Raw genomic sequence first — 57,671 nt, forward strand, 5'->3', positions numbered from 1 at the left:
GCCAGGATCAAACTCTCCAAACAATGTCTGAAGAACAATCCAAGCAAGACACCCCCGCGCTACACGGAAATGCCTCATCAAAGGAAAACCATCCCCAGAACACCTGCACAACACAGGCACCCCAAGGGACGGGGTTCATGCATATTCATGCACTGGCTTTTAGCACACTGTTGAGTTCTCAAGAAACGGACGCGTACACCGTCGCGATCCAGACCCGAAGGCCCGAACCCCGTCCGGGGCGTACATCTCGCTGATCCATACTAGCCACCCGGGTCAACCGTGTCAAACCTTCCGATCTGACACAAACCGCCCGAACCGCTAGCTATCGGGCCGCTCCTGCCTTCAGAGCAACCCTTCTAACTTACTCCCTTGCCCTCCCCGAGTCCAACCGAACTGGGTAAAAAGTTCGGACCGGTCTCCGGCTGGGCGTCACGGCAGGTCCGGATCCTTCGTCGGAGACGGCTGATCCGGAGTCGCGTGATCGGGATCCCCTGGGGTCAGGCGCCGGTGTCGGCAGCCCGTCTGTCCCGTGGGGCGTAGAGAACATTAAGCGTCGATCGAAGCTCCGTCAAATCCGCGTCCCCCCGATCACGTGCACTGAATCCTCCGATGACTAAAGCGTCTCGGACCCGTCATACGACTGTCACCATGGCGAGACCCCGCACCCCCTGACCGACAGGGGATACGGGGTCCGTGGTGCGGTGTCAGGAGGCCACGTGGATGGCGCCGGTGGAGCGCTTGCCGCGGCGCAGGACCAGGAAACGGGAGTGGATCAGGTCCTCGGCCACGGGGATGTGGGCCTCGTCGGTGATCTTGACGTTGTTGACGTACGCCCCGCCCTCCTTGATGGCGCGGCGGGCGGCGGACTTGCTCTCGGCCAGGCCCGACTCGACCATGAGGTCGACCAGGGGGGCGCCGAGGGCGGGCACGGTGGCGTGCGGGACCTCCGACAGGGCGGCGGCCAGGGTCTGCTCGGGGAGGTCGGTCAGGGAACCCTGGCCGAACAGGGCACGGGACGCGGCGATGACCGCGGCGCACTCTTCGGCGCCGTGCAGGAGAGTGGTGAACTCTTCGGCGAGCGCGCGCTGGGCCTCACGGGCGGCGGGGCGTTCGGAGAGGCTCTTCTCCAGGGCCTCGATCTCGTCCCTGGACCGGAAGCTGAAGATCTTGAGGAACTTCACCACGTCGCGGTCGTCGGAGTTCAACCAGAACTGGTAGAAGGCGTACGGCGAGGTGAGCGCGGGATCCAGCCACACCGCTCCCCCGGCGGTCTTGCCGAACTTCGTGCCGTCGGCCTTGGTGATCAGCGGCACGGTGAGGGCGTGCACGTGGGAGCCCGCGGTGCGGCGGATCAGGTCGCAGCCGGCCGTGATGTTCCCCCACTGGTCGCTGCCGCCGATCTGCAGCGTGCACCCGTATCTGCGATGCAGTTCGAGGTAGTCGTTGGCCTGGAGGATCTGGTAGCTGAACTCGGTGTAGCTGAGCCCCTCCCCCGCCAGCCGCGCCGACACCGACTCGCGGGCCAGCATGCGGTTCACCGGGAAGTGCTTGCCGACGTCCCGCAGGAAGTCGATGGCCGACATGCCGGAGGTCCAGTCGAGGTTGCTCACCAGGACCGACCCCGACTCCTCGGAGAGGTCGAGGAACTTCTCGACCTGGACCCGGATCCGCCTGACCCACTCGGCGACCACGTCGGCGGAGTTGAGCGAGCGCTCCTCGCTCTTGCCGCTGGGGTCGCCGATCAGGCCGGTGGCCCCGCCGACCAGCCCGATCGCGTGGTGCCCGGCCCGCTGGATGCGGGTGAGGGCGAGCAGCGGGACGAGGTTGCCGACGTGCAGGGACGGCGCGGTCGGGTCGAAGCCGCAATAGACCGTGATCGGACCTTCGGCCATCGCCGCCCGCAGGGCGTCGATATCGGTGGACTGCGCGATCAGGCCGCGCCACGCAAGGTCATCGAGGATCTCGGTCACGGTCTCGTACTTCCTGAGTTCGTGTGCTGGACGTTCGTACGGCTCGTCTGGGACGAGACTGCCCGATCATCTCATCATTCCGCCACACGATTGCCTGCGGGCGGGCGGGGGCGCGGCCTCGCGGAGGCGGCCCCCTTCGCCGGGACGGCGGGCGCGTCGAAGCGGCCCGGTCCGGGCCGTGGGATCAATTGTGATTGAGCGTCGGCACCAGGGATTCATGGCCGGCGGCCGAGCCGGGATTACCGCCCGATTCCCTCATCGATCCGTATCCGCGCGGGCGCCGGCTCGTTCTGGATCGATATCCGTCACACGCCGTCACCTGCGGCTTCACCGTGATATCGGGTCAAAGGTCAATCACTTTCATTGACGGGCCGGGCCGGGACCGTGTGTCCGTAACCGTGAAGCCGGAATCCCGGCAATGGACTGTCCGACTATGCCGCTTTACCAGATCAGAAATATAGCGTCAAGGCATTGATTAAACGGTAAATGCGAGAAATATCGGATGCGTCCCCGCAGGCCCGACAGAGAGCGGCATCGACGTGACATCCCCTCTGCGCACCGCAAGAGCCCCGAGTTCCCCCCGCCGTATGGCGGCGGCGCTGGGAGTCGTCCTCATCGTGGCCGGGCTCGGCCCCGCCCCGGCCGCCGCGGCACCCACTCCCGGCCCGGCCGAGGACACCGCCACCCGGGCCGTCGAGCCGGCCGGCACCGTTCCCGGCGGCTTCGCCTCCTGGAAGGATCTCCTGGCCACCCAGGAGAAGCTGGCCAAGGCCGCCGACCGCGTCACCGCCGCCGCCGAGGCATTGGGCGGTGCCGGGCTCGGCGGCATCGTGGTGGCGCCGGAGACACGCGAACTGCGCGTCTACTGGAAGGGCGACACCCCCGCGAGCATCGGCCGCCTGGTCGAAGGCCTGCGCCGCGACGTGCCCGTCAGCGTGCTGCCCGCCGCCTACTCGGCCCGCGAACTGGAGCGTGAGGCGAACCACCTGATCCGCGCGTCCGGCGGCGCGATCACCGCGGTCGCGCCGAACGCCGACGGTTCGGGCCTGAAGGTCTCGGTCGCCGCCGGCGGCCCGGCCCTCGCGAAGATCGCCGCCTCGGCGGTACCGGTCACCCTGGAGGCCGGCGTCACACCGGCCCTGGCCAGCCGCTGGAACGACTCCCCGCCCTGGTGGTCCGGTGCGGCCATGCGCAACGCCACCACCCAGAGCGGCTGTACCACGGGCCTCGCGGTCACCTACGGCGGGGCGACCCGGATGCTGAGCTCGGCCCACTGCGGCTCGCCCGGGCAGGTCGTCACCGACCCGACCGGAGAGCCGATCGGCCCGATCGCCGCCTCCGTCCCCAGCCGTGACGTGTCACTGATCACCGCGAACGCCGCGGGCCGGGTCTGGAACAACAACTACCCCAGCCCTCCCCTTCCTCTGACTCCCGAGTGGAGCAACCCTGTCGTCGGCGTCACCGGCTCCTATCCGGGCATGTCCGTGTGCACCACCGGCGCCTATTCGGGCACCGTCTGTATCTGCCGGATCATCGCGACCAACGTCACGATCAACGTGGGCTACGTGATCTACGGCATGGTCCTGGTGGAGAACACCTCACACAAGAACGCGGCCGGTCAGGGTGACAGCGGCGGCCCGGTGGAGACGCCCGAACCGACTCAGACCACGCAGCAGTACGGGCTGGGCACCATCACCGCCATCGACACCGCTTCGCAGGTGCCCTGCACCGGCTACGTCACCACCGGCCGCATCTGCTCCTGGAGGCTGTACTACTCACCGTGGAGCAACGCGACCATCGCCTTCCCGGGGATCGCCCTGGTGACCGGTTGACCGGGAGGCCGGTGCGCGTGCCCACCGGCCTCCCTTCCTCATCCGGCTAATCCGGGCGGGCTCAGGTGGGCCGGGTGCGCGGCACGTGCTTGCGGTACGGCGACACGGTGGGGTCGCCGTCGATCCAGAAGCGCCAGGGTACGTCGGCGGCGCTGGACACGCCGGTGCGGGGGCCGGACCAGACGGACGCGGGGGCGGCGGGGGTGCCCGCGAGGATCCGCGGGGACGCGCCGTCGATGCAGCAGTCCAGGCCGTTGTGCTCGCGGGCGATGCCGAGGGCGACGGCCAGGCGGGCCGGGCCGCGGGCCAGGTCGCGGTCCGGGATGGGGCGGCCCGCGCCGGACAGCGGGGCGTCGGTGCCGCGCCGGTGCCTGCGGCTCCGCGCCTCGGGGATGCCGTCGACGACCTCGCCGGCGCGCAGCAGCACGCCCGACCCCCTGCCCTCGGGCATGCACACCAGGTTGGCGCAGAAGTGCATGCCGTAGGTGAAGTAGACGTACAGGTGGCCGGGCGGGCCGAACATCACGGCGTTGCGGGGGGTGCGGCCCCGGTAGGTGTGGGAGGCGGGGTCCTCGCCCGGCGGGCCGTACGCCTCCACCTCGGTGAGGCGCACGGCGACCGGCCCGTGCACGAGCACCCGGCCGAGGAGTCCGGGGGCCACCTCGGGCGCGGGCCGGGCGAAGAACTCCCGGTCTAGGATCCGCTCGCCCACGCCGCCTGGCCGTCGACGGTCTCGCGGAGCGCGCAGAGCTGGTCCCGCACGCGGTCCGGGGCGGTGCCCCCGTGGGCCTTGCGGGACGCCAGGGCGCCCTGGACGTTGAGCACGTCGAGGGGGCCGGGCAGCGGCTCGCCGCCGGGGCCGGTGTCCGCGGCCGTGGCGAAGTGGGGCGAGATCTTGGCGAGGTCCTCTTCGGTGAGCCGTTCCAGGGTGGTGTCGTTGACCTGGCACCAGACGACCAGGTGGCCGACGGCCTCGTGGGCGTCGCGGAACGGCACGCCCCTGCGTACCAGCAGCTCGGCGAGGTCGGTGGCCAGGGCGAAGCCGTCGGGGGCCGAGGACTCCAGCCGCGCGGTGTTGACCCGCATGGTGGCGATCAGCCCGGACACGGCGGGCAGGACCAGCAGCAGGGTGTCGACGGCGTCGAACACCGGCTCCTTGTCCTCCTGCAGGTCGCGGTTGTAGGTGAGCGGCAGGCCCTTGAGGGTGGTGAGCAGCGACACGAGGTCGCCGATGAGGCGGCCGGCCTTGCCGCGGGCCAGCTCGGCGACGTCGGGGTTCTTCTTCTGCGGCATGATCGACGAGCCGGTGGAGTAGGCGTCGTCCATCTCGATCCAGCGGAACTCCTGGGAGGCCCACAGGACGACCTCTTCGCCCAGCCGGGACAGGTGGACGCCGATCATGGCCGCGCAGAACAGGAACTCGGCGGCGAAGTCGCGGTCGGCGACGGCGTCCATGGAGTTTTGGGCGGCCGAGGTGAAGCCGAGCTCCTCGGCGACGGCCTGGGGGTCCAGCGGCAGGGACGATCCCGCGAGCGCGCCCGCGCCGAGGGGGGAGACCGCGGCCCGCCTGTCCCAGTCGCGCAGCCGGTCGGCGTCGCGGGCCAGGGCGTGCACGTGGGCGAGCAGCTGGTGGCCGAACGACACCGGCTGGGCGTGCTGCAGGTGGGTCATGCCGGGCGCGGCGGTGGCCGCGTGCTCCTCGGCCTGGGCCATGAGCGCGGTCTCCAGCTCGACCAGCCGGGACACGATGAGGCGGACGTGGTCGCGCAGGTAGAGGCGCAGGTCGGTGGCGACCTGGTCGTTGCGGCTGCGCCCGGCGCGTAGTTTGCCGCCGAGCACGCCGAGGCGTTCGAGCAGGCCGCGCTCCAGGGCGGTGTGCACGTCCTCGTCGGCCACGGTGGGGCGGAACGTCCCCGACGCGCAGGCGCGGTCGAGGTCGTCCAGCGCGCCGATCATGCGGTCGAGCTCCTCGGCGGTCAGCAGCCCCGCCTGGTGGAGCACGCGCGCGTGCGCCCGTGACGCGAGCAGGTCGTACGGCGCGAGACGCCAGTCGAACTGCACGCTGACGGACAACCTGGTCAGCGCGTCCGCCGGGCCGCCTTCGAATCTGCCGCCCCACAACCGCATGGGCTTGCCACCCTCAGCCACCATTCTCCTTTTCCCCATCTCAATGCTCAATCCGCGACCCTAGCCCAATCCCGCCCCGCCGGCCGGTCCGGACGCGGCGGGGGGCTCACGTTCACGCCGGTTGCTGCCCCCGCCGCTCGGTCAGCCTCAGCAGGGCCTCCGCCAACTCGTCCCCGCCCGCGGGGTCCCGGCTGATCACCAGGATCGTGTCGTCGCCGGCGACGGTGCCGAGGATGGACGCCCAGTCGGCGTGGTCGAGCGCGGAGGCGAGGAACTGCGCGGCGCCGGGCGGCGTGCGGACGATCACGAGGTTCGCCGACGCGGCGGCGGACACCAGGAACTCCTCGGCCACCCGCCGCAGCCGGGCGGCGGGGGTCTCGCCGCCGCCGGTACGGGCCAGGGGGATGCGGGCTCCGCCCTCGCCGGGCAGCGCGTACACCAGCGAGCCGTCGTCGGCGCGCAGCTTCAGCGCGCCGAGCTCGTCCAGGTCGCGCGACAGCGTGGCCTGGGTGACCTCGACGCCGCTCTCGGCGAGGAGGCGGGCGAGTTCGGGCTGGGATCTGACCTGGTGCCGGTCGACCAGCTCGGCGATCTTCGCGAGCCGGCCGGCCTTGGTGACCGAGATGCTCATCGGGTCACCAGCCAGTGCAGCAGCGCCTTCTGGGCGTGGAGGCGGTTCTCGGCCTGGTCCCACACGGCGCTGCCGCGTGGGCCGTCGAGCAGGTCGGCGCTGATCTCCATGCCGCGGTAGGCGGGCAGGCAGTGCAGGACGATGGCGTCGGGGGCGGCCACCTCGGCGAGTTCGGAGTTGACCTGGTAGGGCGCGAACGCGGCGGCGCGTTCCTCCTTGCCGTCCTGCCCCATCGACACCCAGGTGTCGGTGGCGAGCACGTGGGTGCCCGCCGCGGCGGCGGCCGCGTCGGTGAGGACGGTGACGGAGCCGCCGGTGCCGGCCGCGATCTCGGCGGCCCGCTCCACGATCAGCTCGTCGGGCTGGTAGGCCACGGGGGCGGCGATCCGGACGTGCATGCCGGCGGTGGCGCCGCCGAGCAGGTAGGAGTGGGCCATGTTGTTGGCGCCGTCCCCGAGGTAGGTCAGGGTGCGCCCGGTGAGGGGGCCCTGGTGCTCGCGCACGGTGAGCAGGTCGGCGAGGACCTGACAGGGGTGGAACAGGTCGGTGAGGGCGTTGACGACGGGGACGGTGGAGGCCGAGGCCATGGCCTCCATGCGGTCCTGGCCGAACGTGCGCCAGACGATCGCGGCGACCTGGCGGGACAGCACGCGGGCGGTGTCCTCGACGAGCTCGCCCCGGCCCATCTGGGAGCCGCCGGTCTCGATGATCAGCGGATGGCCGCCGAGTTCGGCGACGCCGACGGCGAACGAGATGCGGGTGCGGGTGGAGTGCTTGTCGAACAGCACGGCCACCGTCATCGGGCCCTCGAACGGCCGGTGGCCGAAGCGGTCCTTCTTCATGACCTCGGCGAGGTCGAGCACCTCGGCCTGCTCGTGCGGCGCGAGGTCGTCGTCGCGCAGGAAGTGCCGTACGGCTCCGTTCACTGGGTCGCCTCCGTGAGTATCGCCGGCAGCGCCTGGAGGAAGGTGTCGATCTGCGGGGCCGTGACGATCAGCGGCGGGGCGATGCGCACGGCGTCGGGCTGGACGGCGTTGACGAGGAACCCGGCCCGCTGGGCGGCCTCCTGCACCTGCCCGGCCAGCGGTGCGGTCAGCACCGCGGCCCGCCACAGGCCGCGGCCGCGCACCCCGGCCAGCAGCGGGTGACCGACGGAGGTCAGGCCCTCGGCCAGGTGGTCGCCGGTGGCGCGGACGTGGGCGAGCAGCCCGTCGCGGTCGATGGTGTCGAGGACGGCGAGCGCCGCGGCGGAGGCGACGGGGTTGCCGCCGAAGGTGGAGCCGTGGTCGCCCTTGGCGAACAGCGTGCCGGCGGGGCCGAAGCCCACGCAGGCGCCGACGGGCAGGCCGCCGCCGAGGCCCTTGGCCAGGGTCAGCACGTCGGGCACGATGCCGTCGTGCTGGTGGGCGAACCAGTGGCCGGTGCGGCCGATCGCGGACTGGATCTCGTCGAGCACCAGCAGGGCGCCGGTGGCGTCGCAGATCTCGCGGGCGGCGGTCATGTACCCGGCGGGCGGCGGCACGACGCCGGCCTCGCCCTGGGTGGGTTCCAGGAACACCCCGGCGCACTCGCCGGTGACGGCCTGCTTGAGCGCGTCGGCGTCGCCGTAAGGAACGAAGCGCACGTCGATGGGGAACGGGCCGAACTGGTCGCGGATGGACGCCTTGCCGGTGAGCGACAGGGCGCCGAGGGTGCGGCCGTGGAAGCCGTTCTCGGCGGCGACGACGTAGCCGCGGCCGGTGGCGCCGCCGTGCTTGAGGACGAGCTTGAGGGCGCACTCGTTGGCCTCGGTGCCGGAGTTGGCGAGGAAGACCCTGCCGGGGGCGCCGAGCAGGCCGAGCAGCCGCTCGGCGAGCAGCACCTCGGGCTCGTTGACGAAAAGGTTGGAGCTGTGGGCGAGCGTGGCCACCTGCCGGGACACGGCCTCGGCCAGCGCGGGGTGGGCGTGGCCGAGCGAGCTGACCGCGATGCCGGCGATCAGGTCGAGGTAGCGGGCGCCGGCCTCGTCCCAGACGTAGGCGCCCTCGCCGCGCACCAGCGCCACGGGTGGCACGCCGTAGTTGGGCATGAACGCGGCGGCGTGCCGGGCCCGCAGATCGGCGGGGTCGTTCGTGTTCACGATTGCACCTCCGGGAGCACCATGGTTCCGATCCCCTCGTCCGTGAATACCTCGAGCAGCACCGAGTGCGGCACCCGGCCGTCCAGCACGTGGGCGCGCGGCACGCCGCCGGTGACGGCGGCCAGGCACGCCTCCATCTTGGGCACCATGCCGCTGGACAGGCCGGGCAGCATGGCGGCCAGTTCCCCGGCGGTCACCCGGCTGATCACCTGCGCCGGCTCGCCGTCGCCGGGGGCCGGCCACTGGGCGTACAGGCCCTCGACGTCGGTGAGCATGACGAGCTTGGCGGCGCCGAGCGCGACGGCCAGCGCGGCGGCGGCGGTGTCGGCGTTGACGTTGTAGACCTCGCCGTCCTCGCCGCGGGCGACCGAGGACACCACCGGGATGCGGCCGTTGTCCAGCAGGGCCTTCACGGCGCCGGGCTCCACCTCGACGATCTCGCCGACCTGGCCGATGTCGATCTTCTCGCCGTCCACCTCGGCGTGCTTGCGCTCGGCGGTGAACAGGCGGGCGTCCTCGCCGGACATGCCGACCGCGAACGGGCCGTGCCGGTTGATCGCGCCGACGACGTCGCGGTTGACCTGGCCGACCAGCACCATGCGGACCACCTGCATGGCCTCGGGCGTGGTGACCCGCAGCCCGGCGGTGAAGGTGGACGCGATGCCGAGCCGGTCGAGCTGGGCGTTGATCTGCGGGCCGCCGCCGTGCACGATCACCGGCCGCAGGCCGGCGTGCAGCAGGAACACCATGTCGTCGGCGAAGCCGTGGCGCAGCGCGTCGTCGGTCATGGCGTGGCCGCCGTACTTGACCACGACGGTCTGGCCGCGCAGGCGCCGCAGCCAGGGCAGCGCCTCGATCAGCACGGCCGCCTTGGCGTGTGCCCCGATGTCGGTGCCGGTGTCCGCGCTCATGTGGAGTACGCCGAGTTCTCGTGGACGTAGTCGGCGGTGAGGTCCGTGGTGTGCACGGTCGCCGAGCGCGTCCCGGCCGACAGGTCGATGGTGATGGTGACGTCGCGGGGCCGCAGGTCGACCTTGGCGCGGTCGTCGCCGGCGGCGCCGGCCCGGCAGACCCAGATGCCGTTGATGGCGACGTTGACGCGGCCGGGCTCGAAGACCGCGTCGGTGGTGCCGACGGCGGACAGCACGCGGCCCCAGTTGGGGTCCTCGCCGTGGATGGCGCACTTGAGCAGGCTGGACCTGGCGACGGCGCGGCCGACGGTCACGGCGTCGTCCTCGTGGGCGGCGCCGACGACCTCGATGGCGATGGCCTTGGTGGCGCCCTCGGCGTCCACCAGGAGCTGCCTGGCGAGGTCGGCGCAGACCTCGGTGACCCGCTTCTCGAACTCCGCGGCGTCGGGGGACACCGCGGCGGCGCCGCTGGCGAGCAGCAGCACGGTGTCGTTGGTGGACATGCAGCCGTCGGTGTCGAGCCGGTCGAAGGTGACGGAGACGGCGCGGCGCAGCACGCGGTCCAGCTCGGCGGCGGACACGTCGGCGTCGGTGGTGATGACGCTGAGCATGGTGGCCATGGCGGGGGCGAGCATGCCGGCGCCCTTGGCCATGCCGCCCACCATGTAGCCGCTGCCGCGCCGGAAGGCGATCTTGGTGACGGTGTCGGTGGTGCGGATGGCGTCGGCGGCGGCCAGGCCGCCGTCCCGGGTGAGCTGGGAGGCCACGTCGTCGATGCCGGCGAGCAGGGCGTCGATGGGCAGCCGCTCGCCGATCAGGCCGGTGGAGCAGACGGCGACCTCGCCGGCGGAGTCGCCGAGGACGGCGGCGACCTTCTCGGCGGTGGCGTGGGTGTCCTGGAAGCCGATCGGGCCGGTGCAGGCGTTGGCGCCGCCGGAGTTGAGCACGACGGCCTTGACCCGGCCGCCGGTGAGGACCTGCTCGGACCACAGGACCGGCGCGGCCTTGACGCGGTTGCGGGTGAACACCCCGGCCGCGGCCCGGGAGGGGCCGTCGTTGACGACCAGGGCCAGGTCGCGGGCGCCGCCGGACTTCAGGCCGGCCGGGACGCCTGCCGCGCGGAACCCGAGGGGGGCGGTGACACTCATGCCCGCTCACCCCCGTCGCGGGTGAGGGGGGCGGTTGCCGTGTGGGGACGGGGCTGACTCACGGGGCTACTCCATTGAGAGGAAGGCCGAGTTCTTCTGCCAGGCCGAGGGCGAGGTTGGCGCTCTGCACCGCCCCGCCCGCGGTGCCCTTGGTCAGGTTGTCGATGGCGATGACGGCGACGACGCGCCCCGCGCGCTCGTCCAGCGTCACCTGGAGCGCGGCGGTGTTGGCGCCGAGGGTCATCGCGGTGGCGGGCCAGGTGCCCTCGGGCAGCAGCCGCACGAACGGCTCGTCCTTGACCGCCGCCGCGTACGCCTCGCGCAGCGCGGCCGCGGTGAGGCCGGGCACGGCCGGGGCGGTGCAGGTGGCGAGGATGCCGCGGCTCATGGGGGCGAGGACCGGGGTGAAGGACACCGTGACCGGCCTGCCCGCGACCTGGGAGAGGTTCTGCTCCATCTCGGGGGTGTGGCGGTGGACCCCGCCGACGCCGTAGGCGGTCGCCGAGCCCATGACCTCGCTGCCCTGAAGGTGGGGCTTGGGGTCGCGCCCGGCGCCCGAGGTGCCGCTGGCGGCGACCACGACGACGTCCGGCTCGGCGAGGCCCGCCGCGAACGCCGGGAACAGCGCGAGGGTGGCCGAGGTGGGGTAGCAGCCGGGCACCGCGATCCGCCGGGCGCCGCGCAGCACCTCGCGCCGGCCGGGCAGCTCGGGCAGGCCGTACGGCCAGGTGCCGGCGTGGGTGCCGCCGTAGAAGGCCGTCCACGCGGCGGGGTCGGCCAGGCGGAAGTCGGCGCCGCAGTCGACCACCAGAGTGCCCTCGCCGAGCTTCTCGGCGACGGCGGCGGAGCGGCCGTGCGGCAGGGCCAGGAAGACCACGTCGTGGCCGCCGAGCGTCTCCGGGGTGGTCTCCTGGAGCGTGCGATCGGCCAGCGCGGGAAGGTGGGGCTGGTGCGCGCCGAGCACGCTGCCGGCGCTGGCTCCCGCGGTGAGCGCGCCGATCTCGATCGCCGGGTGGCCGAGGAGGAGGCGAAGCAGCTCGCCTCCGGCGTATCCGCTGGCCCCGGCGACCGCCGCCTTCATCATCCCTACCCCCGTCTGCGCATGCGTCCACCCTCATGCTTTTTGTTACCGAGTGAGTATGCATCACCAAGAATCTTCATGCAAGTGCGGCAGGCCGCGGACGGGTAGAAACGGAAGAAGCCTCTGTTGTGCGTACCAACCGGTCGGTATCCTCGGCGGTGAGGCACCGGCAACCACTCACGACCCGGGAGTCAACCGCGTATGACTGTCACTCACGACCAGGTCCTGGCGATGCTCACCGGCCCGGGCCAGCTCTTCGAGATGGACGAGGTCGAGATCCGCGGCGTGCACGTCAGGACGTGGAAACACGCGCCCGCCACCTACCGGGCCATGCTGGAGAGCAGCCGCGGCCACGGCGAGCAGGTGTTCCTGGTGTACGAGGACGAGCGGATCACCTACGAGGAGCACTACCGCCGGTCGGCGGCGCTGGCCACCCGCCTGGCCGGGGACTACGGCGTCGGCAAGGGTGACCGGGTGGCCATCGCCATGCGCAACTACCCCGAATGGGTGGTCTCGTTCTCCGCCGTGCTGGCGATCGGCGCGGTGGCCGTGCCGCTCAACGCCTGGTGGACCGCGCCCGAGCTGGAGTACGGCGTGCGCGACTCCGGGGCCAAGGTGGTCATCGCCGACGGCGAGCGGGCCGAGCGGCTGCGCGACAGCCCCGCCGCGCTGATCGTCACCCGGCCCGCCGGGGAGCTGCCGCCGGGGGCCGGGGACCTGGCCGAGGTGATCGGCGAGCCGGGCGGCGACGTCACGCTGCCGCCGGCGGAGATCGGCCCGGAGGACCCGGCGACGATCTTCTACACCTCCGGCACCACCGGCAACCCCAAGGGCGCGCTGGCCAGCCACCGCAACCTCGGCCAGGCGCCGATGACGGTCGCCTACTCCACCCTGCGCAGCGTGGCCATGGCGGGCAAGGACCCCGCCACGGCGGCGGGCGGGCGGCGGATCATCCTGCTGGCCGTGCCGCTGTTCCACGTCACCGGCTGCTTCGCCGTCATGCTGCCCGCCATGTTCACCGGCGGCGGGCTGGTGCTGATGTACCGCTGGGACGCCGGGCAGGCGCTGCGGCTCATCGAGCGGGAGAAGATCACCATCATCACCGGCGTGCCGACCAGCGCCTGGCAGCTGCTCTCCCACCCCGACTTCGACAAGTACGACATCTCCAGCCTCGGCGGGATCAGCTACGGCGGCGCGCCCGCCCCGCCCAAGCTGCTGGAGCGCATCGGCGACCAGCTGCCGAAGCGGCAGGCGTCCAACGGGTACGGCATGACCGAGACGACCGCGCTGGCCATCTTCAACGGCGGCCCCGGCTACCTGTCCCGGCCGGACAGCGTCGGCCTGCCGGTCGCCGTCTGCGACGTGGAGATCCGCGACCCGCTCGGCCACGAGGTGCCGGTGGGCGGGGTCGGCGAGCTGTGCGTGCGCGGGCCCGGCGTGATCGCGGGGTACTGGAACCGGCCGCAGGAGACCGCGCAGACCTTCGTCGGCGGGTGGCTGCACACCGGCGACCTCGCCAGGGTGGACGAGGAGGGCTACGTCTTCATCGTCGACCGGGCCAAGGACATGCTGATCAGGGGCGGGGAGAACGTCTACTGCGCCGAGGTGGAGGCCGCGCTGTACGAGCACCCGGCCGTCGACGACGTCGCGGTGATCGGCATCCCGGACGACGAGTTCGGCGAGCAGGTGGGCGCGGTGGTCCGCCTCAAGCAGGGCACGTCCGCGACCGGGGAGGAGCTCAGGGCGTTCCTCGGCGGCACCCTGGCGCCGTTCAAGATCCCGGTGAGGTTCTGGTTCCGCGAGGCCGAGCTGCCGCGCAACCCCGGCGGCAAGATCCTCAAGACGCATCTGCGCAAGGAGACCCTGGGGTTGTGACTCCAGGAACCCCGGTCCTCCTCCGGCCACCCACAGATCATTGATGGCCAACAGATCGTTATCTAGGCTGCTGCCATGGGCATCCCGACCGAACCGATCGGCAGCATCCCCCGACCCCCCGCCCTCCTCGCCGCCATGTCCGGCGGCGGGGAGACCGAGCTCGCCGCCGCGCAGGCCGCGGCGGTCGCCGACACGATCAGCAGACTCGAGGCCATCGGCTGCCCCGTCCTGGTGGACGGCGAGCAGTCCAAGCCGAGTTTCGCCACCTATCCCATCACCGGCATGGCCGGCCTCGCCCCCGACGGCGCGGTCATCCCGTTCGCCGACGGCCACACCCGGCAGCTGCCGCGGCTGACCGCCGGGCCGTTCCGCTACCAGGTGCACGCCGACGCCTATCTGCGCGCCGCGCGCGAGCACACCGCCCTGCCGGTCAAGCAGGCCGTCATCGCGCCGTCCGCGCTGAGCCTGCTGTACCCGGCGGACGGCATCGAGGGCTATCCCCGCAAGGCGTTCGTCGACGACCTGCTCGCCGAGGCCGAGGCCGACATCCGCGGCTGCCTGGACGCCGGGGCGCACGTGGTGCAGCTCGACTTCACCGAGGGACGGCTGTCGCTGAAGCTCGATCCGAGCGGCGGCCTGCTGGACGACTTCGTCGCGCTGAACAACCTGGTGCTCGACCGGTTCACCGAGGCCGAGCGCGCCCGCATCGGCGTGCACACCTGCCCGGGCGGCGACCAGGACTCCACGCACAGCGCGGACGTCGACTACGCGGGTCTGCTGCCCAAGCTGTTCGGACTGCGCGCGGGCAACTTCTACGTCCAGCTGGCGAGCGAGCCGGAGCCCGACCGGGTGCTGGAGATCGTCGCCGCCCACCTGCCGCCGGGAGCCACCGTGTTCGTCGGCGTCACCGACCCGATCGACCCGCAGGTGGAGACGCCGGAGCAGGTGCGCGACCGGGTGCTGGCCGCCGCCCGCCACCTGCCGGTGGAGCGGCTCGGTACCTGCGACGACTGCGGCTTCTCCCCGTTCGCCGACGACACCTCGACCTCCCGGGAGATCGCGTTCGCCAAGATCGCCGCACGGGTGGAGGGCACCGCCCTCGCCTCGGCGCGGCTCGGCGTGTGACCGCCGGGACGCCGTGAACGTGCCGGGCCCGCGGGGACCCCTGATACGGGTCTCCGCAGGTCCGGGCATCGCGGTTGACATCGAGTCAGGACATCTGGGGATTTACGCACATCGGCCATTGATCCGGTGTTGGCGCGGACGTATGTTCCTCCCAAGATTCGAGCACGCCTCATGTTCTTGGGGGTCCTCCCATGCACGCACGCCTCCGGCGGGCGCTCACCGTGGCCTCGGCTCTGGTGGTCGTCACGCTGGCATCCCCCGTCGTGCCCGCCTCCGCGGCCACCTACTACACGCCGGACGACTACTGCGTCGGCGAGTGCGCGGACGTGCTGCCGCCGGGGCAGAACGGCAACGCCACCCTCGTCGAGATCCTGGCCAACCAGGCGCTCGGCACGATGCCCCGCCACGCCGGCGACCAGCTCGGCAGGTACGCAGACCTCATCTCCGGCTACACGGGCCTGACCGGCGACCAGATCGCCCGGTTCTTCAACGACGCGTCGTTCGGCGTGCCCGCCGGGCAGGCGGAGAGCACCGTCAGCCCGCGCGCCGACGTCACCATCGTCAGGGACCGCGCCACCGGAGTGCCGCACATCACCGGCACCACCCGTACGGGCACCATGTTCGGCGCCGGGTACGCCGGGGCGCAGGACCGGCTGTGGCTGATGGACCTGATGCGGCACGTCGGCCGGGGCGAGCTGACGCCGTTCGCCGGCGGCGCCCCCGGCAACCGGGCGCTGGAGCAGAGCGTCTGGCTCAACTCCCCCTACACCGAGGCCGACCTCCAGGCCCAGATCGACCGCCTGCGCGACTCGGGGCCGCGCGGCGCGCAGCTGTACGACGACGTGCGCGACTACATCGCCGGGATCAACGCCTACATCGACCGCTGCATGGCCGACCGCAACTGCCCCGGCGAGTACGTGCTGACCGGGCACCTGGACGCCATCACCAACGCGGGCGGCCCGGTGGACTTCACCATGACCGACCTGATCGCGGTGGCCGGTGTGATCGGCGGCCTGTTCGGCGGGGGCGGCGGCGCGGAGATGCGGTCCGCGCTGGCCAGGGTCGCCGCGCGGGCCCGGTACGGCACCGCGGCGGGCGACCAGGCGTGGGCGGCGTTCCGGTCGCAGAACGACCCGGAGACCACGCTGACCCTGCACAACGGCCAGAGCTTCCCGTTCGGCGCCGCGCCCGGCGCCACCGGGGTCGTGCTGCCCGACCCGGCCACCACCGGGCCGGTGGACATCACCCAGAACGAGAGCGGGTCGGCGACCACGCCCGCGTCGGCGTCCTCGGCCAAGGGCGTGATGGACGGCCTGCTGGTGGACAACTCCAAGCCGGGCATGTCCAACGCCGTGGTGATCTCGGCGGCCGAGTCGTCCACCGGGCACCCGATCGCGGTGTTCGGGCCGCAGACCGGCTATTTCGCGCCGCAGCTGCTGATGCTGCAGGAGCTGTCCGGGCCCGGCATCCGGGCGCGCGGCGTGGCCTTCTCCGGGCTCAACCTGTACGTGCTGCTCGGCCGGGGCACCGACTACGCCTGGAGCGCCACCTCCGCCGGGCAGGACATCACCGACACCTACGCGGTGCGGCTGTGCGACCCAGCGGGCGGCACCGCCACCGTCGACTCCGACCACTACCTCTACCACGGCACCTGCACCGCGATGGAGACGCTGAGGAAGACCAACTCCTGGCGGCCGAACGTCGCCGACTCCACGCCGCAGGGCTCGTACGACCTGGTGATCAAGCGCACCAAGTACGGCCTGGTCACCTGGCGCGGCACCGTCGGCGGGCAGCCGACCGCGTACACCAGCCTGCGGTCCACCTACAAGCACGAGGCCGACTCGGCGATCGGGTTCCAGATGTTCAACGACCCGGCGCAGATGGGCGACGCGGCGGCGTTCACCGCCTCGGCGTCCACCATCGGGTTCGCGTTCAACTGGTTCTACGTGAACTCCAGCCAGGCCGCGTACTTCATGTCGGGCAACGTCCCGGTCCGCCCGGCGGTGGCCGACCCGAGCCTGCCGATGACGGCCGACGCGGCGCACGAGTGGGCGGGCCACGACCCGGCCACCAACACCGCGACGTACACGGCGCCGTCCACCCATCCGCAGACCGCGTCGCAGGACTACCTGGTCAGCTGGAACAACAAGCAGGCCAAGGACTACGGCGCCGCGGACGGCAACTTCAGCTTCGGGCCGGTGCACCGCGTGGACCTGCTGGACGCGCCGGTCAAGGCGGCGCTGGCCGGGGCGGGCAAGCTCGACAAGGCCGGCACCGTGAAGATCATGGCGGAGGCGGCCGTCACCGACCTGCGCGGCCAGAAGGTGCTGCCGTTGCTGCTGCGGGTCATCGGCAGCGCCCCGGTGACCGATCCGGCGCTGTCGGCGGCGGTGTCCCGGCTGTCGGCGTGGAACACCTCGGGGAACAAGCGGCTGGAGACCACCCCGGGGAGCAAGGCGTACGCGCACGCCGACGCCATCCGGGCGTTCGACGCCTGGTGGCCGAAGCTGGTGCGGGCGCAGTTCCGGGCGGGTCTCGGCGACGGCCTGTACCAGTCGCTGGTGGCCGCCCTGCAGGTCAACGAGTCGCCGTCCGGGCACCAGCAGGGTGACTCCGCGGGCCAGCCCACCTCCGCCAACGAGGCGCAGGCGCACAAGGGGTCGGCGTTCCAGTACGGCTGGTGGGGCTACGTCAGCAAGGACCTGCGGTCCGTGCTCGGCGACCCGGTGGCCGGGCCGCTGCCCGCCAGGTACTGCGGGGACGGCACCGTGGCCGGCTGCCGGGCGGTGCTGCTGGACAGCCTGTCCGCGGCGCTGGCCGAGCCCGCGGCCACGACCTACCCCGGCGACGACGTGTGCGCGGCGGGCGACCAGTGGTGCGCGGACGCCATCCAGCACTCGCCGCTCGGCGGGATCAAGCAGTCGCTGATCTCGTGGCAGAACCGGCCGACGTACCAGCAGGTCGTGTCGTTCCCGGCGCACCGCGGCGACCCGGTCGGCAACCTGGCGCAGGCCGGGTCGGCGCGGGCGTCCAGCGTGCAGCTGCTGACCTCGCACACGGCGGCCAAGGCGATCGACGGCGACCCGTCGTCCACCCGGTGGTCCAGCAGCTACAGCGACAACCAGTGGCTGCAGGTGGACCTCGGGTCGGCCAAGCCGGTGTCCCGGGTGATCCTGCGCTGGGAGTCGGCCTACGGGGCGGCGTACAACGTGCAGGTGTCCAACGACGGGTCGGCCTGGACGACGGTGTACTCCACCACCACCGGGGATGGCGGCGTGGACAACGTGACGTTCGCCCCGGTGAACACCCGGTACGTCCGCATGCAGGGCGTGCGGCGCGGCACGTCCTACGGGTACTCGCTGTACGAGATGGAGGCGTACTCCCGCTGACGCCGGAAGGGCGGCGGCGGAACGGGTCCGCCGCCGCCCTCAGGGCTTCGTCAGGCGCCGCGCAGCTGGGCGCCGGTGCGCTCGCCGGCCACGGCCACCGCGGCGTCGCGGGCCGCGGTGGTCTCCTCGACGGTGAGGGTGCGGTCGGGCGCGCGGAACCGCAGCGTGTAGGCCAGGGACTTGCGGCCCTCGCCCGCCTGGGCGCCGGTGTACACGTCGAACAGCCGGATCGACTCCAGCAGCTCGCCCGCGCCCTCGCGCAGCGCCGCCTCCACCCCGGCGACCGGCACGTCGGCCGGGACGACCAGCGCGACGTCCTGGGTGGCCACCGGGTACCCCGACACCGGCACAGCCTCCACCGGGCCGGGCAGCACCGCCTCCAGGGCGGTCAGCTCCAGCTCCATCGCGGCGGTGCGCGGCGGCAGGCCGTACGCCTCCACCACCCGGGGGTGCAGCTCGCCGGCGTGGCCGACCAGGGTGTCCCCCGCGTACAGGGCGGCGCACCGCCCGGGGTGCCACGGCTCGTGCCGGTCGGCCCGCACGGTGAGGGGCACCCCCGCCTCGCGGGCCACGGTACGGGCGGCCTCGACGGCGTCCGCCCAGGAGGCCGGGCGCCCGGCGCCCCACCAGCCCGAGCGTTCCCGCTCTCCGGCCAGCACGCCGGCCACCCGCAGCGGCTGCCGGGGCAGCGCCGCGGTGATGCCCGCCAGCTCCTCGTCGGTGGGCCTGCGGTCCACGCCGAGCACCGGCGCGGTGGCCGGGGCGCCCGGCTCGGGCCGGTAGACCAGGCCGGACTCGAACAGCGCCACGTCGGGGAACCCGCGCCCGACGTTGCGGACCAGGGTCTTCAGCAGGCCGGGCAGCAGGGTGGTCCGCATGAACGGCTCGTCCTCGCTGAGCGGGTTGGCCAGCCGCGAGGCCCGGCGCCGGGGGTCGTCGGCCGGGAGCTGGAGCCCGTCGAGGTCGCGGGTCCCCATGAACGGGTAGGCCAGCGTCTCGACGTACCCGGCGGCGGCCAGCGCGCGGCCCACCCGGCGGCGCAGCCGCTGCGCGGCGGTCAGCCCGGCCCCCGCGGGGGCCTTCGGCAGCACCGACGGCAGGTGGGAGTACCCCTCCAGCCGGATGACCTCCTCGGCGAGGTCGTTGGGGTCGGTGAGGTCGGGCCGCCACGACGGCGGCGTCACGGTGAGCGTCTCGGCCCGGCCGGGGCCGGACGGCTCCAGCAGGTCGGCGGGGACGGCCGCCTCGCCAGGGGACCGCTCGCCGGTCACGACGGTGCAGCCGACCTGCTCCAGGCGCCGCACCACGACGTCCCTGCCGTAGGACACGCCCGCCACGCGGTCGGGGTGGTCGGCCGGGATGGTGATCGACGGGGGCTCGGTGTCGGCGAAGGCGTGGGTGACGCCCGGCTCGGCCGCCGCGCCGCCGAAGGCCACCAGCATCTGCACCGCGCGCCACGACGCGTACAGCGGCAGCTCGGGGTCGACGCCGCGCTCGAACCGGCGGGAGGCCTCGCTGACGAGGTTGTGCCGGCGCGACATACGGGCGGTGCCGCTCGCCGAGAAGTGGGCCGCCTCGATCACCAGGTCGGTCGAGGCGGCGGTGATCTCGGTGGCGAGGCCGCCCATGGTGCCGGCCATGGAGATCGGCCCGGAGGAGTCGGTGATCAGGATGTCCTCGGGGTGAAGCTCGCGCGTCACGTGGTCGAGGGTCTCCAGCGTCTCCCCCGGCCGGGTCCTGCGCACCACGACGGGCCCGCTGAGCCGGGAGCGGTCGAAGGCGTGCAGCGGCTGGCCGAGCTCGATCATGAGGTAGTTGGTCACGTCGACGGCCAGCGACACCGGGCGCATGCCCGCGCGGATCAGCCGGACCTGCATCCACATCGGGGTCTCGGCGGCGGGGTCGAGGCCGGACACCGTGCGCAGCACGAAGCGGTCGCACGCCGTGGGGTCCTCGATCGCGGCCGGGTGGGACTCGTCGTCGGACGACGGCGGCTCCACGTCGGCCGGGTCGCGCCAGGACACCCCGAAGGCGGTGGCCGTCTCGCGGGCCACCCCGCGGATCGACAGGGCGTACCCGCGGTCGGGGGTGATCTCCAGCTCGATGACGTCGTCGCGCAGGCCGAGCAGCTCGACCACGTCCGCGCCGAGCGGGGTGTCCGGGGGCAGGATCATGATGCCGGCGTGGTCGTCGCCGACGCCGAGCTCGCGGGCCGAGCAGATCATGCCGTCCGACACGTGGCCGTAGGTCTTGCGGGAGCCGACCTCGAACCCGCCGGGCAGCACCGCGCCGGGCAGCGCGACCGGCACCCGGTCACCCACCGCGAAGTTGCTCGCGCCGCAGATGACCCAGCGGGGAGCGGCCTCGCCGACCTCGACCGAGCAGTAGCGGATGGGCTTCTTGAAGCCGGTGAGCTCTTCGACGGACAGGACCTCGCCGACCACGACGTTCTTGATCTCGTAGCCGACCGACTCGATCGACTCCAGCTTGAGCCCGGCGGCGGTCAGCCGGTCGGCGACCTCGTGGGCGGTGACGGCGGGCAGGTCGACGTACTCCCGCAGCCAGGAGAGCGGGAACTTCATCAGGCCTCCATACCGAACGGGAGCGTGAAGCGCACGTCTCCCTCGACCATGTCACGCATGTCCTCGGCGTTGTGGCGGAACATCAGCGTGCGCTCCACGCCGATGCCGAACGCGAAACCGCTGTAGCGCGAGGGGTCCACGCCGCAGGCCACCAGCACCCGCGGGTTGACCATGCCGCAGCCGCCCCACTCGATCCAGCCCTCGGACTTGCAGGTGCGGCACGGCGGGTTGCCCGGCACCGCCGAGGAGCCCCGGCACACGAAGCAGCGGAGGTCCATCTCGGCGGACGGCTCGGTGAACGGGAAGTAGTTGGGCCGGAACCGGGTCATGATGCCCTCGCCGAACATCACCTCGGCGAAGCGGTCCAGCGTGCCCTTCAGGTGGGCCATCGTGAGGCCCTCGTCGATCGCCAGGCCCTCCAGCTGGTGGAACACCGGGGTGTGGGTGGCGTCCAGCTCGTCGGTGCGGAAGACCTTGCCCGGCGAGATCACGTACACCGGCAGCTCGCGGGCCAGCAGCGCGCGGACCTGCACCGGGGACGTCTGGGTGCGCAGCACCATGCCCGAGTCGACCGACTCGACGAAGAAGGTGTCGTGCTCGGAGCGGGCGGGGTGGTCGGCCGCGATGTTCAGCGCGTCGAAGTTGAACCACTCCCCTTCCAGCTCGGGGCCCTCGGCCACCTCGTAGCCCATGGCGACGAACGCGTCGGCCATGCGCTCCTGCAGGGTGGTCAGCGGGTGGCGGGCGCCGAGCGGGGCGTGGTCCCAGGGGAGGGTGACGTCGACGGTCTCCTCCACCAGCACGCGCTCGTCGCGCTCGGCGACCAGCGTGGCCTGCCGGGCGGACAGCGCCTCGCCGATGGCCTTGCGGGCCGCGCCGATGCGCTTGCCCGCCTCGGCGCGGGCCTGGGGCGGCAGGGCGCCGATCTCGCGGTTGGCCAGCGCGATGGGCGAGCGGTCGCCCGAGTGGGCCAGCCGCGCCTGCTTCAGCGCGTCGAGGTCGGCGGCGGCCTCGATGGCGGCGATGGCCTCGGCCTCCATGCGCGCCACCTCGTCGGCGTGCAACGGTGTCACCTCGACCGGGTCATAGGTGTTCGACAAGACTGAGCTCCGTATCCAGGGCTTGAGCGGGCACGATTCTAGTGCGGCCGCACGACACGATGGCCGCGGCCGAGGTGGGGCGGCCCCCCGGTGTCCCGGCCCGCGCCTGGTCAGGCGAAGTCGGGAGTGCCGGCGGGCATGGTAAATCGGAACTCCGCGCCGCCGCCGGGCGCCCGCTGCACGATGATCGTGCCGCCGTGCGCCTCCACGAGCCCCTTGACGATGAACAGGCCGAGGCCGGTGCCGCCGCGGCGGCGCGCGTTGCCGCGCCAGAACTGCCGGAAGACGCGCGAGACCAGCTCGGGTGCGACACCCTCGCCCTGATCACGCACGGACACGGCAACTCCCCACTCGATGGGCTCCACCACTATCGTCACCGTACCGCGCCCATGGCGCACCGCGTTTTCCAGCAGGTTGCCCAGGATCTGGTCGATCTTGTCCTGATCGAGCCACATCTCGGGGAGGTCGCCGCGCACGTCCAGGACGAAACGGTCGCCGGGGTCGCCCGCGGCCACCCGGCCTTCGATGATCTTACGGGCCCGGGCGGGGACGTCGACGACCTGGCGGTGCACCCGCAGCCTGCCGGACTCGATGCGTGAGACGTCGAGCAGCTCGGTGATCAGGCGGGTGACGCGGTCGGCGTCGGAGTTCACCGTCTCCAGCATCACGCGCTTCTGGTCGTCGGTGAAGCGCTCCCACTTGGCGAGGAGGGTGGCGGTGAAGCCCTTGACGCTGGTCAGGGGGGACCGCAGCTCGTGGGCGACCGTGGAGACCAGGTCGGCGCGGCTGCGCTCCAGCCTGGCGCGGGCCGCGGCGCCGCGCAGGGTGACCACGACGCGGACGACCTCGCCGCCGCGCTCGGGCCTGCGCACGAAGCGCGCGGCCACCAGCAGCTCCTGGCCGCCGGGGAGGTACAGGGAGCGCTCGGGCTGGCGGGTTCGGATGCGCAGGCCGCGGTAGGCGTCCAGCCACTTCCACCAGTCGCGCCCGTCGTTGTCCCGGAACGGGAGCACGTCGGGGAAGTGCTTGCCGACCGTGTGGTCGGCGACGACGCCGGTCAGCCTGCAGGCGGCGCGGTTGACCGCGACCACCTGACCGTGGTGGTCGATGACCACCACGCCGTCGGGGAGCTCGTCCACCGGAATCGAGCACGCGGCGTCGGCACCCCGCCGCTGGGTCGATCCGCCGTGCACAACGCCTCCTCGACGACTACAGGGCCGACAATAGCGGGTTTCCCACACCGGACGGCAGCCCTTGCCCGCCCCCCGCGACCCCCCGCGGCCGGGAATCCGGCCACCCCTAAGGGGGCCCCCACACCTGTCACGTTCCGAACGGATGAACGATCAGGACGCCCTCGGCGTGCCCGCTCCCCCGCCTGTGCCCGAACGATCTTGCCATGCCCCGCGAGCCCTTTCGCCGCGTGTCCGACGGCACGATCCGGACGATCCGGACGCCGCTCACCTGAGGGGGACGTTCAGCGGGCGGCGGGGCCGTTGGCCGGGGCGGTGCGCTGGGCGCGGGCGGAGGCGTAGAGGCAGACGGCGGCGGCCGTGGCCAGGTTGAGGCTCTCGGCGCGGCCGTAGACGGGGACGCGGACGACCTCGTCGGCCAGGTCGAGGACCTCCTTGGGCAGGCCCCAGGCCTCGTTGCCGAACAGCCAGGCCGCGGGGCCGGACAGGTCGACGTCGTCCAGGGTGTTCGTACCGGCGCCGTCGGCGGCCAGCACGCGCAGCCCGGCGCTCTTCAGGTGGGCGACGGTGGCGGCCACCGGGGCGGCGGTGACCACGGGGAGGTGGAACAGGCTCCCGGCGCTGGCCCGCACGCACTTGCCGTTGTAGGGGTCCACCGAGGCGTCGGTGAACACCACTGCTCCCGCGCCCGCCGCGTCCGCCGTGCGCAGCACCGTGCCCGCGTTGCCCGGGTCCCGCACGTGGGTGAGCACGGCGACCAGCTCGGTGCCGTCCGGGACGGCCTCGGCGAGCGGCACGTGCACGAACCGGCACACCGCCAGCACCCCCTGGGGCGTCACCGTCTGCGCCAGCTCGGCCATCACCTCGCCGCTGGCCCCGAAGACCGGCACCCCGGCCGCCCGCGCCGCCTCCACCAGGTCGGCGTGCCGGACCTCGGCCTCGGCCGTGGTGAACAGCTCGGTGACGACCCCCGGCGACGCGAGCGCCTCCCGCACCGCCTGCGGCCCCTCCGCGAGGAACGCCCGATCCCGCTCCCGGAACGCCCGCTTGGCCAGGCGTTTGGCCGCCTTGACCCGCGGAGACTTGACGTTGGTCAACTCGGACCCAGCCATCTGCCCCCCTGGACTGCCCGCACCGGACGGCACGGAAACGAGCGAACGACCCGCTCCCGAAAGAACGAGCCGTTCACCTGACGTATTGTCGCGGCCCACGCCGCCTGCCGGCCGCGCCTGCTTCGCCGTGGCCACATCCCGCCGCACCGGAAACAGCCGGCCGATCGGCCGGACCGCCATCGTGGGCGCCGTCCCCCTGTGAGCCTGGCTCGTCGCCTTCGGTGGAGCAGAGGTGGCCGGCCGCTGCCGGCGCGCCGTCCTGCTGCCGGGCCGCCCGAGCCGTGGCCGGGGCGAGCCGTGCGCCCCTGGTTCGCCGCCGAGCCGCCCGGGCCACGGTGGGGTGGCTGGTGGGCGGGCAGCGGGGCGTCGGGGGCCTCGGTGACCTGCGGGTCAGCTGGCGACCGGGGCGTTGACGTCGGACGGAAGTGCCTTGCGAGCGGCTTCGGCCAGGGCGGCGAAGGCGGTCGCGTCGTTGACCGCGAGATCGGCCAGCATCTTGCGGTCGATCTCGATGCCCGCGGCCTTGAGGCCCTGGATGAAGCGGTTGTAGGTGATGCCGTTGGACCGAGCCGCCGCGTTGATCCGCTGGATCCAAAGGCGCCGGAAAGCGCCCTTCTTGTCCTTGCGGTCACGGTAGGCGTAGGTCATCGAGTGGAGCATCTGCTCCTTGGCCTTGCGGTACAGCCTGGACCGCTGACCGCGGTAACCACTCGCCCGCTCGAGGACGACGCGGCGCTTCTTCTTGGCGTTGAGCGCCCGCTTAACGCGTGCCATGGTGATATCTCCCCGGGGGTTCGGTTACTTGCCGAGCAGCTTCTTGATCTTCTTCGTGTCTGCAGCGGACATGACGACCTCAGGCGCGAGACGGCGGGTCAGCTTGGACGACTTGTGCTCGTTGTAGTGCGCGCGGTTCGCACGGCGGCGCATGATCTTTCCGCTCCCGCTGAGGCGGAACCGCTTCTTCGCACCGCTGTGCGTCTTCATCTTCGGCATGTCAGCCGTCTCTCCTCATTCGTCCGTGCCGATTTCCCGGGCCAAGCTATCCCAGTCGGAGGCATGCCGACGTAAGCCTTGACCCGGTACGGTCTCCTGCCGCGTCTCGCCTATTCGTGGTCAGGCGCGACCGGTCATTCCCCTTGCTCCGAGACCGGGGCCATGTCAGGGGCGGGTGCTCCCGCCTCAAGCGGCTCACCGGAGGTTCGCGCGCGGGCCGCGGCCCGCTCGGCCTTGGCCTCGGCCTTCTTCTTGTGCGGCCCGATCACCATGATCATGTTACGGCCGTCCTGCTTGGGCTGGGACTCGACGAAGCCGAGCTCCGTGACATCCTCCGCCAGCCGCTGCAGAAGCCGGAAACCGAGTTCCGGGCGCGACTGCTCGCGTCCACGGAACATGATCGTGACCTTGACCTTGTCCCCCGCTTTGAGGAACCGCACGACGTGACCCTTCTTGGTCTCGTAGTCATGCGGGTCGATCTTCGGCCGGAGTTTGATCTCCTTGATGATCGTGTGCGCCTGGTTGCGGCGCGCCTCGCGTGCCTTCATGGCCGACTCGTACTTGAACTTGCCGTAATCCATGAGCTTGCACACGGGCGGCCGGGCCGTGGCAGCGACCTCGACCAGATCGAGATCGGCCTCCTGGGCCAGCTTCAGCGCATCACCGATGGAGACGATACCGACCTGCTCGCCGTTCGGACCGACGAGGCGGACCTCGGGCACGCGAATACGCTCGTTGATGCGGGGTTCAGTGCTGATGGGACCTCCTAGGTGCCTGGCAAACGCCGCTTGTCGCTCGACCGTGCCGGGGATCCCGCATTACATGCGAAAAGCCCCACACGTCGCGCATGCGGGGCCACTGGGCCTGCGATCCGCCGACCGCCTGCCCCCGGAGAGGATCCGGAGTGATCCTTGACCCGCCGGCCTCGCGGCCGATCAGGTGGGAGGGAGACCTCCGCTTGCGCGTCCAGCAGGCATGCCGGACCGATCAAGCAGCTACATTACCACAACACCCCGCCAGGACCGAAACATTCCCCCCGGTCCAGGCCCCGCCGCCCGAAAACCCCGCGGCCTGGCGGGCGTCCGCGGGATCCGGGGTAGGCACGCCATCGCCGGATCGGGCCGCATCACCTGCCGGGAGCGGAACCCGCCATGCGGTCCGGGCCGTCGGTTCAGCGGGCGAGGGCCGCGCGGCGGCGGATCTCGGCCTCGCCCGCCGCGCGCACCGGGGCGACGGGGACGCCGGTCCTGCCGGTGTACAGCTCCACCTGGCGTACGGCCTGGTGGACGAGCATGGCGTACCCGCCGACGACGGTGGCGCCCGCCGCGTCCGCCGCCTGGGCCAGGGGGGTCGGCCAGGGGGCGTACACCACGTCGAACACCGCGGGGACGCCGCGCACCATGGCGGCGACCTCGTCGGCCGCGCCGGGCGGCAGCGTGGACACCACCAGCTCGGCGTCCAGGGCGCCGAGGCCGGCGAAGGCGCGCACGGTCAGCGCGACGCCGAGCCGATCGGCGACCCGCTCGGTCTCCCCGGCCCTGGCGCGGTCGCGGACCACCAGCAGGGCCTCGCGCAGGCCGAGCTCGCGCAGCGCCGCCAGCGCCGAGGCGGCCGTGGCGCCGCCGCCGAGGATCGCGGCCGAGCGGGGCGCGGTGACGCCCTTCTCGGCCAGCGCCTGGACTATGCCGTGCACGTCGGTGTTCTCGCCGTGCCGCGCGCCGCCGGAGAACACGACGGTGTTCACCCCGCCCACCGCCACGGCCAGCTCGGAGACGCTGTCCAGCAGAGGCAGCACGGCGCGCTTGAGCGGCATCGTGAGGGACAGGCCCGCCCACTCCGGGCCCATCCCCGCCAGCAGCCCTGGGAGCCGCTCCTCGTCGCACTCGACGGCGTCGTAGCGCCATCCGGTCAGCCCGAGGGCCTGGTAGGCGCCGCGGTGCAGCGCCGGGGACAGCGAGTGGGCGATCGGGGATCCGAGCACGGCGGCACGCCGCTCCATCAGCCGCCGTCCTGGCTGCGGTTGAAGTCCTCCACCAGCTGGAGGAACTCGCTCTCCGAGTCGGTGAACTTGGTGATCTTCTTCTTGGGGTCGACGGTCACGAAGAACAGCCACGGGCCGTCGGCCGGGTTGAGCGCCGCTTCGAGGGCGTGGTCCCCGGGGTTGCCGATCGGCCCCGGCGGCAGGCCGGCGCGCGCGTAGGTGTTGTACGGCGACTTGCTCTTCAGCTGCTCGTGGGTGGCCGCGATGCCGTACTCGCCGAGGCCGTACATCACCGTGCTGTCCATCTGGAGCAGCATCGGCGGCGTGCGGTTCAGGCGGTTGTAGATGACCCGGGCGACCTTGGGCATGTCCTCGTACCGGCCCGACTCCGCCTGGACGATGCTGGCCACCGTGACGACCTGCAGCGGGGTGAGGCCCACCCGCCGCGCGCCCGCGACCAGGTCGGCCTCCTCGGCGGCGTGGTCGAACCGCTCCACCATGCCCGACAGCAGCTCGTCGGGGGGCGTGCGGGGCGAGACCTCGTAGGTCGCGGGGAACGCGAAGCCCTCCAGCTTGCCCTTGGCGTACGCGGGCAGGCCGAGCTCCTTGCCGTTCTTGGCGGCCCGCTGGAACTCCCGCACCGGCCGGCCGGTGGCGGTGGACAGCTGCTCCAGGACCTGGGAGAGGCGCAGTCCCTCGCGCAGGGTGAGGGTGGTCTTCAGGCGGCGCTCGGGGTCCAGCAGCGGGATCGCGTTGACGGCGGCCATGCCCTTGCGGAGCTTGTACTCGCCCGGCTGGAGGGACGCGCTCTTGCCGGCGGCGCCGATCGCGTTGACGAACGCCCGCTCGCTGGCCACCACACCCTGGTCGACCAGGGTCTGGGCCACCTCGGTCGCGGACTGGCCCGGCTTGATGGTCACGATGACCTCGCCGGTGCCCTGGCCGGTGTAGTCCTTGGGGATGGTGAGGCCGCGGATCCAGGTGAACCCGAAGTATCCGCCCGCGCCGACCACCCCGACGATGATGATCATCGCGAGTAGGAAGGCGGCGAAACCCTTGCGGCGCTGCCGTCGCTGGCGCCGTCTGCTGCGGCTGCGAGAGGTCCGGGAATTGCGAGACCTGCGCCGGGGACCCTCGTCGTCCTCGGCACCCAGCAGATTGTCGAGGTCCAGATCGCTCATAGGTGCGCTCGCCAATCTCCCGGTAGGAGCGGCCCGTCGTCAAGCCAGTGCCGTAAATTGGTGCGACAAGCCGGGCATGACGGGGTTGGGGGGCATGGGGCGCAGGTGACCTGCGCGGCGCCGTGCGACCCCGGGGACGCGCCGCTGGGGTGCGCCCGCCGGGCGGCGTGCATCAGTGCCGCCTCAGACGGGCGTGCAGCTCTTCGCGGAATTTCACAAACTCACTTTCTTTGTCAGTGAATTTGGTGATTCTACGCGCCGGATCGACCGTGACGAACCAGTACCAATCACCCTTTGCCGGATAAAGCGCCGCACGGAGTGCCGCCTCGCCGGGGTTGGCGATGGGACCGGGAGGCAGCCCGGGACGCAGGTAGGTGTTGTACGGGGTGTCGCGCTTGATCTCGGCGTGTGACGCCACGATGCCGTGCTTGCCCAGGCCGTACATCACCGTGCTGTCCATCTCGAGCTTGGCACCGGAGGCGAGGCGATTGTAGACGACCCTCGCGATCTTGGGGTAGTCGGCGCCCGTGCCGCCCTCCGCCTGCACGATGCTGGCCAGCACCACCACCTGCCGGGGCGTCAGCCGCACCCGGGCCGCGCCCGCCTCCAGCTCCAGCTTGGCGGCGGCGCGCTTGAAGCGCCGCACCGTGGCCCGCATCAGGTCCTTCGGGGTCGTCCTCGGCTCGACGTCGTAGGTGGCGGGGAACAGGAAGCCCTCCGCCTTCCCGGCCGCGTACGCCGGCAGCCCGAGCCCTTCCGGTGCCGCCGCGAGCGCCGCCAGCTCCGCCGCGGGCAGCCCGGAGCCCTGCGCCAGCCGCGCGACCGTCTCCACGGCCCGCAGGCCCTCGGGCACCGTCACGCGTTTCCTGACCCGCGACCGCGACTCCAGCATCAGGTCCAGCGCCGCCGCCGCGGCCATCTTCCTGCGCAGCCGGTAGCTCCCCGGCCGCAGCGTGCCCGCCTTCCCCCGCTCCTCCACCACCCGCACGAAAGCCCCCCGGCTGGCCACCACCCCGGCCTTGACCAGCGCGTCCCCGACCTCCCCCGCCGACACCCCCACCGGCACCTCGACCACCACGGCGCCCGCGCCACCCCCCTGGAAGTCCTCCGGCACCAGCAACGGCCGCAACACCATCACCGCGACCAGGACCCCCACCCCCACCACCAGGGTCCCCAGCCCCAGGACCAGCATCATCACCCCACGCCGTCCCCTGCGCGCCCGGTGCCCCTCGTCCTCCTCCTCGGCACCGTCGAACCGCAGCAGCCCGTCCTGCTCGGGGCCGCCCTCGTCACTGGAACGGTCCATCCCGCGCGCGGCACCTTCCGCGTCGCCGTCCTCGGGAGCGGAGCGGGTCATTTGGCGGGTCCCGGGCCAGGCTCTCCGCCCGGCGGGGGGACGGGAACGCCCGGAGGAGCACCGGAGGCACGTTCGGCGTCCAGCGCGGCCTGGAGGAGCACCACGGCGGCGGCCTGGTCGATGACGGCACGCTGGTTCTTGGCCCGCACACCGCTCGACCGCAGGTCCTGCTGCGCCGAGACGGTGGTGAGCCGCTCGTCGTACAGGCGGACCGGCGTGGGAGCCACCCGCGACGCGAGCCGCACCGCGAACTCCCGCGCGGCCACGGCCGCATGACTCTCCCGCCCCGACAACGACGTGGGCAGCCCGACGACCACCTCGACGGCCTCGTACTCGGCCACGATCGCCGCCAGCCGGCTCAGATCCCCCCGCCCCCGCCGCACCGTCTCCACCGGCGTGGCCAGCACCCCCGAAGGATCACTACGGGCCACCCCGACCCGTACCGCCCCCACGTCGACGCCGACCCGCACCCCCCGCCTCACGCCACCACTCCCCCGCCCACCCGCGCCACGCGGGTATCGAAGCGCACCGAGCGCGAACCCCTCGGAAAGAACCCACCCCCACGCCGGAAGAGATGGCCGGAGGCGAGGCGGGTGGTCGGTGACATGAAGGCGGGGTGGGTCATCGGAAAGAAGCCGCCCCCAGGCCGGAAGGGGTGGCCGGGGGCTAGGCGAGTGGTCGGTGACGTGAAGGCGGGGTGGGTCATCGGAAAGAACCCGCCCCCGGACCGGAAGGGGTGGCCGGGGGCGAGGCGGGTGATGGGTGGCATGGGAGTGGGGTGGGTCAGGTGAGGGTTTCCTGGATGGCCTGGGTGACCGAGGTGAGGGCGTCGCCGATCGACTCGGGTCGGGTGCCGCCGCCCTGTGCGACGTCGTCCTTGCCGCCACCGCCACCCCCAAGTGCCTTGGCGGCGACGCCGACCAGTCGCCCGGCCTTGAGTCCCCGGACGCGTCCCGCATCATTGACCGCGGCTACCACGACGGGGCGGTCCGCGGGCACGCCTGCTATCACGATCATCGCGGCACGGTCACCGGGGAACCTGCCACGCACGTCGAGAGCGAGTTTACGCAGGTCATCGGCCGAAGTCCCGTCCGGCGCGCGGTGGGTCACCACCGAGACGCCGCCGATGTCGCGAGCGCCGGCGGCGAGCTCCCCCGCCACCGCGAGCACCTGGGCCGAGCGCAGGCGCTCAAGCTCGCGCTCGGCGGTGCGCAGGCGGCTCACGATGCCCTCGACACGCTCGGGCAGCTCCTCGCGGCGGGTCTTGAGCTGCTCGGCGAGCTGGGCCACCAGCACGCTCTCCCGGGCGAGGAAGCGGAACGCGTCCACCCCGACCAGCGCCTCGACCCGGCGCACGCCGGCGCCGATGGACGACTCGCCGAGCACCTTGACCAGGCCGAGCTGCCCCGAGCTCGCGACGTGGGTGCCGCCGCACAGCTCACGGGAGTAGTCGCCGACCTCGACGATGCGCACCTCGTCGCCGTACTTCTCGCCGAACAGCGCCAGCGCGCCCATCGACCGCGCCTCGTTCAGCGAGGTGTGGTACGCGTGGACCTTCAGGTCGTTGATCAGGATCGCGTTGACCTCGTCCTCGACGTCGCGCAGCACGCTCGCCGGCACGGCGCCCGCCGCGGTGAAGTCGAAGCGGAACCGCCCCGGGGAGTTCTCCGAGCCCGCCTGGGCCGCGGTCTCGCCGAGCGCGTTGCGGAAGCCGCGGTGCACCAGGTGGGTCGCGGTGTGGCTGCGGGAGATCGCCCGGCGCCGCTCGATGTCGATCTCGGCCTGCACCGGGTCGCCGACCCGGATCTCGCCGTCGCCGACCTTGCCGCGGTGCACGATGAGCCCCGCGAACGGCGACTGCACGTCGGTGATCTCGACCCGGGAGGCGTCGCTGCGGATCAGGCCTTGGTCGGCCAGCTGGCCGCCGCCCTCGGCGTAGAAGGGGGTGCGGTCGAGCACGACCTCGACGGTGGTGCCCGCGCCCGCAGCCGGGACCGACGCGCCGTCCACCAGCAGGCCGATCACCCGCGCCTCGGCGACGGTGTGGTCGTAGCCGAGGAAGTCGACCCGGCCCGCCCGGTCGAGCATCTCGCCGAGCACCGAGACGTCGGCGTTGCCGGTCTTCTTGGCCGCGGAGTCGGCCTTGGCGCGCTGGCGCTGCTCGTTCATCAGGCGGCGGAAGCCGTCCTCGTCGACCTGGAGGCCCTGCTCGGACGCCATCTCGAGGGTGAGGTCGATGGGGAAGCCGTAGGTGTCGTGCAGCTGGAACGCCTGGCCGCCCGCCAGCACGGTGACGCCCTTGCGCTTGTTCTCCTCGACGGCCGCGTCGAAGATCGCGGTGCCGGTGCGCAGGGTGCCGAGGAAGGAGGTCTCCTCGGCGTCGATCACGGTGTGGATGTTCGCCGCGTCGCTCTTGAGGTCGGGGTACTGCTCGCCCATCACGGCGAGGGTGGTGGCGGTCAGCTCGTGCATGTAGCGCTCCTCGCCCGCGCCGAGCAGGCGGAGGTTGCGGATCGCCCGGCGCAGCATGCGCCGCAGGACGTACCCCCGGCCCTCGTTGGAGGGCAGCACACCGTCACCCACCAGCATCACGCCGGCGCGCATGTGGTCGGCGACCACCCGCAGCGAGACGTCGGCGCGGTGGTCGCGGCCGTACCGCGAGCGGGTGAGCTCGGCGGCCCGGTCGAGGATCTTGTACGTGGTGTCGATCTCGTAGATGTTGTCGACGCCCTGCAGGATGGCCGCCATGCGCTCCAGGCCCATGCCGGTGTCCACGCTCTTGGCGGGCAGCTCGCCCGCGATGTCGAAGTCGATCTTGGTGCGCACGGCGCTGAGCTGGAACTGCATGAAGACGTTGTTCCAGACCTCGAGGTAGCGGTTCTCGTCCGCGACGGGACCGCCCTCCTTGCCGTACTCGGGGCCGCGGTCGTAGTAGATCTCGCTGCACGGGCCGCCGGGGCCGGGCACGCCCATGTGCCAGTAGTTGTCGGCCAGGCCGCGCCGCTGGATGCGCTCCAGCGGGACGCCGACCTGCTTGTGCCAGATGTCGCGGGCCTCGTCGTCGTCGTGGAAGACGGTCACCCAGAGGCGGTCCTCGGAGAAGCCGAAGCCGCCCTGCGCCTCGGGGGTGGTGAGCAGCTCCCAGGCGTACGGGATCGCCTTGTCCTTGAAGTAGTCGCCGAAGGAGAAGTTGCCCAGCATCTGGAAGAAGCTCGCGTGGCGCGTGGTCTTGCCCACCTCGTCGATGTCCAGGGTGCGCATGACCTTCTGGACGGAGGCGGCCCGGGGGTACGGCGGCTTCTTCTGGCCGAGGAAGTAGGGCTTGAAGGGCACCATGCCCGCGTTGACCAGCAGCAGCGTCGGGTCCTCGGCGACAAGGCTGGCCGAGGGCACGACGGTGTGGCCGCGCTCCTCGAAGAAGCGCAGGAAGCGGCGGGCGATCTCTGCCGACTCCATCTCAGCGGCCGTCCTTTTCGTCGTGGTGGTGGATATGTCCAACGGTGTCGAGTCCGAGACGCGCGTGCAACTCGGTTTCCCTGGCGGCCGACAGGCGCCGGACGTCCCCGGTGAACCCGCGGGCCTCGGCCAGCAGCCCGGCCGCCCGGCCCGCCGTGCGGCGGGCGATGTGGTCGGGCTTCAACGCTTGAAGCTTACGCATCGCCCAGACTCCGGCGTACGCGCCGAGGGCGAAGTAGAAAAGGCGGCGGATCACTGGGAACGCCTTCCCCGGGACAGCGCCGCGGGGCGGCGGCGGGCGGCGAAGGCGCCGCGGATGCCGTGCATCAGCGAGGCGGTCTTGACCAGCGGGGCGGTGAACACGGTGGACACGACACCGGTGATCTTGGCCAGGTCGCCGCTCGCCTCGCGCATGTTGCCCGCGATGGCCTCGGCCGCGACGAGCTGGCGGTTGGTCTCGGCGACCGTGAGGGTCATGTCCTCCAGCAGCGGGACCATGCGGTCACTCAGCTCGGCGACCGTCCTGGCGGTGCGGTCGAGCAGCCGGCCCAGTTTCACCAGCACCACGGCAAGAAAGCAGACGAGGATCGCCCAGAACAGGGCGACGATGAGGCCGGCGACCTCTCCCGCGCTCAGCATCTCGGTGCATCCCCTCAATAAGCGCCCGGCAACTGTACGGCCCGGCTCGGGGCGGATGGGATGGTCAAGACCCTATCGCGCCCCGCCCCCTGCCCCGCCTCCAGCGCGCGACTTGTGGACAACCCCTCGGCGTTCCGCTCCGGTCACCACCTGCCGCCCTGCCCGATGTCCCCAGGCCTAGCCCGTACCACCTCCCGCCAGTGAGGCTTGTGGTGGGTGGTAGCGGTATTCCGGCGGCGCCGCCGTAGTCCCGTCTCCTCGCCGAAGTCCGCCTTCCCGGCGGCGCAGCCGTCGTGCCGTCGCCTCGCCGAGATCCGTCATTCCGGCGGCGCCGCCGGAATGACGTCGCCCCGTCGGGGTTCGTCTTTTCGGCGCCGAATCGGCGAGATGTGGTACGGCGAACACGGCGCCGCCATACGGCGGGACACCGGCCACCGGAACGCATCGTGGTGGAGCACCATGAGCCCGGCAGGGCCCCGGGGGTGCGGGGGTGTCCCCCGCATGAGCACAGCCCTCGCGCCTTCCGCGCGGAGCGCGTCCGCCGCGAGGACCATTTCACCGGCGCCGCGCACACCACGGGTTGCCCGCCGTACGACGGCGCCGACTTCGCCGTACCACGTCCCGCCGTACCGGCGCCGGAACACAGGTCAACACCGTTCGGACGGGTGCGGGGCGCGGAGGGCCCGGGGCGCGGAGGGCCCGGGGCGCGGAGGCGAATGGCACGGGGCACAGAGGCGAGGGGCGGGAGGGTGGGGCTGGTGGGGAGGGTGGAGGGAGGGGTTAGGGGTGGTTGCGGAGGTAGTCGCGGATTTTGGTCCAGCGGGTGGCTACCTGGGCTTCGGCGCCGTGGGTGGTGGGCTCGTAGTACTGGCGGTCCTGGAGGTTCTGGGGGGCGTACTCCTGGGGGACCAGGCCGTGGTCGTAGTCGTGGGGGTACTTGTAGTCCTTGCCGTGGCCGAGTTTGGCGGCGCCGGGGTAGTGGGAGTCGCGGAGGTGGGAGGGGATCTGGCCGATGAGGCCGCGGCGGACGTCGGCGGTGGCGGCGCCAAGGGCCTTGACCACGGCGTTGGACTTGGGGGCCAGGGCGCAGTGGATCACGGCGTGGGCGAGGTTGATGGCACCCTCGGGGAGGCCGATCATCTGGACGGCCTGGGCGGCGGCCACGGCGACCTGGAGGCAGGTGGGGTCGGCCATGCCGACGTCCTCGGAGGCGAAGATGACGATGCGGCGGGAGATGAAGCGGGGATCCTCGCCGGCCTCGACCATGCGGGCCAGGTAGTGGAGCGCGGCGTCGGCGTCCGACCCGCGCATGCTCTTGATGAACGCGCTGACCACGTCGTAGTGCTGGTCGCCCTGCCGGTCGTAGCGCACCGCGGCCTTGTCGACGGCCTTCTCGACGGTCTCGACGGTGATCTCCCCCGACGGGACGATCAGCGCCGCGGCCTCCAGGTAGGTCAGCGAGCGCCGCGCGTCTCCCCCGGCCAGGCGCACCAGGTGGTCGGCCGCCTCCGAGGCCAGGGTGACCCTCCCGCCGAGGCCCCGCGGGTCGCGCACGGCGCGTTCCAGGACCGCGCGGACGTCCTCCTCCGACAAGGGCTCCAGCGTCAGCAGCAGCGACCGGGACAGCAGCGGCGAGATCACCGAGAAGAAGGGATTCTCGGTGGTGGCGCCGATGAAGGTCACCCAGCGGTTCTCCACGGCGGGCAGCAGCGCGTCCTGCTGGGCCTTGTTGAAGCGGTGGACCTCGTCGACGAACAGCACGGTCTGGCGCCCGCTCATGCCGAGCTCGCCCTTGGCCTGGTCGATGGCCGCGCGGACCTCCTTGACGCCCGCGGAGACCGCCGAGACCTCGACGAAGCGGCGTTTGGTGGCGCCGGCCACGACGTACGCCAGGGTGGTCTTCCCGGTGCCGGGCGGGCCCCACAGGAACAGCGACATGGGCGCGTCGCTCTCCACCAGCCGCCGCAGGGGGGTGCCGGGCCCGAGGAGGTGGCGCTGGCCGATCACCTCGTCCAGGCCGCGGGGCCGCATGCGCACCGCCAGCGGCTCCTGGCTCCGGTGGGCCTCCTCCGCCGCCGCGTCGAACAAACTCTCCACGGGCCGACACTACCCGCCGTCACGGCGCCGCACCGCGTGCGGAGCGGTCAGCTCCAGACAGCGACGGCGCCGGTGTGCCCGGACCGGACCGCGTAGAACCCGGCCGCGACGGCCAGCACGACGGTGATCACGGTGAGGATCGCGGTGGCCACCTTGCCGAGCCGCAGGGACGAGTAGACCAGCAGCAGCGTGGACACCCCGAGCGCGATCGTGCTGTACAGCAGCGGGTTGGCGTAGCTCATGTGCTCGTCCAGCTTGGCGCCGAGGGGTCCCTCGGGCACCTCGCCGCCGAAGTTGCGGTCGATGAAAGCCTCACCGCTCGCCTTGGCCGCGAACGCAGCGATCGGCGCCACCACCGACAGCAGGGCGACGGCCCAGCCGAGCTGAGGCCGCACCCGCGGCACCACACCGAACACCACCGCCCCCACGGCGAGCAGCGGGATGAAGATGACGGCGGTGTGCACGATCAGGGGGTGGGCGGGCAGGCCGAAGACATCTTCGAACATGATCTGGCTCCTGTCGGGTGGGTAGATCGCGTCCCCTCTATACGCGCGGGGCCGTCCGCAGGTTCTTGGACGGTCCCGGGTGCGCGCCCGCCCCCGCCGGCCACGTGAGCCCACGATGACGGGTGCCACGTCAAGGGACCGTAAGAAACTACCGCAGCGGACATTCCTCACCGCAAGCATCTGGCCTCCGTGCGGGTTCCCAAGCGGGAGGAACTACACGTTTTATGCGGTCGGCACACAAAGGCCGGTACGATTCCCGAGCATCTGAAGTCATCTATCCGCAAATGGAAGGCATACCGTGACCGACGTGGATCGCCAGACCCAGCTGGCACGGGAGCACCGCGAGCGGCAGGAAGAGCGCGCCACCAAACCGCCGTCTGGACGGCGCAACACGATCATCGGTGCCGGTTTGGGCGTGGTGGTCGTCGCCGGGGGGATCGTCGCCGCCACCACTTTGCTGGGCGGCGGGGGTGATCCCGGCGGGCAGGCCGCCGCCACCCCGTCCGCGTCGGCACCGGCGTCGGCACCGGCCGTCGACCCAGGCCTGACGGCCCCTCCGGCCGATCCCGCCAAGATCAGTTGCTCCTATCGCAAGGACGACAGCGGCTTGCCGGCCAAGAAGGTGGGCATGCCACCCACCAAGCCGGACTTGAAGGCCAAGTTCATGACGATCGACACCAACCAGGGCAAGATCGTCATCGAGCTGGCCACCGCCGCCGCGCCCTGCACGGTCAACTCGTTCGAGTTCCTGGCCAAGAAGAACTACTTCGACGGCACGCGCTGCCACCGCCTGGCCACCGTGGACACCACGGGCCTCGGCATGCTGCAGTGCGGCGACCCGCTGGCCAAGGGCGACGGCAAGACCAAGGACGACGGCACCGGCGGCCCCGGGTACCTGTTCGAGGACGAGAACCTCGGCGGCATCCCCTACACCCGCGGCACGGTGGCCATGGCGCAGGGCGCCGAGGACGCCAACTCCAACGGCAGCCAGTTCTGGATCTCGTTCTCCGACGAGAACACCCAGCTGGCGGGCGCGGGCGCCGCGTACACGCCGTTCGGGGTCGTCAAGGAAGGCATGGACGTCGTGGACAAGATCGCCAAGGGTGGCATCATCCCCTTCAACGGCGACCCCATGGCCGACGTCCGCGGCGAGGGCTCCAACGCCCCCAAGCTGCCGGTGATCATCAAGAACGTCACGGTGACCCAGTAGGTCCCACAGACATCGAGAAGGGGCGCGGCCCGCACGGGCCGCGCCCCTTCCGCGTCGGTCACCGCGTCAGGCGCCCGGCGCCGCCTTGGACGCGGCGGCGGGACGCTGGGCGGCGTCCACACCGGCCTCCTTGCGCTGGGCGGCCGTGATGGGCGTGGGGGCCGCGGTCAGCGGGTCGAAGCCGGAGGCGGTCTTGGGGAAGGCGATCACGTCGCGGATCGACTCGCCGCCCGCCAGCAGCATGCAGATGCGGTCCCAGCCGTAGGCGATGCCGCCGTGCGGCGGAGGGCCGTACTTGAACGCCTCCAGCAGGAAGCCGAACTTGCTCTCGGCCTCCTCCTTGGAGATGCCGAGCACCTCGAACACCCGCTGCTGCATCTCGGCGCGGTGGATACGGATGGACCCGCCGCCGATCTCCATGCCGTTGCAGACCATGTCGTAGGCGTACGCCAGGGCCTCGCCCGGCTCGTCCTGGAAGGTGTCCGACCATTCGGGCTTGGGGCCGGTGAACGGGTGGTGCACGGCCGTCCAGCCGGTCTGCTTGCCCGCGTCGTCGAGCACCGGCTCGAACATGGGGGCGTCCACCACCCACAGGAAGCTCCACGCCGACTCGTCGATCAGCCCGCAGCGCCGCCCGATCTCCAGGCGGGCCGCGCCGAGCAGGTCGCGGGCCTGGGAGGGATGGCCGGCGGCGAAGAACACCGCGTCGCCCTCGGCGGCGCCGACGGCGGCGGCCAGCCCGGCGCGCTCGCTCTCCGAGAGGTTCTTGGCGACCGGGCCGCCGAGCTCGCCCCCCGGCTGGACCAGCACGTACGCCAGCCCGCGGGCGCCGCGGGATTTGGCCCACTCCTGCCAGCCGTCGAGCTCCTTGCGGGTCTGCGACGCGCCGCCCGGCATCACCACGGCGCCGACGTACGGCGCCTGGAACACCCGGAAGGTGGTCTCGGCGAAGTAGCCGGTCATCTCGGCCAGCTCGCAGCCGAACCGCAGGTCGGGCTTGTCTGAGCCGTACCGGGCCATCGCCTCCCGGTAGGTCATGCGCGGCAGCGGGGACGGCAGCTCGTACCCGGCGGTCTCGCGCCACAGGCGGCCGACGAGCGCCTCGCCGAGGGCCATCACGTCGTCCTGGTCGACGAAGGACATCTCGACGTCGATCTGGGTGAACTCGGGCTGCCGGTCGGCCCGGAGGTCCTCGTCGCGGAAGCAGCGGGCCAGCTGGTAGTAGCGCTCCAGCCCGGCGACCATGAGCAGCTGCTTGAACAGCTGCGGCGACTGCGGCAGGGCGTACCAGCTGCCGGGCTGCAGGCGGACCGGCACCAGGAAGTCGCGGGCGCCCTCGGGGGTGGACCGGGTCAGGTCGGGCGTCTCGACGTACACGAAGCCGTGCTCGCGCATCACCTCGTGGGCGAGGTAGGTGGCGGTGGAGCGGATCCGCAGGGCCTCGGCCACCTGGCGGCGGCGGATGTCGAGGTAGCGGTACTTCAGCCGCGCCTCCTCCGACACCCCGGTGTTGCCCTCGATGGGGAACGGCAGCGGCGCCGACTCGCTCAGCACCTCGACCTCGGTGGCGACGACCTCGATCTCGCCGGTCGGCAGGTCGGGGTTCTCGTTGCCCTCCGGGCGCAGGCGGACCTCTCCGGCGATCCTGACGCAGTACTCCGAGCGGAGGTCGTGCGCGTGGTCCTCCTCACGGAAGACCACCTGCGCCGAGCCGGACGCGTCGCGCAGGTCGATGAAGACGACGCCGCCGTGGTCGCGGCGGCGCGCCACCCAGCCGGCCAGTGTGACGCTCTGGCCGGCGTGTTCCCTGCGCAGCGATCCGGCGGTGTGCGTGCGGATCATTAGCTCAGCTTCTCCTTCAGCTCGGTGACGATCTCGCCCAGTGGCACGGCGGTCTGCTCCCCGCTCGCCAGGTCCTTCACCTGCGCGGACCCGGCGGCGAGATCGCGCTCGCCGAGGATCACGGCGTAGGCGGCGCCCGACCGGTCCGCGCCCTTCATGGCGCCCTTGAGGCCCTTGCCGTCGAAGGCCATGTCGGTGGCGATCCCGGCCGCCCGCAGCTCGTGGGCCAGCGCGAACATGCGCCGGGCGGCCTCCTCGCCGAGCGGCACGCCGTACACCGCGACCCGCGCGGGCTCGCCGGCGGCCAGGCCCTCGGCCTCGACGGCCATCACGATGCGGTCGACGCCCACCGCGAAGCCGATGCCGGGCAGCCGGGGGCCGCCGATGTCCTCGGACAGGCCGTCGTACCGGCCGCCGCCGCCGATGCCCGACTGGGCGCCGAGCATGGGGTGGTCGAACTCGTAGGTGGTGCGGGAGTAGTAGTCGAGGCCGCGGACCAGGCGCGGGGTGTCCTCCCACGGGATCCGGAGGTCCTCGAGCAGCGTGCGGACGCGGTCGTGGTGCGCCTTGCAGGACGCGCACAGGTGGTCGGTGATCAGCGGCGCGTTCTCCACCTGGGCCCGCACCTCGGGCCGCTTGTCGTCCAGCACGCGCAGCGGGTTGATCTCGACGCGCCGCCGGGTCGCCTCGTCGAGGTCCAGGGCGCGCAGGAACTCCTGCAGGGCGGCGCGGTAGGCCGGGCGGCACTGCGCGCAGCCGAGGGTGTTGAGCAGCAGCCGCACCCGGGTCAGGCCGAGCGCGCGGTAGCCGGCCCAGGCGATGGCGATGGTCTCGGCGTCCACCGCGGGGTCCTCGGTGCCGATCGCCTCGAGGTCGAACTGCTGGAGCTGACGGTAGCGCCCGGCCTGCGGGCGCTCGTAGCGGAACGCCGGGCCCATGGTCCACAGCTTGACCGGCAGCCGGCCGTGGTGCAGGCCGTGCTCCAGCGTGGAGCGCATGACGCCGGCGGTGAACTCGGGGCGCAGCGTGACCGACCGGCCGCCGCGGTCGGCGAAGGTGTACATCTCCTTGGAGACGACGTCGGTCGACTCGCCGACGCCCCGGGCGAACAGCTCGGTGTCCTCGAAGACCGGCACCTCGATGTAGGCGTATCCGGCGCCGCCCGCCGCGGCGGCGAACGCCGCGCGGACCGCGACGAAGGTGGCCGAGCGCGGCGGGAAATATTCTGGAACGCCCTTGGGCGCCTGAAAGCTCATCACAGTCCCCTGGTTGGGCCCGCGAACGGCGCCGCCTCGGTGAGGTACGGGTTGGTGGCGCGCTCACGGCCGATCGTCGTGTGTGGTCCGTGGCCGGGCAGCACCGTGGTGTCGTCCGGCAGGGACAGGCATACCCTGCCGAGACTGCGAATGATGGTGTCGTAGTCGCCGCCCGGCAGATCGCTGCGGCCGATGGAGCCGGCGAACAGCAGGTCGCCCGAGAACATCACCTGTTCCGCGGCGCTCCTGAAGGTCACCGACCCCCTGGTATGGCCGGGGGCGTGGTCGACGATCAGCTCCAGACCGGCGATGCTGAGCGCCGTGCCGTCGGAGAGCTCGCGGACGTCGTCGGGCTCGGTGAACTCGAGGCCGCCGAAGACGTCCGCCGTGAGCGAGATGCCCTTGCCCGGGTCCGACAGGAGTTCGCGGTCGTCCGGATGAATGTAAGCGGGAATGTTTCGCGCTCCGCAGACGGGGGCGACCGACCACATGTGATCGAGGTGACCGTGGGTGACGAGCACGGCGACCGGCTTGAGCCGGTGCTCGCGCAGCTTGGCCTCCAGGGCGGTCACGGCGTCCTGACCTGGGTCGACGATCACGCACTCCTCGCCCGCGGCGGGAGCGACGACGTAGCAGTTGGCCTGGAATGAGCCTGCGGGAAAGCCGTCGATGAGCACGGAAGCGGTCCTCGGTGTGATCGTTCTCGTCAAGGAAAGCGGATGGGAATGTAACCGAAGGGTACCGGTGCGGGTCGCCGGGCTGCGAACCATTGCCCGTGGGCCGATACGATTCGCCCACTCCATAAAGGTGGCGGTCGTCCAGTCAGACGACCAAACGCGATCAACTCGGACAGTCGGGAGGACACAGCGGTGGCGACCGGCAAGGACCGTCAGAAGCAGCTCGCGCGCGAGCACCACGAACGGCAGATGCAGCGACGCGCCGAGCGTGAGACCCAACGGAAGCGTGTGGCGATCATCGGCACGAGCGTGGGCGTTCTGGTCGTCGTGGGCGGGATTTTCACCGCCGTGGCGGTGATCGGCGGGAACAAGGCTCCGCAGGCCGCGGCGACCCCGTCCCCCTCGACGCCCCCGAGCTCGGCGCCGCCCTCCGCGGGGCCCGCGCCGAAGCCGTACAACGCGGCGGCCGACACCTGTGATTACGTGGCCGACAACCGGGGCGGACCGGTGAAGGACGTGGGCATGCCGCCCGCCAAGCCGGACAAATCCGCCAAGACGATGACGTTCGACACCAACCAGGGCAATATCGTGGTCAAGCTCGCCACCGACAAGGCCCCCTGCACGGTCAACTCCATGGCGTATCTGGCCAAGAAGAAGTACTTCGACGGCTCCAAGTGCCACCGGATGGGCCCGGACGCCTTCCCGATGCTTCAGTGCGGCGACCCGCTGGCCAAGGCCGACGGCAAGAACGCCACCGACGGCCAGGGCGGCCCCGGCTTCCGCTACGCCGAGGAGAACCTCACCGGCGCCAAGTACAGCCGCGGCGTGATCGCGATGGCCAAGGCGCAGGACCCCGGCACCACCGGCAGCCAGTTCTTCATCGTGCTCGGCGACCTCAGTCTCCCCCCGCAGTACACCGTTTTGGGTACGGTCACCAAGGGGCTCGACATCTTGGACAAGGTGCGCAAGAAGGGCGTCATGGAAGGCGGCATGGGGGACGGCACCGGGGCGCCGAAGGACCCGGTGGAACTCAAACACGTGACAATCTCTGGCTAGAGCTGACGTAATACCACCAAGGACGCGTAGCGTCCTGAAAAGCTGATTCGAGTGCGGGAGGACACGGTGAGCACCGACCCGTGGGGCCGGGTAGACGACGACGGCACCGTCTACGTTCGTACGGCCGAGGGCGAACGGGCCGTCGGGTCCTGGCAGGCCGGCGAGCCGGAAGAGGCCCTCGCCTACTTCCATCGCAAGTACGACGAGCTGGCCACCCAGGTGGAGCTGCTGGAGCAGCGGGTCCGGGGCACCGATCTGCCACCCGCCCAGGCCGAGGCGACGATCGTCAAGCTGCGCGACTCCATCACCGAGGCGCACGCCGTGGGCGACCTCGCGGCGCTGCTGGCGCGCCTGGAAGCCCTCACCGACCTGGTGGGCAAGCGCCGCGAGGAGGTGCGGGCCGCGCGCGACCAGGCCCGCGCCCAGTCGCGCGAGATCAAGGAACGCATCGTCGCCGAGGCCGAGCGCATCGCCGAGGACACCACCCACTGGAAGTCCGGCGGCGAGCGCCTGCGGCAGCTGGTGGACGAGTGGAAGGCGGCCGAGCGCATCGACCGGGTGACCGAGGCCGCCCTGTGGAAGCGCCTGTCCGCCGCCCGTACGGCCTTCGCCAAGCGGCGCAAGTCCTACTTCGCCGGGCTGGACGAGCAGCGCGAGTCGGTGCGCGGGCTCAAGGAGCGCATCGTCGCCGAGGCCGAGACGCTGTCCGCCTCGACCGACTGGGGCGAGACGGCGGCGGCGTACCGCGAGCTGATGCGCCGCTGGAAGACCGCCGGGCGCGCCTCCCGCGAGGCCGAGGACGACCTGTGGAACCGCTTCAAGGGCGCCCAGGACCAGTTCTTCCAGGCCCGCTCGGCGGTGTTCGCCGAGCGGGACGCGTCGCTGCGGGAGAACGCCGAGGCCAAGGAGCGCATCCTGGCCGACGCCGAGCGCATCATGCCGGTGACCGACGCCAGGTCCGCCCGCGCGGCGCTGCGCGGCGTGCTGGAGCGCTGGGAGGCGGTCGGGCCGGTGCCGCGCGAGCTGCGGGACCGGCTGGAGGGCGGCCTGCGCCGCATCGACGAGGCGGTCCGCAAGGCCGAGGAGACCGAGTGGAAGCGGTCCAACCCCGAGGCCCGCGCCCGCGCGCAGAACACCGTCGACCAGCTGCGCAAGTCGATCGACCAGCTTGAGGGCCGCCTGGCCAAGGCCTCGGCCGCCGGACGCGACAAGGACGTCAAGGAGGCCGAAGAGGCCATCGCGGCGCGCCGGTCGTGGCTGGAGGAGGCCGAGCGCACCCTCACCGAGTTCTCCTGACGATCCCGGGCCTCTCACCGAGGCTCGGGACCAGGGCCGGTCAGTTGGTGACGCGGTACACGTCGTAGACGCCCGGGATGTTGCGTACCGCCTTCAGCACGTGGCCGAGGTGCTTGGGGTCGCCCATCTCGAAGGTGAACTTGCTGACGGCGGTGCGGTCGCGCGAGGTGGTCACCGACGCCGACAGGATGTTGACGTGCTGGTCGGACAGCGTGCGGGTGACGTCGGAGAGCAGGCGGGGGCGGTCGAGCGCCTCCACCTGGATGGCGACCAGGAACACCGAGTCGTCGCTCGGCGACCAGGTGACGTCGACCAGCCGGTCCGGCTCCAGGCGCAGCTGCTCGATGTTGGGGCAGTTGGTGCGGTGCACCGACACCCCGTGGCCCCGGGTGACGAACCCGACGATCTCGTCGCCGGGGACCGGTGTGCAGCAGCGTGACAGGCGCACCCACACGTCGGAGTCGCCCGCCACGATCACCCCGGCGTTGGTGCCGCTGCGCGGCCGGCCGCGCAGCCGGGTGGGGACGGCGGCCTCGGCGATGTCCTCCTCGGCGCCCTCCACCCCGCCGAGGGACTGCACGAGCCTCTCGACGACCGTCTGCGCGCCCATGTGGCCCTCTCCGACGGCCGCGTACAGCGCGGAGACGTCGGGGTAGCGCAGGTCCCTGGCGAGCGCCAGGAGGCTCTCACCGGACATCAGGCGCTGCAACGGCAGGCCCTGCTTGCGCATGGCGCGGCCGATGGCCTCCTTGCCCGCCTCGATCGCGGTCTCGCGGCGCTCCTTGGAGAACCACTGCCGGATCTTGTTGCGCGCCCGGCCGCTCTTGACGAACTTGAGCCAGTCGCGGGACGGCCCGGCGTCCGGGGACTTGGAGGTGAAGATCTCGACCGCGTCGCCGTTGCTGAGCCGCGACTCCAGCGGCACCAGGCGGCCGTTCACCCGGGCGCCGATGCAGCGGTGCCCCACCTCGGTGTGCACGGCGTACGCGAAGTCGACGGGCGTGGCGCCCTCGGGCAGCGCGATCACCTGGCCGCGCGGGGTGAAGACGAAGACCTCCGACACCGACAGGTCGAACCGCAGCGACTCCAGGAACTCCCCCGGGTCGCTGGTCTCCTTCTGCCAGTCGAGCAGCTGGCGCAGCCAGGCCATGTCGTTGGCGGTCTTCATGCGCGTCCCGGCCGGGCCGCCGGCGCCGATCTCTTCCTTGTACTTCCAGTGGGCCGCGACGCCGTACTCGGCGCGGTGGTGCATGGCGCGGGTGCGGATCTGCAGCTCGACCGGCTTGCCCTCGGGACCCATCACCGTGGTGTGCAGCGATTGGTACATGTTGAACTTGGGCATCGCGATGTAGTCCTTGAACCGGCCGGGGACCGGCTTCCACCGCGCGTGGATGGTGCCGAGGGCGGCGTAGCAGTCGCGGACCGTGTCGACCAGCACGCGGATGCCCACCAGGTCGTAGATGTCGTCGAACGCGACCTCGCGGGCGATCATCTTCTGGTAGATCGAGTAGTAGTGCTTGGGCCGGCCCTTGACCGCGGCGCGGATCTTGGCCTCGCGCAGGTCGGCGGCGACCTTCTCGATGACCTCCTGCAGGAACAGGTCGCGGCGGGGGGCGCGCTCGGACACCATGCGGGCGATCTCGTCGTACCGCTTGGGGTAGAGCATGCCGAAGGCGAGGTCCTCGAGCTCCCACTTGATGGTGTTCATGCCGAGCCGGTGGGCCAGCGGGGCGAAGATCTCAAGCGTCTCGCGGGCCTTCTGCTCCTGCTTGTGCCGCGGGAGGTAGCGCAGGGTGCGCATGTTGTGCAGGCGGTCGGCGAGCTTGATGACCAGCACCCGGATGTCGCGGGACATCGCCACGACCATCTTGCGCACGGTCTCGGCCTGGGCGGCGTCGCCGAACTTGACCTTGTCGAGCTTGGTGACGCCGTCGACCAGCAGGGCGATGTGCTCGCCGAAGTCCTTGCCGAGCTCGTCCAGGCCGTAGGCGGTGTCCTCGACGGTGTCGTGCAGCAGCGCGGCGCACAGCGTCTCGTCGTCGGTGCCGAGCTCGGCGAGGATGGTGGCCACCGCGAGGGGGTGGGTGATGTACGGGTCGCCGCTCTTCCGCTTCTGGTCGCGGTGGTGGTAGGCGGCGACGTCGTAGGCGCGCTCGATCAGGCGTAGGTCGGCTTTGGGATGGGTGGCTCGGACCGTCTTGAACAGCGGTTCCAGGACCGGATTCATCGCGCCACCCCACTGGCCCCCGAACCGGGACAACCTGCGGCGTACGGCAGGGGCCGGTTTTTCCTCCGTGCTCGCGGACATGGCCGTACCCGTGTCGCCCGCTGGCGCGGAGACCGGCTCAGGGGGGTCGGTCACGTCGGGCACGGTCATGTCACGGGGCACTCAGACTCCTCACGTCGAGTCCAGATCCCCCAGTGTATCCACGCCGGGGGTGCCGGCCTCCCGGGCGGGAGTCGTTTCAGACGACCACCAGTGCCCGCAGGCCGGTCTGGCCGAGCCGTTCACGGCCCTTGAGAAAGGCGAGCTCCATCAGCACGGACACCCCGACCACCTCGGCGCCGGCCCGGCCGACCAGCTCCACCGTGGCCTCGGCGGTGCCGCCGGTGGCCAGCACGTCGTCGACGATGAGCACGCGGTCGCCCGGAGCGAAGGCGTCGGCGTGCACCTCGATGACGGCGGAGCCGTACTCCAGATCGTAGGAGGTTTCCAGGGTCGCGGCGGGTAGTTTGCCCTTCTTGCGGACCGGGACGAACCCGGCCCCCGCCCGCAGCGCCACCGGCGCGGCCAGGATGAAGCCGCGGGCCTCGATGCCCACGATCTTGTCGACCCGCAGGCCGTCGGCCAGGGCCTCCACCACGGCGGAGAACACCTCGTGGTCGCCGAGCAGCGGCGTGATGTCCTTGAACACGATGCCGGGCTTGGGGTAGTCGGCCACGTCGCGGATCCGGGAAAGGATCAGGTCGGTGAGGTCCTGCATCAGGGGATTCCTTTCCGGCACCGCGAAGCGCCCCCGTGATCTGCGCGATCACGAGGGCGCCACGGGAGGCCCGGCTAGCGCTTCTTCCGTTTGGCCGTCGCGACCGAGCCGCCGCCGCTCTTGGCGATGACCGCGGCCGGCTCCTTGCGCTTGGTCACGGCGTCCTGCAAGGCCGCGCCGCGATGGACGGCGAGCCGCTTGGCGATCGCGATGTACTTCGGCTCGCGCTCCTTGAGCAGGACCAGCATCGGCGTGGCCACGCACAGCGAGGAGTACGTGCCGACGATCATGCCGACGAACAGCGCCAGCGACAGGTCCTTCAGCGTGCCCGCGCCGAGCAGCGTGGTGCCGATGAACAGGATCGCCGCCACCGGGAGGATCGCGACCAGCGAGGTGTTGAGCGACCGGATCAGCGTGTGGTTGAGGGCGTTGTTGGCGGCCTCGGTGTAGGTCATCTTGGAGTTCGTGCCGAGCTTGGCCGTGACCTCCTTGATCATGTCGAACACCACGACCGCGTCGTACAGCGAATAACCGAGGATGGTGAGGAAGCCCAGCATGGTGGCCGGGGTCACCTCGAAGCCCGACCACGCGTACACGCCCGCGGTGATGATCAGGTCGTGGATGAGCGCCACCACCGCGGCCAGCGCCATCTTCCACTCGAAGGCCATCGTGAGGTACAGGATGATCGCGATCATGAACACGATCAGGCCGATGACCGCCTTGCGCAGCACCTCACCGCCCCACGTCGCGCCGATGATCTGCTTGCTCACCTGGTTGTCCGGGATGCCGAACTCGCGCGAGACGGCGTTCTGCACCCGGGTCACCTCGTCGGTCGGCATCGTCTCGGTGGTGACCCGCCAGCGCGGCCCGGACTCCTGCACGATGACCTGGTGGACGCCGGCGTCCTCGAACGTCGACCGCACCTGCTCGATGGTGGACGACGCCGGCTTGGTGAAGCTGAAGACCGAGCCGCCCTTGAACTCCACGCCGAGGTTGAGGCCCTGGATGACCAGGCCGAGCACCGAGATCAGCAGGAGCGAACCGGACAGGATGGACCACAGCTTGTAGCGCCCGACGAAGTCGATGTCGACCTCGCCGCGGTACAGGCGGCGCCCGATTCTTCCGATGGCCGACATCAGCCCTCCTGGGAGACGGTCGTACGGGCGGTGGTCGTCGTGTCGCGGCTCATCCGCTCGGCGTCCAGGCCGGAGAGCTTGTGGCCCTTGGAGAAGAACGGCAGGCGGGCGAGCATGGCCACGAACGGCTTGGTGAAGACGAAGACCACCGCGATGTCGATCAACGTGGTGAGGCCCATGGCGAAGGCGAAGCCGGCGACGCCGCCCACGGCCAGGAAGTACAGCACGACGGCGGCGATGAACATGACCGCGTCGGCGATCAGGATCGTGCGCCGGGCGCGCACCCAGGCCACCTCGACGGCGACCCGCAGCGAGCGCCTGCCCTCCTTCATCTCGTCGCGCATTCGTTCGAAGTACACGATGAAGGAGTCCGCCGTGATGCCGATCGACACCACCAGGCCGATGATGTGCGGCAGCGACAGCCGGAAGTTGGCGTTGTGGCCGAGCAGCACGACCGCCTGGTACGTCAGGATGGTCGCCACCACCAGGCTCGCCACCGCGACCAGGCCGAGCCCGCGGTAGTACAGCAGGCAGTAGAGGACCACCAGGGCGAGACCGAAGGCGCCCGCGAGCAGACCGCCGCGGAGCTGGTCGGCGCCGAGCGTCGAGGACACCTCTTCGATCGAGCTCTGGACGAACTTCAACGGCAGCGCGCCGTACTTGAGCTGGTCGGCCAGGTCGGTGGCGGTCACCTGCGTGAAGCTGCCGGAGATGCGCGCCTGGCCGCCGGGGATCGGCTCCTCGATGACCGGGGAGGAGATGACCAGGCTGTCCAGCACCATCGCGAGCTGGTTGCGCGGCTGGGGCTGGCTGGTGATCGCGCCGGTGATCTTGGAGAACTGGCTGGCGCCCTGGCTCTTGAAGGTGACCTGGACGATCCACTCACCGGTGGTCGGGTCGACGCCCGCGCTGGCCGTGGAGACCTCGGTGCCCTTCACCGCCGCCTTGTCCAGGATGTACTTGGCCGTGCCGTCGTTGCTGCACGCGACGAACTGCTTGTTCGGGTCGTCCTGAACGCCCTGGCCGCGGTCCTTCTTGGTGCAGTCGAGCGTGCGGAACTGCTCGAGCACGGCAGGGTCGATACCGGTGGGGTCCACCCCGGCGAGGGGGTCCTGCTCGGCGGGCGGGGCGCTCGCGGACGCCGAGGCGCTCGGGTCCGGGGTCGCCGCGCCGGAAGCGGACGCGGACGCCGAGGCAGATGGCGTGGTGCCCGGGCTCGGGCTGGTCAGCGCCGAGGACAGCGCGCGGCCGGCCGGCGTGGAGCTCGGCGCGGGCGCGGCGGTCGACGACGGCTTGGCGGTCGCGGAGGGCGCGGGCGTCCCGGACGTGCCGGGCGAGGCCGGGGCGGTCGGCATCTTGCCGGGCACGGCGTTCGCCGCGGCCACGCCGAGCACCTGACGGAAGCGCAGCTCGGCGGTGGTGCCGACCCGCTTGACGACCTCGGCCTGGCCCGCTCCCGGCACGGAGATGACGATGTTGTCGCCCGACTTGGCGACCTCGGCGTCGGAGATGCCGCCGCCGTTCACCCGCTCGCGGATGATGCTGACAGCCAGGTCGAGACTCTCCTGGGAGGGGGTCTGGCCGCTCTGGGTGACCGGGGAGAGGGTCACCGTGGTGCCGCCGGCGAGGTCGAGGCCGTACTTGGGGACGAGTGCCTTCTGCAGGAACATCGCCGCGCCCATGGCGAGGATGAGCGCCAGAAGAGCCAGGAGCACACGTCCCGGCCTGCTCTGGCTACTTGTCGATGGGGCCACTGGTGGTCAGTTCTTTCGTCAAGGGGTTTGCGATGATCCTAGGTCAGGACTTCTTGTCGGCCGAACCCTCGTTCGTGCCGCGCTCGGCGGCGTCGGCGATCGGCTCGTCGACGACGGTGTCGGTGACACCCTCATCATTGTCCACCGTCTCCTCCTCCACCGGTGTCACCACGCGGCCGATCGACCCCTTGACCCAGCGGGTCTCCACGCCGGGAGCGACCTCGAGGACCACGTCGTCGTCCTGGACGGCGACGACGGTGGCGAACAGGCCGGTGGTGGTCATCACCCGGCTGCCCGGCACCAGGCTGTTCTGCATCTGTACCTGCTCCTGCTGCCGCTTGCGCTGCGGGCGGATGAGCAGGAAATAAAAGACCACGACCAGCAAGATCAGTGGCAAGAATGATCCAAGGCCCTGCACGGGGGCTTCCTTCCGGTTTGAACTGACCGGCCTGCGACCGGAGGTCTGGCGACTAGGGCACGCACGCTGAGCGTCTCAGCGTACACATGCAGCCAAGCCACGGAGTTTAGGCGAGCTTGTCAAAGCCCGGCAACGACCCCACGAACCGGCGCACGGGAAAGTTCCCGTTGTCACCGATCTGTGACCGGTCCCTGCGGTTATTTTGAAATTTTCAGCTCGAGCCCTCCTACCTGCACACGTACCCCCTTCAGGCCCGGTCCCACCGTCGTCCCGGAAGTCTTCACAGCACCCGGTGTCCTCTTGTGGGAGCGTGAGCCGAATGCCGTTGTAAACACGGCGGTCAAGGCCGCCGGCGGCCGTTCAGGTTCCCGCGGAAGGGTCCTCGAAGAGGACGGGGTGGGCGCCGAACGCGGCGGGGGGCGGGGTGAGGCCGAGGTGGGCCCACGCGGCCGCGGTGGCGACCCTGCCGCGGGGGGTGCGGGCCAGCAAACCCTGGCGGACCAGGAAGGGCTCGGCGACCACCTCCACGGTCTCCGGCTCCTCCCCCACGGCCACCGCCAGGGTGGACAGCCCGACCGGGCCGCCGCCGAACTTGCGCATCAGCGCGCCGAGCACCGCGCGGTCCAGGCGGTCCAGGCCCTCGCCGTCGACCTCGTACAGGTCGAGCGCGGCCGAGGCGACCTCGACGGTGATGACGCCGCCGGCGCGGACCTCGGCGAAGTCGCGCACCCGGCGCAGCAGGCGGTTGGCGATGCGGGGCGTGCCGCGGGACCGGCGGGCGATCTCCGTGCCGCTCTCGGGGGGCAGGTCGAGCGACAGCAGGCGCGCCGAGCGGCGCAGCACCTGCTCCAGCTCGGCGACCTCGTAGAAGTCCATGTGCGCGACGAACCCGAAGCGGTCGCGCAGCGGGGCGGGCAGCAGCCCGGCCCTGGTCGTGGCGCCCACCAGCGTGAACGGCGCGATCTCCAGGGGGATGGCGGTGGCCCCCGGGCCCTTGCCGACCACGATGTCGACCCGGAAGTCCTCCATGGCGAGGTACAGCATCTCTTCGGCGGGCCGGGCCATGCGGTGGATCTCGTCCACGAACAGCACCTCGCCCTCCGACAACGTCGAGAGGATCGCCGCGAGGTCCCCCGCGCGTTCCAGCGCCGGCCCCGAGGTCAGCCTGAGCGGCGCGCCGAGCTCCGCCGCGACGATCATGGCGAGGGTCGTCTTGCCCAGCCCCGGCGCCCCGCTCATCAGCACGTGGTCGGGCGACCTCTCCCGCCGCACCGCGCTCTCCAGCACCAGCGACAGCTGCTCGCGCACCCGTCCCTGCCCGATGAACTCCGCCAGCCGCTTGGGCCGCAGCGCCGACTCGATCGCCTGCTCGTCGCCCTCGGCGTCCGGCGACACGAGATCCCGTTCCAGGCTCATCGCTTCCCTATCTCACGCTCAGGGCCCGCAGGGCGGACTTCAGCAGGGCGGCGACGGCGGGGGCGCGGCCCGCGGCGACGTCGGCGTCGGCCTGCGGGGCGACGGCCGCGACGGCCTCGTCGGCGTCCCTGGCGGAGTAGCCGAGGTTCACCAGGGCCGAGTGGACCTGGTCGCGCCAGGAAGCCTGGCGGGCGTGGCCGTTCAGGGCCGCGTCGACGGCCTCGGCGGGGGTGCCGAGTTTGTCCTTCAGCTCCAGGATGATGCGCTGGGCGCCCTTCTGGCCGATGCCGGGGACCATGGTCAGCGTCTTGACGTCGGCGCTCGCCACGGCGACCCGCAGGGCGTTCGGGGTGTGCACGGCCAGCATGGCGAGGGCCAGCCTGGGGCCGACGCCGGAGGCGGTCTGCAGCATCTCGAAGGTGAGGCGCTCGTCGTCGGTGGCGAAGCCGTAGAGGGTCAGCGACTCCTCGCGGACCACCAGGGACGTGGCGAGACGGCCCTGCTCACCGGCCCGCAGCGTGGCGAGGGTGCCCGGGGCGCAGTGGACCAGCATCCCGACCCCGCCGACCTCCAGCACCGCCGAGTCCGGCCCGACGGCCGCCACCCGGCCCGCGACCGACGCGATCATCCGTCCACCTCTTCCACTGCGCGCGGCTTGACGCGGCCCGCGCCGGCCGCCGCCGGGGCGGTGCTCCTGGCCTTGGCGACGGCCTCGTTGAGGCGGTTCTGGGTGCCGCCGCGCCAGATGTGGCAGATGGCCAGCGCCAGGGCGTCGGCGGCGTCGGCGGGCTTGGGCATGGCCTGGAGGCGCAGCAGGCGGGTGACCATGGCGCCGATCTGGGCCTTGTCGGCGTTGCCGTAGCCGGTGATGGCGGCCTTGACCTCGGACGGGGTGTGCAGCGCCACGGGCAGGCCGCGGCGCGCGGCGCAGACGATGGCGACGGCGGACGCCTGGGCGGTGCCCATGACCGTGCGCAGGTTGCTCTGGCTGAAGACGCGCTCGACGGCCACGGCGTCCGGCTCGACGTCGTCCAGCCAGCGCTCGATCTCGGCCTCGATGGCCACCAGCCGCGCCCCGATGTCGTCGCCCGCCGGAGTGCGCGCCACCCCGACCCGCACCAGCGTGAGCGGCGCGCCGGCGCGTCCCTCGACGGCGCCGAGACCGCACCGGGTCAGCCCGGGATCGACCCCCATCACCCGCAGCCGCGGCAGCCGCACCAGCCCGCCTCCCACCCGCCGAACACCTGTTCGGCGCAGACTGTACCCGCATCCGCGATCCCGCGCACGCACCGCCTTCCGCGTGCCCGGGCGCCCCTGGATCAGAAGTAGTCGATCAGGTAGGGCTTGGCGGCGAACACCGAGGACAGGGTCTCGTCGGTGTGGGGGGTGCCGCCGGTGAGGAGGCCGGCGCGGCGGAGGGTGGCGAGCTGGACGCCCGCGAACAGGGCCGACATCCCGCCGATGGTGAGGTGGGGGACGGAGTGGGACTCGGCGGGCGGGGGGACGCGGGTGGCGGTCGCGGTGCCGGAGGCCACCGACAGGAGCCAGGTGCCGGAGTTGGCGGGACGCTCGGGGTCGTCGACGGCGACGACGGTCTCGGCGCTCACGGTCTCGGGGTAGCCCCGGGCGGCGACGGCGGCGGGGAGGTCGACCAGGCGGAACATCCACCGGGTGGCCGAGATGTGCTCGTCCTTGCGCTCCCGCAGGAGCCACAGCAGCGGGTCGTCCGGCTCGACGGTGGCGGTGACCGACCTGGCCACCGAGGACGAGGAGCCGACGAGCGCCCACAGCGCCCGCGCGGTGGCCTCCGACCCGGCGACGAGGTTGTCCACGTCCAGGTCGCCGCCGTCCCAGCAGTACGCCAGGAAGCCGTCGTCGGCGAGGTAGCAGTAATCGGTGTCGTCGGTCAGCCAGTGCCGCATCAGCCGCTCCTCCCACATGAGCGGCCCGGAGGCGCGGGTGGCGCCGTACACGCGGTCGAGCACCTTGCCGATCTCGGGGGCGTCGTCCGGCGCGACCCTGCGCAGCGGGACCCCGCCGCCGGCTCTGCCCTGGAGCAGGCGCAGGGCCTCGGTGGGGATGTTGACGCGGTAGCGGGCGCCGGCGTGCTCCCAGCCGAGGCTCCGGTAGATCTGCGTGGTGGCCGGGTAGAGCGCGGAGACGGCGTGACCGAGGTCGGCGCACCGCGCGAGCAGGCCGCGCATCAGCATGCGCCCGACGCCCCGCCCGCGGTCCTCCGGCGCCACGGTGACCCCCGCGATGCCGCCCATGGAGATGGGGCGGCCGTGCCACCACTGCACGTAGTTGTTGACCCTGCCTGCCCCCGTGAGGCGGGTGCCGTCGAACACCCCGAGGTAGCGGCCCTCGGGCATCAGGGGCGTGACCATGGTGCGCCAGGACGCGGCGTCGTCACCGGACAGCACGCCGAAGGCCCGGGTGCGGCAGTCGAGGACGGCGTCCAGGTCGTCCACGGTCAGATCGCGAATCTCCACGACCGCCAAACCTACGGCGGGCCCCCGGGCCGGGTCTAATCGTTTTCCGCGCCGTCAGTCGAGCTTGGCGAGGACCTCGTCGCTGACGTCGAAGTTGGCGTAGACGTTCTGGACGTCGTCGCTGTCCTCCAGCGCGTCGATGAGGCGGAAGACCTTGCGGGCCGAGTCCTCGTCCAGGGGGACGCTCAGGGTGGGCAGGAAGCTGCTCTCCGCGGAGTCGTAGTCGATGCCGGCCTCCTGGAGGGCCTTGCGGACCGGGACCAGGTCGCCGGCCTCGGAGACGACCTCGAAGGACTCGCCGAGGTCGTTGACCTCTTCGGCCCCGGCGTCGAGGACGGCCATCAGGACGTCGTCCTCGGCGAGGGTGCCCTTGGGGACGATCACGACGCCCTTGCGGTTGAACATGTAGGCGACCGAGCCGGGGTCGGCCATCGAGCCGCCGTTGCGGGTCATCGCGACGCGGACCTCGGACGCGGCGCGGTTGCGGTTGTCGGTGAGGCACTCGACCAGGACCGCGACGCCGCCGGGGGCGTAGCCCTCGTACATGATGGTCTGCCAGTCGGCGCCGCCGGCCTCGAGGCCGCCGCCGCGCTTGCGGGCGCGCTCGATGTTCTCGACGGGCACCGAGTTCTTACGGGCCTTCTGGACGGCGTCGTACAGCGTGGGGTTGCCGTCCGGGTCGGGTCCGCCGGTCCGGGCCGCCACTTCGATGTTCTTGATGAGCTTGGCGAAAAGCTTGCCGCGCTTGGCATCGAGCGCGGCCTTCTTGTGCTTCGTCGTCGCCCATTTGGAGTGGCCGGACATCGGCTAGAGCTCCCTCACCATCTCGACGAAATAAGAATGGACCCGCGCGTCCCCGGTCAGCTCGGGGTGGAATGACGTCGCGAGCAAAGGTCCCTGCCGGACCGCGACGATCCTATCCCCCGGTTCGGCCACACCCAGCACTTCCACGCCCGCGCCGACCGATTCGACCCAGGGTGCGCGGATGAAGACGGCATGGAGCGGGCCGCGGCCGGCGAAGTCGAGGGTGGCCTCGAACGAGTCGATCTGCCGCCCGAAGGCGTTGCGCCGCACCACCATGTCGATGCCGCCGAGCGTCTGCTGGCCCGCGATGCCGCCCTCGATGCGGTCGGCGAGCATGATCATGCCGGCGCAGGACCCGAAGGTCGGCATGCCGGACTTGACGCGGATGCGCAGCGGCTCCAGCAGCTCGAACGCCTCGGCGAGCTTCCAGATGGTCGTCGACTCGCCGCCGGGCACGACCAGCGCGTCCACGGCCTCCAGCTCGGCGGGCCTGCGGACCGCGACGGGCCGGGCGCCGGCGCTCTCAAGGGAGCGGGCGTGTTCACGCACATCGCCCTGCAGGGCTAGTACGCCGATGGTCGGCGCGGTCGTCACCGGTGGTTCCTCTCGATCGCTGTGCCAAAAAGCGTACGGCCAAGCCGCACGACACCCCAAACCGGTCAGGGCTGGCGGACCAGGCCGGGCACGCGGTCGGCGATGACGAAGGTGCTCGCGACGGTGACGGGCGCGCCGGGCAGCCGTACGTAGGGCAGCGTCTTGAACAGCGCGGTGAGCGCGGCCTGGTCGATCTTCAGGAGGATGTAGCCGCGCCTGCGCAGGTGGAACCGCAGGTGCGGATTGCGGGCCAGCAGCGCGTCCCGCGCCCGGTCGCCGTCGTGGCCGTCCCCGCCGCTGGTGACGGACGTGACGGCCAGCTCGGTGCCGACCACCGGCGAGCCGGGGTCGTCGTAGTCGAGCGCCAGGTCCCCCGCCCAGTGGGAGTGCACGTCGCCGGTGAGCACCACGGCGTTGCGCACCCCGGCGTCCATCCAGCCCCTGGTCACCCGGGTGCGGGAGCCGGAGTAGCCGTCCCAGGCGTCCTGCCGCACCACCTCCTCGCCGATGTCGTCGCCCCGGCCGCGGTGGCCGAAGAACACCTGCTGGCCGATCAGGTCCCAGCGGGCCCCCGAGCCGCGGAACCCGTCCAGCAGCCACCGCTCCTGGTCGGCCCCGGTGATCGTGCGGTCCTTCTTCGCGGCCTGCGGGCACTCCTGGAAGCCGGGGCCGCACGGCAGCGGGTCGCGGTACTGGCGGGTGTCCAGCATGTGCAGGGTCAGCAGGTCGCCCCACCGCAGCCGCCGGTAGAGGCGGATCCGCGGGCCCTTGGGCCTGGCGTCGGAGCGCAGCGGCATGTGCTCGTAGTACGCGCGGAACGCCGCGGCGCGCCGGGCGGAGGGCACCAGGCTCATCCAGTTGTTGGTGACCTCGTGGTCGTCCATGACCGACACCCAGGGCGCCACCGCGTGCGCGGCCCGCAGGTCGGGGTCGGTCTTGTACAGGGCGTGCCTGCGGCGGTAGTCGGCGAGCGTGCGGGACTCGTGGCCCTCATGGTCGCGGACGTTGCCGCCGGGGCAGGCGTGCTCGCCCTTGGCGTACTCGTAGATGTAGTCGCCGAGGTGGACGATCAGGTCGGGGCGCTCCTCGGCGACGCGGGCGTAGGCGGTGAAGTAGCCGTGCTGGTAGTTGGCGCACGAGGTGAGGGCCAGCGTGGCCGCCCCGCCGGGGACGCCGATCGCCGGCGCGGTGCGGGCCCGGCCCACCGGCGACACGTGCGGCCCGGCGCGGAAGCGGTACCAGTACTCGCGGCCCGGCTCCAGCCCGGTGACCTCGACGTGCACGCTGTGCGCCCATTCGCGGGCGGCGTCCTCGGTGCCGCGCCGCACCACGTGCTCGCAGGAGGGGTCGGCGGCGACCTCCCACTGCACGGGCACGGTCTCCTTCGGCATGCCGCCGTGGCCGTCCTCGGCCATGGGCACCGGGGCGAGGCGCGTCCACAGCACGAAGCCGTCGGGGGCGGGGTCGCCGCTGGCGACGCCGAGGGTGAACGGATCGGCAGGCGGCAACCGCCGGGGCGGCATCCCTGACACCAGTCCCAGCACGAAGAACGATCGCCTGTCGATCACATGACGATCATCAACTATCCACCGCAAACCCCAGGTATAGCGACACCCAGGTCACTGAGGGTATTTCCGGACGATAGCCCCATGTCTTCCCCGATGCCGGAAACGTCCGGCACCGGCGGGCCGGGACGGCCGCGGCGGATCCGCGGCCGGTCACCGGCGCCGTGTCACCAGCCGCGGGTGGCGAGCCGCTCGGAGTCGGGGAGGGTGGCGACGTTGATGCCGACCATCGCCTCGCCGAGCCCGCGGGAGACCTTGGCGATCACGTCGGGGTCGTCGTGGAAGGTGGTGGCCTTCACGATGGCCGCCGCGCGCCGCGCCGGGTCGCCGGACTTGAAGATGCCCGAGCCGACGAACACGCCCTCGGCGCCGAGCTGCATCATCATCGCGGCGTCGGCCGGGGTGGCGATGCCGCCAGCGGTGAACAGCACGACCGGGAGCTTGCCCGCCTTGGCGACCTCGGCGACCAGCTCGTACGGGGCGCGCAGTTCCTTGGCGGCGGCGTACAGCTCGACCTCGTCCAGCGCGGCGAGGCGCTTGATGTCGCCGCGGATCTGGCGCATGTGGCGGGTCGCCTCGACGACGTTGCCGGTGCCCGCCTCGCCCTTGGAGCGGATCATGGCCGCGCCCTCGGAGATGCGGCGCAGGGCCTCGCCGAGGTTGGTGGCGCCGCACACGAAGGGGACGGTGAACGCCCACTTGTCGATGTGGTTGGCCTCGTCGGCCGGGGTGAGCACCTCGGACTCGTCGACGTAGTCGACGCCGATGG

The 57,671-nt window shown here is 71.8% G+C and carries 48 protein-coding genes (1 of these 48 running past the window's edge); 7 read left to right on the top strand and 41 right to left on the bottom strand.

Features of this window, described 5'->3' with window-relative positions; translation table 11 throughout:
- Positions 1–704: 704 nt before the first annotated feature.
- Positions 705–1,970 (bottom strand): tyrosine--tRNA ligase, encoded by a 1,266-nt coding sequence (tyrS, locus tag ACFP1K_RS26700; RefSeq protein ID WP_380758192.1) that lies wholly within the window; start codon positions 1,968–1,970, stop codon positions 705–707.
- A gap of 587 nt (positions 1,971–2,557) precedes the next feature.
- Between tyrS and ACFP1K_RS26705 the strand changes: the two genes are divergently transcribed.
- Positions 2,558–3,802 carry a hypothetical protein gene (locus ACFP1K_RS26705; protein WP_380758194.1) on the top strand — a complete coding sequence of 415 codons (1,245 nt, stop codon included), beginning with the start codon at positions 2,558–2,560 and terminating at the stop codon, positions 3,800–3,802.
- A 61-nt stretch (positions 3,803–3,863) separates the two neighbouring features.
- Here ACFP1K_RS26705 and ACFP1K_RS26710 read toward each other — a convergent pair whose 3' ends face one another.
- The 8 genes from ACFP1K_RS26710 to argC all read right to left on the bottom strand — a co-directional run bounded on the left by ACFP1K_RS26710 (position 3,864) and on the right by argC (position 11,819).
- Entirely contained in the window at positions 3,864–4,514 is a 651-nt protein-coding gene (locus ACFP1K_RS26710; RefSeq protein ID WP_380758196.1) for a DNA-3-methyladenine glycosylase, read from the bottom strand.
- Positions 4,496–5,953 (bottom strand): argininosuccinate lyase, encoded by a 1,458-nt coding sequence (gene argH, locus ACFP1K_RS26715; RefSeq protein ID WP_380758198.1) that lies wholly within the window; start codon positions 5,951–5,953, stop codon positions 4,496–4,498. Before argH ends, ACFP1K_RS26710 begins: the two co-directional genes overlap by 19 nt.
- Before the next feature lie 88 nt (positions 5,954–6,041).
- Positions 6,042–6,560 (bottom strand): arginine repressor, encoded by a 519-nt coding sequence (locus tag ACFP1K_RS26720; RefSeq protein ID WP_380758200.1) that lies wholly within the window; start codon positions 6,558–6,560, stop codon positions 6,042–6,044.
- Positions 6,557–7,486, bottom strand: coding sequence for an ornithine carbamoyltransferase (argF, locus tag ACFP1K_RS26725; RefSeq protein ID WP_380758202.1), 930 nt, complete (start codon positions 7,484–7,486; stop codon positions 6,557–6,559). Before argF ends, ACFP1K_RS26720 begins: the two co-directional genes overlap by 4 nt.
- The gene (locus tag ACFP1K_RS26730) at positions 7,483–8,679 is read right to left on the bottom strand and encodes an acetylornithine transaminase (RefSeq protein ID WP_380758204.1); all 1,197 of its coding nucleotides are present in this window, start codon (positions 8,677–8,679) and stop codon (positions 7,483–7,485) included. Before ACFP1K_RS26730 ends, argF begins: the two co-directional genes overlap by 4 nt.
- Complete coding sequence (gene argB / locus ACFP1K_RS26735) at positions 8,676–9,590, bottom strand: acetylglutamate kinase (RefSeq protein ID WP_380758206.1); 915 nt, start codon at positions 9,588–9,590, stop codon at positions 8,676–8,678. Before argB ends, ACFP1K_RS26730 begins: the two co-directional genes overlap by 4 nt.
- Entirely contained in the window at positions 9,587–10,738 is a 1,152-nt protein-coding gene (gene argJ / locus ACFP1K_RS26740; RefSeq protein WP_380758208.1) for a bifunctional glutamate N-acetyltransferase/amino-acid acetyltransferase ArgJ, read from the bottom strand. Before argJ ends, argB begins: the two co-directional genes overlap by 4 nt.
- Positions 10,739–10,796: 58 nt before the next feature.
- On the bottom strand, positions 10,797–11,819 hold the full coding sequence (gene argC, locus ACFP1K_RS26745; RefSeq protein ID WP_380758295.1) for an N-acetyl-gamma-glutamyl-phosphate reductase: 1,023 nt from the start codon (positions 11,817–11,819) through the stop codon (positions 10,797–10,799).
- Between the two features lie 201 nt (positions 11,820–12,020).
- On the opposite strand from argC, the gene ACFP1K_RS26750 reads away from it, so the two are divergent.
- The 3 genes from ACFP1K_RS26750 (at position 12,021) to ACFP1K_RS26760 (ending at position 18,208) form a co-directional block, all read left to right on the top strand.
- Complete coding sequence (locus ACFP1K_RS26750) at positions 12,021–13,694, top strand: class I adenylate-forming enzyme family protein (RefSeq protein ID WP_380758210.1); 1,674 nt, start codon at positions 12,021–12,023, stop codon at positions 13,692–13,694.
- Between the two features lie 75 nt (positions 13,695–13,769).
- A complete protein-coding gene (locus ACFP1K_RS26755; RefSeq protein WP_380758212.1) occupies positions 13,770–14,819 on the top strand; it encodes a cobalamin-independent methionine synthase II family protein in 1,050 nt (349 codons plus the stop codon).
- Between the two features lie 191 nt (positions 14,820–15,010).
- Complete coding sequence (locus tag ACFP1K_RS26760) at positions 15,011–18,208, top strand: penicillin acylase family protein (RefSeq protein ID WP_380758214.1); 3,198 nt, start codon at positions 15,011–15,013, stop codon at positions 18,206–18,208.
- A 50-nt stretch (positions 18,209–18,258) separates the two neighbouring features.
- On the opposite strand, the gene ACFP1K_RS26765 is transcribed toward ACFP1K_RS26760, so the two are convergent.
- The 16 genes from ACFP1K_RS26765 to ACFP1K_RS26840 form a co-directional block, all read right to left on the bottom strand.
- Complete coding sequence (locus ACFP1K_RS26765) at positions 18,259–20,790, bottom strand: phenylalanine--tRNA ligase subunit beta (RefSeq protein ID WP_380758216.1); 2,532 nt, start codon at positions 20,788–20,790, stop codon at positions 18,259–18,261.
- Positions 20,790–21,830, bottom strand: coding sequence for a phenylalanine--tRNA ligase subunit alpha (pheS, locus tag ACFP1K_RS26770; RefSeq protein WP_380758297.1), 1,041 nt, complete (start codon positions 21,828–21,830; stop codon positions 20,790–20,792). The genes ACFP1K_RS26765 and pheS overlap by 1 nt, the downstream gene beginning before the upstream one ends.
- A 170-nt stretch (positions 21,831–22,000) precedes the next feature.
- On the bottom strand, positions 22,001–23,083 hold the full coding sequence (locus tag ACFP1K_RS26775) for a sensor histidine kinase (protein WP_380758218.1): 1,083 nt from the start codon (positions 23,081–23,083) through the stop codon (positions 22,001–22,003).
- A gap of 281 nt (positions 23,084–23,364) precedes the next feature.
- Positions 23,365–24,192 (bottom strand): TrmH family RNA methyltransferase, encoded by an 828-nt coding sequence (locus ACFP1K_RS26780; protein WP_380758220.1) that lies wholly within the window; start codon positions 24,190–24,192, stop codon positions 23,365–23,367.
- Positions 24,193–24,582: 390 nt separating this feature from the next.
- Positions 24,583–24,966, bottom strand: coding sequence for a 50S ribosomal protein L20 (gene rplT, locus ACFP1K_RS26785; RefSeq protein ID WP_380758222.1), 384 nt, complete (start codon positions 24,964–24,966; stop codon positions 24,583–24,585).
- Positions 24,967–24,990: 24 nt separating this feature from the next.
- Positions 24,991–25,185 (bottom strand): 50S ribosomal protein L35, encoded by a 195-nt coding sequence (gene rpmI, locus ACFP1K_RS26790; RefSeq protein WP_380758224.1) that lies wholly within the window; start codon positions 25,183–25,185, stop codon positions 24,991–24,993.
- A gap of 134 nt (positions 25,186–25,319) precedes the next feature.
- Positions 25,320–25,997 (bottom strand): translation initiation factor IF-3, encoded by a 678-nt coding sequence (infC, locus tag ACFP1K_RS26795; RefSeq protein WP_449329160.1) that lies wholly within the window; start codon positions 25,995–25,997, stop codon positions 25,320–25,322.
- Positions 25,998–26,356: 359 nt separating this feature from the next.
- Complete coding sequence (locus ACFP1K_RS26800; RefSeq protein WP_380758226.1) at positions 26,357–27,184, bottom strand: shikimate dehydrogenase; 828 nt, start codon at positions 27,182–27,184, stop codon at positions 26,357–26,359.
- Positions 27,184–28,347: an endolytic transglycosylase MltG gene (mltG, locus tag ACFP1K_RS26805; RefSeq protein WP_380758228.1), complete on the bottom strand. Its 1,164-nt coding sequence runs from the start codon at positions 28,345–28,347 to the stop codon at positions 27,184–27,186. Before mltG (ACFP1K_RS26805) ends, ACFP1K_RS26800 begins: the two co-directional genes overlap by 1 nt.
- Positions 28,348–28,519: 172 nt before the next feature.
- A complete protein-coding gene (gene mltG / locus ACFP1K_RS26810) occupies positions 28,520–29,704 on the bottom strand; it encodes an endolytic transglycosylase MltG (protein WP_380758229.1) in 1,185 nt (394 codons plus the stop codon).
- Positions 29,701–30,186, bottom strand: coding sequence for a Holliday junction resolvase RuvX (gene ruvX / locus ACFP1K_RS26815; protein ID WP_380758231.1), 486 nt, complete (start codon positions 30,184–30,186; stop codon positions 29,701–29,703). The genes mltG (ACFP1K_RS26810) and ruvX overlap by 4 nt, the downstream gene beginning before the upstream one ends.
- 301 nt (positions 30,187–30,487) lie before the next feature.
- Entirely contained in the window at positions 30,488–33,160 is a 2,673-nt protein-coding gene (alaS, locus tag ACFP1K_RS26820) for an alanine--tRNA ligase (RefSeq protein ID WP_380758232.1), read from the bottom strand.
- Between the two features lies 1 nt (position 33,161).
- Positions 33,162–33,416 carry a hypothetical protein gene (locus ACFP1K_RS26825; protein ID WP_380758234.1) on the bottom strand — a complete coding sequence of 85 codons (255 nt, stop codon included), beginning with the start codon at positions 33,414–33,416 and terminating at the stop codon, positions 33,162–33,164.
- Complete coding sequence (locus ACFP1K_RS26830) at positions 33,413–33,799, bottom strand: DUF948 domain-containing protein (protein ID WP_380758236.1); 387 nt, start codon at positions 33,797–33,799, stop codon at positions 33,413–33,415. Before ACFP1K_RS26830 ends, ACFP1K_RS26825 begins: the two co-directional genes overlap by 4 nt.
- 780 nt (positions 33,800–34,579) lie before the next feature.
- Positions 34,580–35,896: a replication-associated recombination protein A gene (locus ACFP1K_RS26835; protein WP_380758238.1), complete on the bottom strand. Its 1,317-nt coding sequence runs from the start codon at positions 35,894–35,896 to the stop codon at positions 34,580–34,582.
- A gap of 47 nt (positions 35,897–35,943) precedes the next feature.
- Positions 35,944–36,402 (bottom strand): hypothetical protein, encoded by a 459-nt coding sequence (locus tag ACFP1K_RS26840; protein ID WP_380758240.1) that lies wholly within the window; start codon positions 36,400–36,402, stop codon positions 35,944–35,946.
- A 298-nt stretch (positions 36,403–36,700) separates the two neighbouring features.
- On the opposite strand from ACFP1K_RS26840, the gene ACFP1K_RS26845 reads away from it, so the two are divergent.
- Positions 36,701–37,612: a peptidylprolyl isomerase gene (locus ACFP1K_RS26845; RefSeq protein WP_380758242.1), complete on the top strand. Its 912-nt coding sequence runs from the start codon at positions 36,701–36,703 to the stop codon at positions 37,610–37,612.
- Positions 37,613–37,678: 66 nt separating this feature from the next.
- Here ACFP1K_RS26845 and aspS read toward each other — a convergent pair whose 3' ends face one another.
- From aspS to ACFP1K_RS26860, 3 genes are read right to left on the bottom strand one after another with little or no spacing between them, the layout of a single operon-like run.
- Positions 37,679–39,454, bottom strand: a complete 1,776-nt coding sequence (aspS, locus tag ACFP1K_RS26850; protein WP_380758244.1) for an aspartate--tRNA ligase — start codon at positions 39,452–39,454, stop codon at positions 37,679–37,681.
- Positions 39,454–40,710, bottom strand: a complete 1,257-nt coding sequence (gene hisS / locus ACFP1K_RS26855) for a histidine--tRNA ligase (RefSeq protein ID WP_380758247.1) — start codon at positions 40,708–40,710, stop codon at positions 39,454–39,456. Before hisS ends, aspS begins: the two co-directional genes overlap by 1 nt.
- Positions 40,710–41,387: an MBL fold metallo-hydrolase gene (locus ACFP1K_RS26860; protein ID WP_380758249.1), complete on the bottom strand. Its 678-nt coding sequence runs from the start codon at positions 41,385–41,387 to the stop codon at positions 40,710–40,712. The genes hisS and ACFP1K_RS26860 overlap by 1 nt, the downstream gene beginning before the upstream one ends.
- A gap of 192 nt (positions 41,388–41,579) precedes the next feature.
- On the opposite strand from ACFP1K_RS26860, the gene ACFP1K_RS26865 reads away from it, so the two are divergent.
- A complete protein-coding gene (locus ACFP1K_RS26865; RefSeq protein ID WP_380758252.1) occupies positions 41,580–42,443 on the top strand; it encodes a peptidylprolyl isomerase in 864 nt (287 codons plus the stop codon).
- Positions 42,444–42,509: 66 nt separating this feature from the next.
- Positions 42,510–43,739, top strand: a complete 1,230-nt coding sequence (locus ACFP1K_RS26870) for a DUF349 domain-containing protein (RefSeq protein ID WP_380758254.1) — start codon at positions 42,510–42,512, stop codon at positions 43,737–43,739.
- 40 nt (positions 43,740–43,779) lie between these two features.
- Here the strand turns inward: ACFP1K_RS26870 and ACFP1K_RS26875 are convergent, their stop codons facing one another.
- The 13 genes from ACFP1K_RS26875 to pdxS form a co-directional block, all read right to left on the bottom strand.
- Positions 43,780–45,966 carry a RelA/SpoT family protein gene (locus ACFP1K_RS26875; RefSeq protein ID WP_380758255.1) on the bottom strand — a complete coding sequence of 729 codons (2,187 nt, stop codon included), beginning with the start codon at positions 45,964–45,966 and terminating at the stop codon, positions 43,780–43,782.
- A 238-nt stretch (positions 45,967–46,204) separates the two neighbouring features.
- Positions 46,205–46,726 carry an adenine phosphoribosyltransferase gene (locus ACFP1K_RS26880; protein ID WP_380758301.1) on the bottom strand — a complete coding sequence of 174 codons (522 nt, stop codon included), beginning with the start codon at positions 46,724–46,726 and terminating at the stop codon, positions 46,205–46,207.
- A 71-nt stretch (positions 46,727–46,797) separates the two neighbouring features.
- Complete coding sequence (secF, locus tag ACFP1K_RS26885) at positions 46,798–47,859, bottom strand: protein translocase subunit SecF (protein ID WP_380758257.1); 1,062 nt, start codon at positions 47,857–47,859, stop codon at positions 46,798–46,800.
- Positions 47,859–49,574 carry a protein translocase subunit SecD gene (gene secD / locus ACFP1K_RS26890; RefSeq protein WP_380758259.1) on the bottom strand — a complete coding sequence of 572 codons (1,716 nt, stop codon included), beginning with the start codon at positions 49,572–49,574 and terminating at the stop codon, positions 47,859–47,861. Before secD ends, secF begins: the two co-directional genes overlap by 1 nt.
- An 82-nt stretch (positions 49,575–49,656) precedes the next feature.
- Positions 49,657–50,010, bottom strand: coding sequence for a preprotein translocase subunit YajC (gene yajC, locus ACFP1K_RS26895; RefSeq protein WP_380758261.1), 354 nt, complete (start codon positions 50,008–50,010; stop codon positions 49,657–49,659).
- A 381-nt stretch (positions 50,011–50,391) separates the two neighbouring features.
- A complete protein-coding gene (ruvB, locus tag ACFP1K_RS26900; protein WP_380758263.1) occupies positions 50,392–51,447 on the bottom strand; it encodes a Holliday junction branch migration DNA helicase RuvB in 1,056 nt (351 codons plus the stop codon).
- A 7-nt stretch (positions 51,448–51,454) separates the two neighbouring features.
- Positions 51,455–52,075 carry a Holliday junction branch migration protein RuvA gene (gene ruvA, locus ACFP1K_RS26905; protein WP_380758265.1) on the bottom strand — a complete coding sequence of 207 codons (621 nt, stop codon included), beginning with the start codon at positions 52,073–52,075 and terminating at the stop codon, positions 51,455–51,457.
- Positions 52,072–52,650 carry a crossover junction endodeoxyribonuclease RuvC gene (gene ruvC, locus ACFP1K_RS26910; protein ID WP_380758303.1) on the bottom strand — a complete coding sequence of 193 codons (579 nt, stop codon included), beginning with the start codon at positions 52,648–52,650 and terminating at the stop codon, positions 52,072–52,074. The genes ruvA and ruvC overlap by 4 nt, the downstream gene beginning before the upstream one ends.
- A gap of 116 nt (positions 52,651–52,766) precedes the next feature.
- The gene (locus ACFP1K_RS26915; RefSeq protein WP_380758268.1) at positions 52,767–53,939 is read right to left on the bottom strand and encodes a GNAT family N-acetyltransferase; all 1,173 of its coding nucleotides are present in this window, start codon (positions 53,937–53,939) and stop codon (positions 52,767–52,769) included.
- A 54-nt stretch (positions 53,940–53,993) separates the two neighbouring features.
- Positions 53,994–54,743: a YebC/PmpR family DNA-binding transcriptional regulator gene (locus ACFP1K_RS26920; RefSeq protein ID WP_380758271.1), complete on the bottom strand. Its 750-nt coding sequence runs from the start codon at positions 54,741–54,743 to the stop codon at positions 53,994–53,996.
- 3 nt (positions 54,744–54,746) lie between these two features.
- Entirely contained in the window at positions 54,747–55,337 is a 591-nt protein-coding gene (pdxT, locus tag ACFP1K_RS26925) for a pyridoxal 5'-phosphate synthase glutaminase subunit PdxT (RefSeq protein WP_380758275.1), read from the bottom strand.
- A 65-nt stretch (positions 55,338–55,402) separates the two neighbouring features.
- Positions 55,403–56,905, bottom strand: coding sequence for an alkaline phosphatase D family protein (locus ACFP1K_RS26930; protein ID WP_380758278.1), 1,503 nt, complete (start codon positions 56,903–56,905; stop codon positions 55,403–55,405).
- Between the two features lie 164 nt (positions 56,906–57,069).
- A protein-coding gene (gene pdxS, locus ACFP1K_RS26935) for a pyridoxal 5'-phosphate synthase lyase subunit PdxS (protein ID WP_380758281.1) crosses the window boundary here: on the bottom strand, positions 57,070–57,671 show its 3' portion. 313 nt of this gene lie beyond the right edge of the window; the window shows 602 of its 915 coding nt (coding positions 314–915); the start codon falls outside the window, past its right edge; its stop codon occupies positions 57,070–57,072.

This window comes from Sphaerisporangium aureirubrum, from assembly GCF_042658925.1.
Lineage (GTDB): Bacteria > Actinomycetota > Actinomycetes > Streptosporangiales > Streptosporangiaceae > Sphaerisporangium > Sphaerisporangium aureirubrum.

Bases quoted from the DNA above. Each gene is read 5' to 3' on its own strand.
- ACFP1K_RS26830 (WP_380758236.1), bottom strand. From the start codon at position 33,799: ATGCTGAGCGCGGGAGAGGTCGCCGGCCTCATCGTCGCCCTGTTCTGG.
- mltG (WP_380758228.1), bottom strand. From the start codon at position 28,347: ATGAGCGATCTGGACCTCGACAATCTGCTGGGTGCCGAGGACGACGAG.
- ACFP1K_RS26750 (WP_380758210.1), top strand. From the start codon at position 12,021: ATGACTGTCACTCACGACCAGGTCCTGGCGATGCTCACCGGCCCGGGC.
- mltG (WP_380758229.1), bottom strand. From the start codon at position 29,704: ATGACCCGCTCCGCTCCCGAGGACGGCGACGCGGAAGGTGCCGCGCGC.
- ACFP1K_RS26720 (WP_380758200.1), bottom strand. From the start codon at position 6,560: ATGAGCATCTCGGTCACCAAGGCCGGCCGGCTCGCGAAGATCGCCGAG.
- ACFP1K_RS26840 (WP_380758240.1), bottom strand. From the start codon at position 36,402: ATGTTCGAAGATGTCTTCGGCCTGCCCGCCCACCCCCTGATCGTGCAC.
- ACFP1K_RS26875 (WP_380758255.1), bottom strand. From the start codon at position 45,966: ATGAATCCGGTCCTGGAACCGCTGTTCAAGACGGTCCGAGCCACCCAT.
- ACFP1K_RS26765 (WP_380758216.1), bottom strand. From the start codon at position 20,790: ATGAAGTTCCCGCTCTCCTGGCTGCGGGAGTACGTCGACCTGCCCGCC.
- ACFP1K_RS26780 (WP_380758220.1), bottom strand. From the start codon at position 24,192: ATGGCTGGGTCCGAGTTGACCAACGTCAAGTCTCCGCGGGTCAAGGCG.
- secF (WP_380758257.1), bottom strand. From the start codon at position 47,859: ATGTCGGCCATCGGAAGAATCGGGCGCCGCCTGTACCGCGGCGAGGTC.
- pheS (WP_380758297.1), bottom strand. From the start codon at position 21,830: ATGGAGGCCGAGGCCATCGCCGCCATCGAGGCCGCCGCCGACCTCGAC.
- ACFP1K_RS26760 (WP_380758214.1), top strand. From the start codon at position 15,011: ATGCACGCACGCCTCCGGCGGGCGCTCACCGTGGCCTCGGCTCTGGTG.
- rpmI (WP_380758224.1), bottom strand. From the start codon at position 25,185: ATGCCGAAGATGAAGACGCACAGCGGTGCGAAGAAGCGGTTCCGCCTC.
- ACFP1K_RS26705 (WP_380758194.1), top strand. From the start codon at position 2,558: ATGGCGGCGGCGCTGGGAGTCGTCCTCATCGTGGCCGGGCTCGGCCCC.
- ruvB (WP_380758263.1), bottom strand. From the start codon at position 51,447: ATGAGCCTGGAACGGGATCTCGTGTCGCCGGACGCCGAGGGCGACGAG.
- aspS (WP_380758244.1), bottom strand. From the start codon at position 39,454: ATGATCCGCACGCACACCGCCGGATCGCTGCGCAGGGAACACGCCGGC.
- argJ (WP_380758208.1), bottom strand. From the start codon at position 10,738: ATGAGTGTCACCGCCCCCCTCGGGTTCCGCGCGGCAGGCGTCCCGGCC.
- ruvA (WP_380758265.1), bottom strand. From the start codon at position 52,075: ATGATCGCGTCGGTCGCGGGCCGGGTGGCGGCCGTCGGGCCGGACTCG.
- ACFP1K_RS26920 (WP_380758271.1), bottom strand. From the start codon at position 54,743: ATGTCCGGCCACTCCAAATGGGCGACGACGAAGCACAAGAAGGCCGCG.
- hisS (WP_380758247.1), bottom strand. From the start codon at position 40,710: ATGAGCTTTCAGGCGCCCAAGGGCGTTCCAGAATATTTCCCGCCGCGC.
- ACFP1K_RS26755 (WP_380758212.1), top strand. From the start codon at position 13,770: ATGGGCATCCCGACCGAACCGATCGGCAGCATCCCCCGACCCCCCGCC.
- argB (WP_380758206.1), bottom strand. From the start codon at position 9,590: ATGAGCGCGGACACCGGCACCGACATCGGGGCACACGCCAAGGCGGCC.
- rplT (WP_380758222.1), bottom strand. From the start codon at position 24,966: ATGGCACGCGTTAAGCGGGCGCTCAACGCCAAGAAGAAGCGCCGCGTC.
- argC (WP_380758295.1), bottom strand. From the start codon at position 11,819: ATGAAGGCGGCGGTCGCCGGGGCCAGCGGATACGCCGGAGGCGAGCTG.
- alaS (WP_380758232.1), bottom strand. From the start codon at position 33,160: ATGGAGTCGGCAGAGATCGCCCGCCGCTTCCTGCGCTTCTTCGAGGAG.
- ACFP1K_RS26800 (WP_380758226.1), bottom strand. From the start codon at position 27,184: ATGGAGCGGCGTGCCGCCGTGCTCGGATCCCCGATCGCCCACTCGCTG.
- argH (WP_380758198.1), bottom strand. From the start codon at position 5,953: ATGGTGGCTGAGGGTGGCAAGCCCATGCGGTTGTGGGGCGGCAGATTC.